Source organism: Pseudomonas sp. fls2-241-R2A-110, assembly GCF_030209165.1.
GTDB lineage: Bacteria > Pseudomonadota > Gammaproteobacteria > Pseudomonadales > Pseudomonadaceae > Aquipseudomonas.
This window is the reverse complement of sequence record NZ_JARVSN010000021.1, coordinates 1-57,671: the sequence shown is the minus strand read 5'-3', so window position 1 is coordinate 57,671 and position 57,671 is coordinate 1. Positions and strand designations below refer to the sequence as shown.

Genomic DNA, 57,671 nt, shown 5'->3' with positions numbered 1-57,671 from the left:
CATAGCGCAACGGCTCCAACCAGCCCTTTTCGCCCTTGGGTACGATTTCATACAGCGCGGTCACCGTGTGTCCTGCACCGATTTCGCCAGCATCAACCTTGTCGTTGCTGAAATCCTCACGCTTGAGCGTCCTATTCTCATACCCCAACAGCCGATACTCGCTGACCTGAGCCGGGTTGAATTCCACTTGCAGCTTCACGTTCTTCGCCACCACTGCGAGGGTTGATCCGAGTTGATCCACCAGCACTTTGCGCGCCTCGCGCAGGTTGTCGATGTAGGCGTAATTACCGTCGCCGGCGTCGGCCAGTTGCTCCATCAGGTGTTCATTGTAGTTATCCACACCAAAACCCAGCGTGGTCAGGGAAACACCGGTCTTGCGTTTATCCGTAGCCATTTGCTTGAGGCTGTCGAAGTCGCTGACGCCGACGTTGAAGTCACCGTCGGTGGCCAGCAGGATGCGGTTGATGCCCTTGGGAATGAAGGCCTGCTGCGCCATTTGATAGGCCAGCTCGATGCCTGAGGCGCCAGCGGTCGAGCCTCCAGCGGTCAATTGATCGATGGCGGTACGAATTTTCGCTTTCTCGCGGCCGGACGTTGGCTCCAGCACCACACGCGAATCACCGGCATAGACCACCAGCGAAACGCGGTCCTGCTCGCGCAGTTGATCGACCAGCAACTTCAGCGTGCTTTTGACCAGCGGCAAACCCTCGCGGCGGTCCATCGAGCCGGACACGTCCACCAGAAACACCAGGTTGGCCGGGGCCAGTTCCGCTACTGCGCGGTCTGACGCCTTGATGCCTATGCGCAACAACCGGGTATGCGGGTTCCACGGCGATGGCGCCAGCTCAGTGGTCACGCCAAAGGGCGAGCCGTCGGTGGGCAACGCGTAGTCGTAGGGAAAGTAATTGACCATTTCCTCGAGTCGTACCGCGCCTTCCGGTGGCAGGCGACCCTGATTCAGCAAGCGGCGGACATTGGCGTAAGCGCCGGTATCGACATCGGCGCTGAAGGTCGAGACCGGCGCTTCTGCGACGCTGTGAATGGGGTTATCCGCCAGCGCTTGATACTGCTCGCGCGGCTCATCGCGATATCCGGGCGCAGCCAACTCAGGCGCAAAACTCGCCATTGGTGCCGGGCGTACGCTGCGTTTAGCCATGGACGCATCCGCAGCAATGGGTTCGCTGCGCACTAATGCTTCAGTCGTCATCGCACCTTGAGCCGGCGGCGCCACTTCAGCGGATTCAGGCTTGGAGGAAACGCCGCAACCGCCAACGGACAGCAACAACCCGATGGCGAAACCCTGGGCGGCCGGGCGGAGGAAATGCAGAGGGAGGGACATGTGGGCTGACCTCAGGAGGAAATTGATCCATTCATCCTCTGAGACGGACAGCCCGACAGGTTCGGGTTAAACCGCAGTGAAAAGAATCTTCAGCGGTGATAACGCCGCACTACGCTGCTGTTTCTCAGCACATGGTCTTTGATCTTTTCCAGTAGCTGGGCGCGGGTAAGGCCAGCAGGCAAGGCGTCCGGTGCCAGGTCCAGGGCAAAAATCTGGATGACGTAGTGGTGCGCGCTATCGCCGATCGGCGGACAAGGACCGATATAACCCGTGGTGCCTTTGACGTTCAGGCCGCCGACGCCTTCCAGGGTGGATTTGGCGCCGACACCGGCCGGGATCTGGTGGGTAGTCGGTTTGATGCCGTAAAGCACCCAGTGATCGACACCTTGGCCTTTCGCACCGTCGGGGTCATGCATGACGATGGCGTAACTGAGCGTGCCCGCCGGGCCGGCGTTCCAGTTCAAGGCCGGTGACTGGTTGTGCCCACCACAATTGGGCGCGTCACTGGCGGCGGCCGAGGTAAACAGGCGGTCATCGGTGACGCCAGGGATGTTCAGGGTGAAACGTTCCTGGGCCTGCACAGGCAGTTGCACACATAGGGCGACGGCAACGGCCGCCAGCCAAGGGTTCAAAGAGGTCAATCGGGTCATTCCGGAGCACCTTGTGCGGATGGGGCCGTCGTCGGCTTGCGAACTATAGCTGTACCGTTCGTGCGGTGGCAGCAGGAATTGGCTGAACCTCTAAACAAGCGCCAAACTCAATAGGTGAAACGCCTGCCTGGAGACCGATCATGGCACTGCAACGCGTCGCCCGTTTCGCCGATGTGCCCGAAAATCGTGGCCTTGAAGTCCAGATCGGGCAAACCAAAATTGTATTGCTGCGGGTTGGCGATCAATTACGCGCATTCCAGGGCGAATGCCCACACGCCGGAGCGCCGCTGGCCGAGGGAGCGCTATGCCATGGGCGCCTGATTTGTCCGTGGCACAAGGCAGCGTATCGGATCGAAGACGGCGCGTTATGTGAGCCTCCGTCGCTGGACAGTCTCAAGCGTTATCCGCTTGAAGTGCGCGAAGGCGAGGTCTGGGTCGATGATCAGCCGATGAGCGACGCTCATACTCCGCCAGCGGACGATGAGCGAACGTTCGCCATCGTCGGTGCCGGCGCCGCAGGTACGGCGTGTGCGGCGGCCTTGCGTGAAAAGGGCTTCGGCGGTCGCATCGTCCTGATCGATCGGGAACCCGACGCCGGGTACGACCGCACGGTGTTGAGCAAATTCGTGATTGCCGGTGAGATGCCGCCGCAAGAAGTCCCGCCGCTGCGTGATGCGAGCTATTACCAAACGCAGCGCATTGAACAACTGCACGGTGAAGTGGCACGTCTGGATTGCGCCAACAAAACCTTGCACCTTGTTGACGGTCAAACGCTGAGCTACGACGCGGCATTGCTGGCAACCGGCGGTACGCCAAAACCACTGGCCGTGCCGGGCGCCGATCTGCCGCAAGTCTTCCTGCTGCGATCCAGGGATCAGGCCCAGCGAATTCTGGACGCGGCAAAACCCGGTCAGAAAGCGCTCATCATCGGCGACAGTTTTATTGCCATGGAATCCGCGTCAGCCCTGCGTGAATACGGGCTGGACGTCACGGTTTTGGCTCGCCATGCGGTGCCGTTCGCCAAGCAGTTCGGCGAATCAGTGGGCAAGGCGATTCGCGCCCGGCATCAGGCTCACGGCGTGGTGTTTCACACCGATGGCGAGGCCGTGCGCATCGAAGGAACGGACAAGGTCGAAGCGGTGCATCTGGACAACGGCCAACGATTGCCTGCGGACCTGGTGCTGGTCGGCATTGGCGTGACACCCGCGACGGAGGCGTTTGCCGATCTGCCCAAGGCAAAGGATCAGTCGCTGCAGGTCGATGGCGGCATGCGCGTGACTGATGGGCTCTGGGCCGTCGGTGATATCGCGACCTTCCCGCTCAATGGTCAGCCGCAACGGATCGAACACTGGCGCCTGGCCCAGCAACAGGCCCGCATCGCCGCGTCCAACATGCTGGGTGGCGACGAGCATTATCTGGATGTGCCGTATTTCTGGACCTGGCACTTCGGGAAAAACTACGACTACCTCGGCCACGCCGAATCCTGGGACGAGGTCGAGTTCAAGGGCGATCCCAACCATCCACCCTTTATCGGCCTGTTCAGCAAGAACGGCGTGGTGGCTGCCGCGGTGGCCTGCGATCGAGAGCGGGCGATGGCAATGCTGGCTGAACGCATGAAACAACCGTTGCCGGTGGATGAGGCCTGGCGGCTGATTCGGGACGAGGATTAGTCTTCAGACACCCGACAGCAAAACGCCCGTCGTCTGCATTTCGCAGAGGCCGGGCGTTTTGTTGAAGCGCGCGGTTTATTGAACCTGTGGCTCGCCGCCGATTTTGCTCATCACGAAGCTGACAAACTCTTCAAAGGTCATTTTCTGGCCATTGAATTCCACCTTGCTGTTGGCGTAGTGCAATTTGCTGACGATATTGTTGCCGTCCAGTTTGGCGAATTGCGTGCCGACCGCCATGCTGCTGAACATGTCCGAGGTCGCTGCTGCCTGGTCGGCAATCAGCTTGGCATCAGTCTGGCCGTCGATTTGCGACTGCACGGTGAGCAGGTCAACGAGCATGGGCTTGGACACTTGCACATTGACATCCAGCAACGCGATCAACTGTTGGATCAGTTGCTCCGACGGCAGGTCCATGGACTGTGGCTTGGTCAAGTCGAGCACCAGATTGGCGCGGCTTTCACCATTGGTGGATTTGAACGACAGATTCTCCAAAGCAACCTGCGGGCCAGCGGCGAGCAGTTTTTCCAGGCCGGTTTTGACCTGGGCGTTTTCTTCCGGCGTCAAGACCAGCTCTGGAGCCGGCTCGCCAGCGGCAGCGGCTTCGGCGGCAGCTTTCTCGTACGGCTGCAGTTTGGTCTGGTAGATCTGCATCAGCGACATGGTCGCCGGAATGTCGAGGTTCTTCAGGCTCATGGCCAACTGTGCAGAACCGAACGCCTTGCCGTTCAGGGACACTTCGTCAACCTTGTAATCGGCACGCCCCGAAGCGCTGGTGCCCGACTCTTCCGTCTGGTTTTTCATCTCGAATTTTTTCAAGCCCAGTACGGATTGCTTGGCGCCGAAGGTGGTTTTGCTGTCGGTCAGCTCCAGGGTGTTCTCGCCGGTGTAGTAACCGTAGGTGCTTTTGATCAGGTTGCTGGCCACGGTCAGACCGCTCAGTTCAACCTTCACCGGTGTCTGGTCTTCAGCCACGGTGGTCAGCGTCATGCTGTCCATGTAACCGTTAGCCTTGATCTTTTGAGCCTGGGCGCTGGCAGCGACGTCGAGGTTCAGGCCAGAAAACTTCAGGTTGGACTTGGCATCCAGCGCTACGTCCAGCGGCAGCAATTCAAGCGTGCCATTGGTGGAGTTGTCGTAGCCGATATTGACCAGGCCTTTGAGCGGCGACTGGTTCTTGGCCGCGGCAAACCATTTTTCCGTGGCAGCGGTTCTTTCAAGTTCGTAGTGACTGGTGGCCATGACCGGCAGCCATTTCAGCGACACCAAGCGCGAAAACGGCAGCGGGCCGTGTTCGATGTGATCCACGAAGAGCAATTCGACCGGGGTCTCACCGAACATTTCACCCTCACCTTTGAGGCGATAGTGCGCGGTGCTGCTGAACACATGACGCTCCAGCGAAACCAGCTCCAGCGAAGCCGTGCCATTGGACCCCACCAGCGCAGCGTTCAGCTCTTTGTTGGCGTCGGCGATCGAGGTGTTGAGCACGCCTTCGATTTTGGTGCCGGTGTACCAGGCACCACCGGCGCTGATTGCACCGATGGCAACGACGATTCCAAGAAGCACGCCTGCTGATTTATTCATGAATGACCCAGTCAATGTCCGTTGTTGAAAGTGTGTCGTCTTCCCTGAACCCATGTCGGGTTGCGGTCACGACTGCGTGAAAAGTGCGAAGCAGATTAGCATCAGGCGCGTTGGGCGACCCAATGATTAAAGGTTAAAGAGTGTCTATGGACCGCATGCGGGGGTTCAGAGTTTCGGCAGGCATTAAATCGCCATCGCGAGCAGGCTCGCTCCCACAGGAGACACGCGGTCAACTGTGGGAGCGAGCCTGCTCGCGATGGCGCCAATTCACACAACATCAATTCAAGAGTATTGGACCTCAATCTCATCCAACTGATGATCAAAACTTTTCAGTCGCGCCGTCCACGTGTACACCAGCACTTCAAAATCCCGATTGATCACCGCCCCGCCCGTGACTTCCGCGCGTGGATCGCAGAAGTCCAGCTGATAGCGTTCACGGGCCATGGCAGCCGCCACGTCGGAGAGTTCACGGGCATTATTGAGCCAGTGCCTGCCGTCGTCAGAAATTTGCTTGTCCAGTTCCAGGCATTGTTTTTTCAAGGTCTCGAGGCTTTTTTCCAGCGGCGTGCCGGTGAGCTCACCCATGACTTCCTGGAACGTGCGCCCCGGTTGCCAGTAGCTGCCCCAGAAATACCGGTCAAACACCGTTTCGACCCGACGCAAAGCCACCTTGGTGTCCCAGATCAGCACCAGCGTCTTGCCTTGTTCGAGTTGTCTTTTTTTGATGCGCTGGCCCTGGACAGAGGCCCAGGCCACCACGACGATTGCCATCGCGGCAATCAGCGCGGATGCGCTGTCGAGAAACACCAGAGCCTTGTCGATCTGGTGGGACAGCATGACGCCGTAAAAATAGGTGGCCGACAGCAAAACCAATGCCGTGATAGCGCACCAGAAGCCGGGAGCATAAGGGTTTTTCATTATTAGATCCCCATGACCAACGCGAGCCTTGATCGATGAAGTCGACGCGCGACTTCATCATTTCAAAGCATAGCAACGGCCTCAGGGTTTGCTGGTGTTCGTGCCTTGCGTTCGTCCGCTTTCCCAACCGCCGCCCAAAGCGAGGAACAAATCGATCTGGCTCATCGCAACTTGCGTGTTGGCGGAAGCCAGTTGCGCCCGCACATCGGTGTAGGTGCGAGTCGCTTGCAGATCGGCCAGAAACGACGCGCGGCCGGCCTGGAAGAAGCGGTGGGTCTGGTCGGCGGCCAGTTGCGCCGATTGTTCGGCGTCGGCCAACGCATCGCGACGTTGCAACAGCGCGGAATACTGCGCCAGGCTGGTCTGGGCCTCGCGGATGGCGTTGAGCACCACGCCGTCGAAATGCGCCAGCGTGCCCTGGGTCGTCGCTTCCGCCTCGCGGATTCGCGCCCGGGAGCCGTTGGACGGCACGGTCCAGCTCAGCAACGGCCCGAAGCCCCAGCGATTGGTCGACGGTTTGCCGAGGTTCTCCAGAATGCCGACGGTTCCGACGGTCGCACCGATGCTGATGTCGGGGTACAACTCGCCCGTGGCGATACCGATGCCGGCGGTCGCGGCGGCCAGTCGACGTTCGGCTTGACGCACATCAGGGCGGCGTTTGAGCAAGGTGGCACCGTCACCGACCGGCAACAATTGGGTAATTTTCGGCAATTCGGCGCAGGTGGCGGTGCCCGCGGGCAATTGATCGACCGGCTTGGCCAAGAGCATCGACAAGCGGAACAACCCGGCCTGACGCGCGGCCTCATAACGCGGCATGTCGGCGCGCAAGGATTTGAATTGGGTTTGCGAGCGAGTGACCTGGGTTTCATCGCCGCGCCCGGCATCACGCAGACGCTGGATCAGCGTCGTGCCCTGGGCTTGCAGGTCGAGGGAATGCTGGGCAATTTCCCGCTCTTCGTTGGCCGCACACACCTGAGTGTAGGCCCGGACCACATCGGCGACCAACGTAATGCGTGCCGTATCGGCGGCCGCTTGTGTCGCATCGGCATTGGCCTTGGCGGCTTCGATACCGCGTTGCAACGTGCCAAACAGGTCGAATTGATATGAGGTGGTAATGCCGATATCGCCGACGTTGGCCACCGGCACTTTCTCCGGTAGCAAGAACGCTTCGCCAGACTCCTGCAGACGCTGGGCGCCCATTTTTACACCACCGCTCCAGCCACCGGCCGCTTGCGCCTCATCGACTTGAGCGCGAGCCCGGGAAAGGCTCGCCGCCGCCACGCGTAGATCAGTGTTGGTGGCCATCGCCTGCTGGACCAATTGGTCCAGGCGCGGGTCCTGATACAAGCGCCACCAATCGGCGGGCACCGGTGCGGAAACGACATTTTTGCCGTCCACCGCCAGGTTGCCCTGCAGATCTTCGCGGTGGATGGCGGCCTCGTCCGGCAAATGATAATCCGGCCCGACCACCTGACAGGCCGACAGCAACAAACCTAATCCGGCGACCGCCAAACCCGAGGCCCTGCTCATTTCGCGGGCTCCTGCGACTGGTCATCCATGATCGATACGGTGGCGGTCCGGCCGGCGATCATGCGGAAATCCGCCGGCACGTCGTCGAAGGCGATACGCACCGGAATCCGCTGGGCCAGTCGCACCCAACTGAAGGCCGGATTGACGTTGGGCAGCAGGTTGCTGCCGCTGCTGCGGTCACGGTCCTCGATGCCGGCGACGATGCTTTCCACATGGCCGCGCAGGCGTGCGCGGTCGCCGATCACTCGAATGTCCACACCCTGGCCAACATGAATGCCGTCCAGTTTGGTTTCTTCGAAATAGCCGTCGATGTGGAACGAATTGCTGTCCACCACCGACAACACCGGGCGCCCGGCCGTGACGAACTCCTGTGCGCGCGGCGCACGGTCGTTGACGTAACCGTCCACCGGGCTGCGGATGGTCGAGCGGTCGAGGTTGAGCTGGGCGCTGTCCACGGCCACCTGGGCTTCCATCAACGCCACTTCGGCGCGGGCCACTCGCGACTGGCTCTCTTCCAGTTGCTCGCCGGGCACCAGATTGCCCAAGCCACGGTTACGCTTGGCTTCGCGTTGCGCTTGGGCCAGGGTTTCCTGACGGTCGGCCACGGCGGCCTTGGCTTGGCGCAACGCCAGTTTGAAACGGTCCTGATCGATGCTGAACAGCACCTGGCCGCGCTTCACCAGTTGGTTGTCGCGCACCTCCACTTGCTGGATCAGGCCGGATACGTCCGGCGCGATCTGCACGATGTCGGCACGGATGTGCCCGTCCCGCGTCCACGGGGCGAACATGTAATACATCACCATGCGCCAGACCACGACGACGGCGAAGCTCACGATCAGCAGGGTCAGGACTACGCGACCCAGGGTCAAAAAAGGTTTTTTCATGTCATCAGGTATCGACTGAGTGAGTCCACCGCGCCGAGCAGCAAGGCGTAGAGAGCCACGTTGAACAATGCCCGGTGCCAGACCAGACGGTAAAAGTGCAGGCGCGTCAGCAACCCGTGCACCAACAGGAACAACACATACGTAATGCCCATCAGCACCAGCAGCGTGGGCAGGAAGACCCCGCTGATATCCAGGTCACCGATCATAAAGGCGCTCCATCAATGCCATGGGGAAGCGGTTCTTCGAGTTCACCGGCGCTGACGAATTCAACACCGGGCAGCAAGGCCAGACGCAAACCGCTCAACGCGTGCAGCAAGTGCAGGCGCGCGCCGTCATCGCAGTCGGTATTGAGCGCGCGGCGGGCGCGGTCGAGGGTCATCAGCAGCGGGCTCGGGGCCGGCAATCGCTCGCCAGCCTTCAAACACGCCTTGAAGTACTCGCCGACCTCGGCCACCACTTGATGCAGCAACGCTTGCGGCGCGCCGACCACGCGCGGCGTGTAAGCGAGCAAGTCGAGCACGTTCAAGGCCACGCGCACTTCCCGCAGCGCAATACCCGTGTCTTGCCCGGTCATCGCCAAGCGAGGCAGATGCTGCATCAGCCGATCGAGCATCTGCACGCCAAGGTGCCGGTGTTCGGCTAGCGACGCCGGTTCGCTGAGGCTGACGATGTCGCGCCAGCTGAAACGCGTCAGGCGCTTGGCCGCCAGTTCCGCCCCGAACGGCCGGGCGATCAGGGTCCAGACGAACGCGAACAGCAAGCCGACCGGGCCGGCCAGGTTGGAGTTGGCGAAGCTGAGGAAATCTGCGTCGTAGGCACCTTGAATACTGATGAAGGACGACGTGTTGACGAGGGTCAGCAGCATGCCCAGATAGAACTGCGGCTTGACCGTCAGCGTGCCGATGCAAATGAACGGCACCGAAAATGCCAGCACCAGCATCGGGAAGTCGTGCAGGTTGGGCAGGACCAGAAACAGATACAGGCTGGCGAACAGCACCGACATCGCGGTCCAGAAAAAGAATCGGAAAATCTGCGGCGCCGGGTCGTCCATAGAAGCGAAGAAGCTGCACGCCACCGCCGCCAGAATCACCGCTGCACCACCGTCGGTCCAACCGAGCAGAATCCACAGCACCGAGGCGACGATGATCGCCGTCACCGTGGACGCCGCCGAATAGAGCATCAGCCCACGGTCGAGAAATGGCGACAGGCGACCCAGGCGCCAATGCCGATACACCGCTCGCCAGCTGTCCTGGCTTTCGCACTGAATCGCCTGTTGCAGGCTGCGGCAGTCTTGCCACACGTCGATCCACTCGCCGAGGCGATACAACGCGTTGGAAAACAGCAGCTGCTTGCGATCATCCAACGCTTCGGCGGACGGTTGCAGCGCCTCGAGTCGGTCTTTCAGCGCCTGCCAACGGCCGATGTCCGCATCCTTGTGATCGAGCCATTCGGTGGTCGCGGTGAGGACCGGCGCGAACTTATCCACAAGCTCGGGTGTACGTCGTTCGAGCGCATACAACGCGTCATCAAGGGCATCGATCACGGGCAGCAAGTGAATCATTCGCCCGCGCAGTTCCTTGGTATTGCGCACCGTCTGCGGCCGCGCGCCCTCGTGGGGCAACTGACCGATCATCAATTCCAGGCTGTTGAAGGTCGCGACCATCGCCGAGCGCAAGGCGCTGACTTCGTCCGGTTGTACGTTGCGGCTGAGGAAACGCAGGCTGTAAGTCGAGGCGTCGGTGAACCACTTGCTCACCGAATCGTTGAACACCGGCGCCAGCCGTCGAGGCCAGAACATCGCGCCGACCACCGCCGCCACCGCGATGCCGAGGAAAATTTCTTCGGTTCGCGCTTCAGCCACATCCCACACCGCCAACGGGTTATCCACCACCGGCAAGGCAATCAACGGCAAGGTGTAGCCGGCGAGCATCAGCGCATAACTGTTGGCCGTACGCAGATGCAGGGACAGGAACAGCAACGTCCCGGTCCACAGCGCGATCACCACCACCAGCACATAGGGGCTCTGGACGAACATCGGCACAAAAAAAACCGCAGCCGCCGCACCGAGAAAGGTGCCGACGGCGCGGTATAGCGCCTTGGAACTGGTAGGACCGACGAACGGGCTGGAAACGATGTACACGGTCGCCATCGCCCAATACGGACGCGGCATTTGCATGAGCATGGCGATGTACAGCGCGATCATCGACGCCGCGAACGTGCGCACCCCGTAGAACCAGTCCCGCGCTGGAGGAACGCCAGTGAAAAATCCGCTCAAGGGTTGGCCACCGACGGCGCATTGGCCGCTTCAAACGCTTTCAATACCCGCAGCGTAGCCTCCAGATCACTCTGGTCGATCCCTTCAAGCACTTCATGGCGCAGGCGTACCAGCTCCACTTCAACCGCTTGCACCAAGTCCCGGCCGGTTTGCGTCAGGCTCAGGCACTTGGCGCGCCGGTCATGGGCGTCTTCGGTGCGACAGACATAGCCGGCGTGACACAACTGATCGAGCAGACGCACCAGCGACGGACTCTCCATCCCCGCCGCTTGCGCCACCGTCACCTGCCGAACGCCCTCGCCCAAACGCCCAATCATCAGCAACGGGACGGCGCAGGCTTCGGAAATTCCATAGTTGACCAGCGTGGTCTGGCAGATCTTTCGCCAATGCCTGGCGGCCACCACCATGGAGCTGCTGATGTTCATCTGGAGAGCGTCGAGGGTTTTCGGCACGAGGAGAAACACACTGTTAGTTTGCTAACTATCAATATCGCATTGGAGGGGAAAGTTGGTCAAGTTTTGAAACAAATTGGTGGCCATGGCTCATGACTAGCTTCGGCAGGAATCGCAGCAGCATTCGAAACTGCGTAACGATTTCTACCGGACTGAAACTCACTCAATGACTAAAACTCCTGCAGCAGTGTTTGAAAACACCCTGGATTCTGCGGAATCAAAGGAATACCGCACTTTCCTGCGAAGGAAAGTGGACTCAGCACGGCTATCAAAACGTCAAGGCCAATACTTCGGTCATGACGAGATCGAAACAGAGTTTGTCGCCAGGCGGGCACTGGCGGCGGAATAGAAAGATCGGAAAGCCTATTAACGTTTCTTGGCTCGGTCGTAAACAGCGCTGCGTTCACGCTTACCCACTGCCACCACGGAAACGACCACACGTTCATCAATAACTTCGTACACCAAACTGTACCCCGATGAGCGCAATTTTATTTTGTAGCAGTCAGGCATTCCATGTAGTGAGTCTGACGGTACTCGCGGGAGCTGAAGTCGCTCAGCCAGTTTCTTCTTGAATTGATCGCGCAACGTATGACCTAGTTTGTCCCACTCCTTGCGTGCGGACGGCAGGAACTCAAGCTTATAGGTCATCCAGGTTTACCGGCACCGGTGTCTCATGCCTGCGAGAGCGAACAATTTCCGCCAGTTCAAGATCATCGAGTCGCTCCATCATGCACTCGAAAACATCGGCCGGAACCATGTAGCCTATGACGCGATTGTGATTTAGCACCGCCACAGGCCCTCCATGGGCGCCGTTTAGTACCGCGGATGGATTTTTCTTCAACTCAGACACGCTGACAGCGATGTCGGCCAGAACATTTTGCATAATTAAGACCTCAATTCAGGTCTAAATTCTGGTCCATTCACGTTTCATGAGCAACCTAGAAAAAACTCTAAAATTGGATTTTTCCTCAGTTTTTTTTACCGCCCACCAGTTTTTTTACATTTCGCCATTTTTCCCCGGATTTTTTTACACCCCCCGCCCCTTCCTCAACATCACATCCAGTTGATCCACCACCTCCGCCCAATCCGCGTCATCGAGAATCTCGTCCCGCAAAAAATCCGCCTGACTCTGGGTCCAGAAAAACGCGTCCGCCAGATGCAGTTCCGGTTTGAGCGGTGAATGGATGGCGATGAATTGGTCGATGCTGACCGGGTCGTTGTCCAGGCCGAGTTGTTTGAACAGGGATGGAAGAGTGTGGGTTGGGGATTCCATGGTTCGCTCCTCTTTATGGCAAATGATGGATGACTGCTTTGCAGTCAATCGCGAGCAGGCTCACTCCCACAGTTGATCACGTTTCCCTGTGGGAGCGAGCCTGCTCGCGATGACGGTATCACTGATGCCGCAAAACTCATTGGCTCAACTCACGCACCTCGGCATGCGGCACCATTTTCAGGAACTGCGGCATGTCCATGTGCAGCAGATTGGTGTGGTTGCCGGCTTCCAGGTAAATGTCTTTCTGGCGGGTCAACAACGGGTCGATGACCACATCAAGTCCATAGGACTCGCCCAGGGCTGGCACAGCGCCGCGTTCACAATCATCAAACAGATGCGGCAGATTGCTTTCCCGGGAGACCTGCCATTCGCCACTGCTGCGCACTTTGCTCAGGTCCAGGTGACGACTGGCTGGCAGCACCGCCATCAAGAAATGCCCGTGTTGATCGTCGAGGATCACCGACTTGGCCACCCGTTCGGCAGGAATGCCCGCCAGCCGTGCGGTTTCAAGGCTGCTGGCCGAGTGAGGGTGGGAAACGATGTCATATTCGCAGTGCGCCTTGTCCAGGCTGTTCTGCACGGTTCTTGCCATACGCATGATGCACCTCGGTGTCCGCAACAACGTTTGGCGGACAATGATTAACCCTTTTACACCCTTAAAAGTTTAGGCCCGCCGGGGCTATCCGGTGGGAAATCTGCTCGTCGGCAGACGTCTAAATTTGATCAAAAATCGTACAACCAACCGCTCAGCTAGACTGTATACAGAACACCCTGACTCTCCCGGAGGGTCACGTGAACACTCGTTGCTGTTTCGTTGCGTTGCTGCTGGCCTTGAGCGGATCGGTTTTCGCCGCCGACACCGTCGTGCTGCTGGTTCCCAACCCCATCGGGATCTGGCTGATCACGTTCGGCATTGCGTTTCTGATCGCCGAAGCAGCCTTGCCCAATTACGGCGTGATCGGTCTGGGCGGCATCGCGATGTTCGTGATTGGCGCAATCATTCTGACCAACACCGAGGTGCCTGTGCCGTTGATGATCGGCCTGGGATTGATCAGTGCGCTGCTGCTGATTTACCTGCTGATCCGCGCTCTGAAAACCCGGCCGCGCCACGCCGTCACTGGCGATGCCGAGCTGCTGGGCTGCGTGACCGCGGTCACATCGCTGCAGGCCGACAGCGCCTGCAACGGCTGGGTGCACCTGCAAGGAGAACAGTGGCAAGTATTCAGCGCCACCCCGCTGCAACCCGGGCAAAAGGTCCGGGTGGTGGGCCGCAAGGGATTACTGCTGCAAGTGGCCGCGGCTGACGCGGCGCCGGGTGGAGAATAACCATGGGCCTGCAATTGGGTTTTGCCGCGCTGCTGTTACTGGTGATCGCGCTGGCGGGATCGACCTTTCGCATCCTGCGCGAATACGAGCGCGGGGTGGTGTTCCAGCTTGGGCGCTTCTGGCAGGTCAAAGGCCCTGGTCTGATTCTGTTGATTCCTGTCGTCCAGCAAATGGTCCGGGTCGACCTGCGCACTATCGTGCTCGACGTACCGCCACAAGACGTGATCACCCGCGACAACGTTTCGGTCAAGGTCAACGCCGTGCTGTATTTCCGCGTGCTCGACCCACAGAAAGCCATCATCCAGGTCGAAGACTTCCTCATGGCCACCAGCCAACTGGCGCAAACCACGTTGCGCGCCGTGCTCGGTAAACATGAACTCGATGAACTGCTGGCCGAGCGCGAACGCCTGAACATCGACATCCAGCAAGTGCTCGACGCTCAGACCGATGCCTGGGGCATCAAGGTCGCGAACGTCGAGATCAAGCACGTGGACCTCAACGAATCGATGATCCGCGCCATCGCCAAACAGGCCGAGGCCGAACGGGAACGCCGGGCCAAGGTGATTCACGCCGAAGGTGAATTGCAGGCCTCGGAAAAACTCATGCAGGCGGCAGAAATGCTCGGCCGTCAGCCCGGGGCGATGCAGTTGCGTTACATGCAGACGCTGAGTTCGATCGCCGGGGACAAGAGTTCGACCATTGTCTTTCCGCTGCCGATCGAGCTGCTCAAGGGGATGGCGGATTTGTCGGGCAAATCCTGACTTTCTGCGCGAACACCAACGTCCGGTAGCTGCGTCGGAGATTTCCTTCAAGTTGTAGCGGTGTTGGTGAAGTTGTTACCGCCCAAAGCCAGGTCTACTCTGGCCTTGTCACTGAATAAACGGTGACAGGGACGTGCAAGTCCGACGAAACTGTTTAGGTCGCAATTGCCCTATCTCTCAATGAGTTTTTACAGGCTCACTGCTTTATGGCGGCTGCGCGCAGGAGATCCTCGGATCTGCTGGGTGTCCTAAACAGTCCCGGTCTTGCACACCTGCGCACGGCCGCCACCCCATTCGCGTGCAAGCGAACGGTGACGGCTCCAACTTACTGTTTAGGGTGTTTTATATGATCAAAATAACTCCGAATCCGCCAGCTGACCCTGGCACCGATTCCGACAATTCCCTCGAAGCCGAAAAACTCAAGGAAGCCGCCGACCGCGCTTTCGCTCACTACTTCCCCCCGACCACCGAAAAACCAGCCAAGCGCCGCAAAGGGCATCTCTTCACTGTCTCTGCCGACATCGACACCGAATCCCTACTGGCCAACGCTTCCGAAGACCTGCTGTCGATCAGCGCCATTGCGGCCGATCTGGCGGACGATGTCGACGGCACGCGGCGCTCGGTGGCCCTGGCGCTTAGCCGCATGGCTGATGGCGTGCAGTTGCTTGTCGAACGAGCGCTGGATCATTGGGAGGCGTTGCAAATGGAGAAGGCTCAAACCAAGGTTTAGCCGGACAGATTGTTGGTGAGTTGAAGATCGCCATCGCGGGCAAGCCCGCGATGGCTTCAGTACAGTCGATACATGGCTTGGCAACTGCCGCACTCTCATTCAAGCGCGAGCAGGCCGCTCGACTCATCGTTTCGGCAGCACCGCGCATTCGCCGAGCCAAGTCAGCAAGCGTTCGAGGCACGCTTCAACCGATAGCACGCCGGTGTCGAGCACCAAGGCAGCCGACGGCGGTGTTTCATAGGGCGCCGATACGCCGGTAAATCCCGCCAGATCACCACGACGTGCCCGGGCATAGTGCCCTTTGGGATCGCGCTGCTCGCACACCGCCAACGAAGCGCTACACCACACTTCGCGGTAGTCCTCGCCCAGACGCCTGGCGAACACTTCACGCAGTTCAACGAGCGGCGCGATCATGGCGAGGATGACGACTTGCCCGTTCTCTACCAACAGCGCCGCCACTTCACTGGCCCGGCGAATGTTCTCCAGACGATCGCTGTCGGTAAAACCCAGGTCGCGATTGAGCCCCACCCGCAGCCCGTCGCCATCGAGCACCAGGCTCTGCACGCCGCGCTCGAACAGTTCGGCGTGCAACGCCTGCGCCAGCGTTGACTTGCCCGCCGCCGGCAAACCGGTCAGCAAAATCGCTGTACCGTGATGACCATTACGCACCTCACGCTGCTCGCGGCTGATGCTCGCCATCGGCGCGCGCAGATTATTGGACGGGGGCATGGGTCACCGGCACGGTGATATCGCCCGACGCCCATGCCGCCTCGCGGTTGGCCAACGCGGTGGCGATGGACTGGACTTCGGTGGATTGGACCTCGTCCGGCATCGGATCGAGGCCGGCACTGGCGAAAATCTGACCGTAGGCGTTACGCAGATCGGCATAGGACAGGTCACGGCGCAAATCCGCCTGCAACGTATTCAGTTCGCCCTGAATCAGGTCCAGCTCACCGAGGCTCGCCGCCTGATGACGGTTTCGCAACTGCCCGAGAATCTGCCCGTCGATGCTCGACAATTCCTGGTTGGTCTGGAACTGATGCAGCGCCTCCTGATAATTGGCGTTGGCCACGTAGAGCTGGGCCAGCACGGCGATGGACATGGCCTGACGGCGCGCCTTGGCGACTTCTTCGCCTGCCTTGGCCACGTTGATCGCGGCCGGTGCGGAGATCACGTTGAACAGGTTCCAGGTCAGCTTGACGCCGTAGTCGGCCCACTTGTCATTGACCAGAAACGAGTTGCTGTCGTAATGCCCGCCCGCCGAAAACTCCAGCCCCGGCAACAATCGCAGCATGGCTTTACGGGTTTCGGCGGTGCTGATGCGGGTTTGGTAATCCTGCTCGCGCAGCTCCGGACGGCTGGCCAGGGCTTCGTGTTCCAAGCTGGCCATACCGACCTTCAATTGCGGTATCGAGTAATCATCCGGAGTCGCCAGTTTCAGATCGGTGCCCATCGGCAGATTGATCAGGGTCGCCAGTTCGGTTTTGGCCAACGACAAGGCCCGGCGCTGTTCCTGCAACTGACGGGTCGCCTCGATCAACGAGCGCTGATAACCCAGCGCCTGGACCGGATCGCCGATGCGTTGGGTGCTCATGCTTTGGCTGTTGCTGCGCGCCGTATCGACCCGGGCCATCAGGCTGTCGATCTGCGTGAGCAGACGCTCGGCGGCCACCGCTCGCCAATAGGCCGAGCGCACATCCTGGACGATGGTGTTGATCACCTTGCGCCGGCGTTCCTGCACGATCAGTCGCTGGTCGCCCTGCTGCTTGGCGCTGATGTAACTGACGCCGAAGTCGAGGACGTTCCACACCATGGTCAGGTCGGCCACTCGGCGGTCACGGTCCTGGGATGTCGAAGGTTCCAGGGATTGGGTGCCGGTGAGCACGCTCTGGCTGCTGGAGGCACCCTGGTTGTTGCGCCCGACATAGCCGGCGTCGAGAGCCATGCGCGGCAGCATGTCGAAGCTGGCGAGGTCGAGTTGGCGCTTGGCCAACGCTTCTTCCATGATCTTGAGCCGGCCTTCGAGGTTGTATTTCACCGCACGGGCCATGGCCTGGTGCAAGGTCAGGGGGCCATTGAGGGGCTCTTGACCGGTGTACATGGTTTGCATATCGCTTTTGGCACGTTGCTCACTGACGCTACGTTCAATCGGCTCACTTTTGACCGCACATCCGCTGACCGCCAGCGCCAGCAAGCTGGCGCCGAACAACTTCTGACTTCTATTCATCCTTGACTGCCCCTGGATTGCGCATTGTTTTTAAGATTATTCAGGCCTGCATTTCGCTGATGCCGACCTGTTTCAACGCCGCCGCCAAGCGGTCGACCTGCCGTTGCTCGGTGTCTGTGAGCTGTTGCAGTTGCTGGTTCAGGGTCAACGCGCCAAACACGCCGCGCAGCCCTTGGGAAGCATCCCCGCCCTTGATCGAATGATTGCCAAAGCTGTTCAGCGAATCCCGTTCGCTGGCGGTGTCCTGATTGAACAGACTCGACAAGGTGCTGGTGCTGAACACCCCGCCATCGCCGCCGCCAAAACCGAGGAAACCGTGGCCCGTGCCATCGCCACCGCTCTCGCTGCTGCTGAATACCTGTGCAATGAAGCTTGGCGACAGCGCGCCGTGATTCATGAAAATGTCGCCCAGCGGCCGGATGCCGTTGCCGATCACCCGGTCTTCGAACAACGGCGCAAACGTCAGCGGCGAGGCCAGCGCGCCGGTTGGCGCGGCGAAGATCACCGGTTGCAGTGGCACTTGCGGCTGGTCGAGTACGGCCACCGGTTGCGAGATGCGGAACTCCGGATCCGGCGCCACCACCACAACCGTCGTCGACGGTGCCGACACGGTGTTGATCGCGTAGCCGTTCGATTGGCTGGTGCCGCTGCCGGCGTTACCCGAACCGTCCGTGACGCCCGCGACGTTCAGGCTGATCGCGTTATTGGCGTTGCTGACGTTGCCGGTCGGCGTCAGCAGCGCGGTCCAGGTTTTGCCACCGTCGTTGCTCGACAGGTTGGACAAAGTGCCGTTGGCCACGCTGACGTCGGACAGGTCGAAACCGCTCACCGCTTCATTGAAGGTGAAGGTCACCAGTGACGTCTGGCCCACACCCAGGTTCGGGTTGGCCACGACGACTGTGGCCGTCGGCCGCTCGCCGTCGATCACGTAGTTGTTGGACACCGCCACGCCATCGCCGGCGTTGCCCGCCAGATCACTGACGTTGCTGGTGTCCAGGGCAATGAAGTTGCTCGGGTCGCTGATGTTGGCGGTCGGGGTGAATGTAGCGGTCCAGGTCTTGCCACCGTCGCTGCTGGCCAGGTTGGTCAGCTCGCCATTGGTGACGCTGAGGTCCGACAGGTCGAAATTGTTCACCACTTCGCTGAAGGTGATCGTCACCAGCGTGGTCTGGCCCATGCCCAGGTTCGGGTTGGCGACCACGATGGTGGCGGTCGGGCGGGTGGCGTCGAGGGCGTAGTTGTTGGAGATCGCGATCCCGGCGCCGGCGTTGCCTGCAGCGTCCGCCACGTTGCTGCTGTCGAGCAGGATCAGGTTGGTGGTGTCGTTGATATTGGCCGTCGGGGTCAGGGTCGCCGTCCAGGTTTTGCCGCCGTCACTGCTGAGCAGGTTGGACAGGTTGCCATTGGCGACGCTGAGGTCCGACAGGTCGAAACCGGATACCGCTTCGGTAAAGGTAATCGTGACCGTGGTCGTCTCGCCGATGCCCAAGCGGTTGTCCGCCACGACGATGGTCGCGGTCGGCCGCGCCGTGTCGATGGCATAGTTGTTGGAATCGGTCACGCCCACGCCGCTGTTGCCCGAACCGTTGACCACGCCGGTGTTGTCCAGAGTAATCAGGTTGGTCGCGTCGGTGATGGCGCTGGTCGGCGTAAACGTCGCTGTCCAGGTGATGCCGCCGTCGCTGCTGCTCACCCCCGTCAACGTACCGTTGGCGATGGTCAGGTCGGCGTTGGTGAAACCGCTGACAGCTTCGCTGAAGGTGATGGTCACCCCGGAGGTTTCACCGGCCTTCAGGGCGTTGTCGGCGATCACAATGGTCGCGGTCGGCACGCTGGTTTCCACCACGTAGTTGGCGGAATCGGTGGTGCCTGCGCCCGCGTTGCCGGCCACATCCGCGACGCCGGCGTTGTTCAGGGTGATGACGTTTGTTGCGTCGGTCACACCGAGGGTCGGCGTGAAATTCGCGGTCCAGGTGATGCCGCCGTCGCTGCTGCTCACCGCACTCAACGTACCATTGGCAATCGTCAGGTCGCTGTTGTCGAAACCGCTGACTGCCTCACTGAAGGTGATGGTCACCAGAGAGGTTTCGCCCGGTTTCAGAGTGGTATCGCTCAACACGATGGTGGCAGTGGGGCGTTGACTGTCGATGGCGTAATTGTTGGAATCGGTGGTGCCCGAGCCAGCGTTGCCGGCCAGGTCGACGATCCCGGTGTTGTTCAGGGTGATCAGGTTGGTCGCATCGTTGACGCTCGCGGTCGGGGTGAAAGTCCCGGTCCAGGTCACGCCGCCGTCGCTGCTGCTGACGGCGGTCAATGTGCCGTTGGCGATGGTCAGGTCGGCGTTGGTGAAACCGCTCACCGCCTCGCTGAACGTGATGGTCACCAGTGAAGTTTGACCCAAAGCCAGGGTTGGGTCGGCCACGACGATGGTCGCGGTTGGGCGCTGGGTGTCGATGGCAAAGTTGTTGGAGTCTGTGGTGCCGCTACCGGCGTTGCCCGAGGCGTTTTGCACGCCGCTGTTGTCCAGGGTGATCAGGTTGGTGGCGTCGGTGATGCTGGTGGTCGGCGTGAAGGTCGCCGTCCAGGTGATGCCGCCGTCGCTGCTGCTCACTCCGGTGAGCGTACCGTTGGCGATGGTCAGGTCGGCGTTGGTGAAACCGGTCACGGCCTCGGAGAACGTAATGGTCACGAGGGACGTTTCACCAATGTTCAGCGCGTTGTCGGCAACCACGATAGTGGCGGTCGGCAGCACGGTGTCAATGGTGAAGTTCGCCGAGTTGGTGGTGCCGCTGCCCGCGTTGCCGGCATTGTCGGCCACGCCGGTGTTGTTCAGGGTGATGAGGTTGCTGGTGTCCCTGACGCCGACCGTCGGCGTGAAGGTCGCAGTCCAGGTGATACCGCCATCACTGCTGCTGACCGCGCTCAATGTCCCATTCGGCACACTCAAATCACTGTTGTCGAACCCGGTCACCGCTTCACTGAAGGTGATGGTCACCAGCGAGGTTTCCCCCGCGCTCAGCGTGCTGTCGGCCACCACGATGGTAGCGGTCGGGCGCAGGCTATCGATCACATAATTGTTGGAGTCGGTGGTGCCCGAGCCAGCGTTGCCGGCCAGGTCGACGATCCCGGTGTTGTTCAGGGTGATCAGGTTGGTCGCGTCGTTGACGCTCGCGGTCGGGGTGAAAGTCCCGGTCCAGGTCACGCCGCCGTCGCTGCTGCTGACGGCGGTCAATGTGCCGTTGGCGATGGTCAGGTCGGCGTTGGTGAAACCGCTCACCGCCTCGCTGAACGTGATGGTCACCAGTGAAGTTTGACCCAATGCCAGGCTTGGGTCGGCCACGACGATGGTCGCGGTTGGGCGCTGGGTGTCGATGGCAAAGTTGTTGGAGTCGGTGGAGCCGCTACCGGCGTTGCCCGAGGCGTTTTGCACGCCGCTATTGTCCAGGGTGATCAGGTTGGTGGCGTCGGTGATGCTTGTGGTCGGCGTGAAGGTCGCCGTCCAGGTGATGCCGCCATCGCTGCTGCTCACTCCGGTGAGCGTACCGTTGGCGATGGTCAGGTCGGCGTTGGTGAAACCGGTCACGGCCTCGGAGAACGTAATGGTCACGAGGGACGTTTCACCGATGCTCAGCGCATTGTCGGCGACCACGATAGTGACGGTCGGCAGCACGGTGTCAATGGTGAAGTTGGCCGAGTTGGTGGTGCCGCTGCCGGCGTTGCCGGCAATGTCGGCCACGCCGGTGTTGTTCAGGGTGATGAGGTTGCTGGTGTCCCTGACGCCGACCGTCGGCGTGAAGGTCGCGGTCCAGGTAATACCGCCATCACTGCTGCTGACCGCGCTCAATGTCCCATTCGGCACACTCAAATCACTGTTGTCGAACCCGGTCACCGCTTCGCTGAAGGTGATGGTCACCAGCGAGGTTTCCCCCGCGCTCAGCGTGCTGTCGGCCACCACGATGGTGGCGGTCGGGCGCAGGCTGTCGATCACATAATTGTTGGAATCGGTGGTACCCGAGCCAGCGTTGCCGGCCAGGTCCGCGATCCCGGTGTTGTTCAGGGTGATCAGGTTGGTCGCGTCGTTGATGCTCGCGGTCGGGGTGAAAGTCCCGGTCCAGGTCACGCCGCCGTCACTGCTGCTGACGGCGGTCAATGTGCCGTTGGCGATGGTCAGGTCGGCGTTGGTGAAACCGCTCACCGCTTCGCTGAAGGTGATGGTCACCAGTGAAGTTTGACCCAATGCCAGGCTTGGGTCGGCCACCACGATGGTCGCGGTTGGGCGCTGGGTGTCGATGGCAAAGTTGTTGGAGTCGGTGGAGCCGCTACCGGCGTTGCCCGAGGCGTTTTGCACGCCGCTGTTGTCCAGGGTGATCAGGTTGGTGGCGTCGGTGATGGCGCTGGTCGGCGTAAAGGTCGCTGTCCAGGTGATGCCGCCGTCGCTGCTGCTCACTCCGGTGAGCGTACCGTTGGCGATGGTCAGGTCGGCGTTGGTGAAACCGGTCACGGCCTCGGAGAACGTAATGGTCACGAGGGACGTTTCACCGATGTTCAGCGCATTGTCGGCGACCACAATGGTGGCCGTCGGCAGCACGGTGTCGATCGCGTAGTTGCCGGAATTGGTGGTACCGCTGCCCGCGTTTCCGGACAGATCAGCGACACCAGCATTGGCCAGGGTGATGACGTTGGTCGAATCATTCACGCCAACCGTCGGCGTGAAGGTCGCAGTCCAGGTGATGCCGCCATCGCTGCTGCTCACGGCGGTCAACGTGCCGTTCGCAATGGTCAAATCCGCGCTGGTGAAACCGCTGACCGCTTCGCTGAAGGTGATGGTCACCAGCGAAGTTTCCCCCGCGCTCAGCGTGCTGTCGGCCACCACAATAGTGGCGGTGGGGCGCACGGTATCGATGACGTAGTTGTTGGAGTCGATGGTGCCGCTCCCGGCATTGCCCGCCAGGTCGGTGACCCCGGTGTTGTCCAGGGTGATCAGGTTGGTCGTGTCGTTGATGCTCGCGGTCGGCGTGAAGGTCGCCGTCCAGGTAATGCCGCCGTCGCTGCTGCTCACTGCGGTGAGCGTACCGTTGGCGATGGTCAGGTCGGCGTTGGTGAAACCGGTCACCGCTTCGCTGAAGGTAATGGTCACCAACGATGTTTCGCCGATGATCAGCGCATTGTCGGCCACCACGATGGTCGCCGTCGGGCGCACAGTGTCGATGGCGTAGTTGTTCGAGTTGGTCGAACCGGCCCCGGCATTGCCTGACAGATCCTGCACGCCCGTGTTGTCCAGGGTGATCAGGTTGGTCGTGTCAGTGATGCTGGTGGTCGGCGTGAAGGTTGCCGTCCAGGTGATCCCGCCATCGCTGCTGCTCACGGCCGTAAGTGTGCCGTTGGCGATGGTCAGGTCGGCGTTGGTGAAACCGGTGACGGCCTCGCTGAAGGTGAAGGTCACCAAGGAGGTTTCGCCGATTTTCAGCGCGGTGTCCGCCACCACGATGGTTGCCGTCGGGCGCACGGTATCGATGACGTAGTTGTTCGAGTTGGTCGAACCGGCCCCGGCATTGCCGGACAGATCCTGCACACCCGTGTTGTCCAGGGTGATCAGGTTGGTGGTGTCACTGATGCTCGCACTCGGGGTCAGCGTTGCGGTCCAGGTAATACCGCCGTCGGCGCTGCTGAGCCCGGTGACCGAACCGTTGGCTACCGTCAGGTCCGCCGTGGTGAAGCCGCTCACCGCTTCACTGAAGGTAATGGTCACCAGCGAGGTTTCGCCAATGCTCAACGCGGTGTCGGCCACGACGATGGTCGCGGTCGGGCGCACGGTGTCGATGGCGTAGTTGTTGGAATCGGTGGTGCCTGAGCCGGCATTGCCAGCCGTGTCGCTGATTCCGGTGTTGGCCAGGGTGATCAGGTTGGTCGCATCAGTGATGCTGGCGGTTGGTGTGAAGGTCGCGGTCCAGGTGATGCCGCCATCGCTGCTGTTCACGGCCGTGAGGGTGCCGTTGGCAATGGTCAGGTCTGCATTGGTGAAACCGGTCACGGCCTCGCTGAACGTGAAGGTCACCAGCGAGGTTTCGCCGATTTTCAGCGCGGTGTCCGCCAACAAAATGGTCGCCGTCGGGCGTTGGGTGTCGATGGCATAGTTGTTCGAGTTGGCCACGCCGACTCCGGCGTTGCCGGACAGGTCCTGCACACCGGTCTTGTCCAGGGTGATCAGGTTGGTGCTGTCGGTCAGGCTGGCGGTCGGGGTGAAGGTCGCCGTCCAGGTGATGCCACCGTCGCTGCTGCTCACCGCTGTCAGAGTGCCGTTGGCGATGGTCAGATCGGCGTTGGTGAAACCGGACACGGCTTCGCTGAAGGTGATCGTCACCAGCGATGTTTCACCGATGTTCAGCGCGTTGTCCGCCACCACGATGGTCGCCGTCGGCGCCACGGTGTCGTGGATCACGTAGTTGTTGGAGGTCCCGGAACCGGTGCCGACGTTACCCGCCAAATCCTGCACGCCCGTGGTGTTTAGGGTGATGGCATTGGTCGGTGCGTTGATATTGCCCGCCGCCGTCAGGGTTGCGGTCCAGGTGACGCCGCCGTCGCCGCTGCTGAGCCCGCTGACCGAGCCGTTGGCCACGGTCAGGTCGGCCGTGGTGAAGCCGGTCACGGCTTCACTGAAGGTGATGGTCACCAGCGACGTGCCGCCGGAGTTCAGGTTTGTGGTGCCGACCACGATGCTCGACACGGTCGGCGGGGTCACGTCCGGTGCGTAGTTGGTATTGACCGTACCGCCGTCATTGAAAATGTTGCTCACAGCAGCCGGGGAGGCGCCTGTGCTGCCGCCGCCCATGGCGGGTCCACCCGAACCGCTCCCGCCGGCATTGCCAGCCATTGCGCTGAAGTTGGCTGCCGTCATCAGCAGGGTGCCTTTATTCCAGATCGCGCCAACGCCTTTGCCGCCCGCACCACCAGGGTCGGCAGAACCGCCGAGGCCACCGCCACCACCACCGCCACCGCCAGCCGCGACGTTGTTGGAGATAACGGACGTACCGACAACCGTCAGGGTGCCGCTCGAGGCGTTGTAGATACCGCCAGACGCCGAAGCGCCGGCCCGACCGGGCTTGTCCCAACCGGAGCCACCGCCACCACCTCCGATGGAAACCGTGCCGTTGCTCGCTGTGCCAGCGTTGCCGCCGCTACTGTAGTTGGCAGCGCCAGCACCTCCCGCACCGCCAGTGGTCCCACCACCTCGGCCGCCCATGTAGTTAGGGTTGTACCCCCCGCCATTGCCGCCATGACCGGCCGAGCCACTTGTACCGCCATAAACGCCAGTGCCGAACCCCGAAGTGCCGCCATGACCACCGAGTTGACCACCCAGCGCGCCGCCACCACCTCCGCCGCCGCCTACCGCACCGCCGACATAAGGTGAGGTCACACCACCGCCGCCACCGCCGCCCGAGGCCGCGTTATCGGTCACGGTAACGTTTTTAAGCGTCAGGTTGCCGGAGTTGAAAATACCGCCACCCATTGCCGCTGTGCCGTCCGTCCCCGCCGCCGCGCCTGCACCGGCCACCATGCCTTGCTTGATGATCAGGCCGTCAAACGTCGCGGTGACGCCGGAGTTCACCTGCACCACGCGGGTTTTGTACTGGCCGTTAAGGGTGACATCGGCAACGCCGTCGTTATTCAGGTCACCATCAAGGGTTACGTTCTTGGTGATGGTCAGCTGCGAGTTCAGCCCGACAATCATGCTGCTGTTGAAGGTAACTGTGTCACCGGCCACGGCATCGGACAGGGCCTGGCGCAAAGAGCCCACGCCGGAGTCGCCGTTATTGAGCACGGTCAGCGTCGCCAGGCTGTACTGGTAGCCGGCCATGGAGGTGGATGACAACACGCTACGGCTTTCGATACTGCCGGTCGCGATTTCCAGGTCCCAGTCGCCGCCCACACCGGTCCGGTTGGTGGACGCGGCTATATCGCGGCCGGTGAGTTGCGCCAGGGAATCGACAAAACTGACGCCACGTTCCCCGGCGCCGGTATTACAGGCGTAGATCAGGATGTCGCCACCGACGTTCATGTCCTTGCCGATCTGGGCCAGCACGTCGCTGCGAGCGGCGACGTTGTCGGCCGACAGGTAGCTGTTGCCCAACCACAGGTCGCCGGCATTGCCGTGGGCGATGATCTGCACCGAACTGACCCCCTGATGAGTGTCCAGGTAAGCGGCAATCTGCAGCAAGCCGTCCTTGGTGGCGTCCAGCGTCACCACTTGGGTGCCTGGTGCCACGCCTTTGAGCAGGCTGTCGGTATCTTTGATTCGCGAATCAACGAACACCACGCTTTGGCCGGGCACGGCCGTAGGTGTTGCCGCCGATGCGGGGGTCGCGGCGGAGGCGTTGTCCGCCTGGCCATGGGTGTCTTTGCTGGCAGCCGGGTGATCGGCCGTCGGCGCCTTGGCAGCATCAGCCGTGGGGTGGCTGTCGGGCTGGGCGGCGTCGGCCACCGTGGCCGCGACCGCGCCGTCGAACAGCATGCGCGGTTCCAGGGACATGATCATCGGCGATGCCAGCGCGCGCGCGCCCTGGGCCTTTTGCGATTTGCCGTTGCTCCACCACATGCTGCTCACCCGAACTCGAACTTTTATGACAGCCAGAAAAAAAGCCGCGATCAATTAATTGATCGCGGCCTCGGATTTCATACGAATGACATTGGCAGCGCTGGAGGACCCATCGTGCCAAAAGGACAGTTCTGCATATTTGTCGAACAGGTCCGGCGGCAGGATCGTGCGCCGTGATTCCAGCGCCACTTGGCGCTTGACCCGATGCAACCCCGAAACACCCAGTGCCTGGTCAAACTCCGGCGCGTCGTAGACGAGGTTGTTGAAGTCATGCTCGAACCACGGCTCGCCGATAAATTCGTACACCAGCCGCAACACCCGCTCCGGCGCCTGGCTGAGCAGGTCGTAATCGACAATCAGCAACGAGTCGGCGTTTTCACCGTAATAAGCTTCTTTGAGCGCCGTCCAGGCAAAACCCACCAGACGATTGCGCTGGGCCAGGGTTTCACAACGGCTGTAGACGGTATTGCGCTCGATTTCGTCGTTGAACAGCTTGGTGTTCTCGAACGGGTTGGCGCGATAAAGGCGCTCGAGGCTGTCCATCACCCAGGCGACGTTGCGCACGCAGGCAATGGTTTTGGCCTTGGGAAACAGATCCTGCAACGCCGGCAAACGCGAGCACCACTGACGATTGGTATCGAAAATGACGGGTTTGTCGGCCTGATCGGCATAGTAGGAGTCGAACAACCCGCGCAACAGACGCCGACGCAACGGCGTGTCGATCACTGCACCAAACTCGCTGCCGGCGCTGCATTGTTCGAGGACACTGGTGAAGAGCGTGCCAACGGGGCTGGTCATGCCGGCGTGAAAACGCGGGTTCTGCAACAGGATTGCCGACAGCAGGGTCGAACCCGACCGTGGCAAGCCTGATATGAAATGGAACTGTTGCATCCGTTCACCTGCACATAAGTCCTTTACGTATGAAGCAGCGTAGACGAAGAATGGCCTTACGAGTAGTGGTGTTTTGATATCAAATCGAAGCTAAATCCTTTAAAAATGTGATTTTTGTTTCTGACTCAATGCATCACGAACAAGCGCGCATTGGCGCCTCCCGCCTGGGTTTTGCTAACGCCCTGCCACCCTGCTGGCAATGGCGCAAATTCGTCCGGCCCCTCGGCGGTTCCGATCAACCATACGCGGCTGGTGCCTTTGGGCAGGCTGCCGAGGCTGTCGAGATAAACGTCCTGGGTGACCAGCGTGCCGAAACCATAGGCATTCGGCCGGCTCGAAGTGCCATTGGGCAATGGGGGCGTATATAGCAACGGCTTGGTGTCGGTGCGGTTGTAATAGACATAGCTGAGGTACCAGAGCATGTCGCTGGTGACGATCCGGTCCCCGGCAACGAAGTGCTGGTTGACATAGTCGACCATGACACTGATTTGGTCGTTGGTATCCACCGTGGCGTTGTTTTTCACTCCAACCAGTTCGAGACCGACAAACAGCATTAGCGCCATCAGGGCAATCACCCGAAAGCCCGAATACAGGCGATCAATGGCCAGTGCCGCGATCATCGGCAGGCCGAGGGCGTACGCGGTGACGTAACGCTCGATGAACACCGGCGAAATAAATGACACCCCAAACACCAGCAGCAGCGGTACAACGCTATAGATCGCCACCAACGCACTGCCACGAAAAACACTGCGGTCGCGGGTCAGTGCGACCCACATCAAGCCCAGCAATGCCAGGGGCATGGCGATAAATAGCGGCGTCGGAAGGTTTCCGCCATCGTCCTGGACCAGGAACGACCAGATCATCGAAGGCAAGGAGCTGACGGTGACAGGATCTTCCCACCCGACATCGCCATTGGCTTTGAGTTGATCCATGTGCTGGATCAGATCGATCAGGCTCGGCACCCACGGCAGGTACAACAGCACGATGGCCCCGTTCGCCAGCCACCAGCCGGGGCGTTGAATGTGCCGCAATCGATAGCCTGGCTGTACACGGATCACCCCCAGGTACAGCCAGTGGCAAAGTACGCACAGGGCAGTGAAGTAATGGGTGTAGAACGCGGCCGTCATCAGCAGGGCGTAGGCGACCAGATAACGCGTGCGCCGGGGGTATCTGATCCAGTAAACCAAGGCAATCGTCGCGCCGATCAGCCACAGGCCCAGCAGCGAGTACATCCGCACTTCCTGGCTGTAACGCACCGCCGTGGGCAGCAGCGCCATAAGGAGACCGGTCAGCAGCGCGGCACGCCGAGTGGCGAGCAGGTCCATCAGCCATACGCCGAGCCATACCGTGGCGATCCCGGGTAACGCGCTGAGACATCGGATCGAGAAAATGCCGTCGCCGAACAATTCAATCCAGCCGTGCAGGAGCATGAAATACAGCGGCGGGTGCACATCATGGGCGGCGTGCTGCCAGATCCCGCTCAACGAATATTGGCTCAACAGCAGACTGGAACCTTCGTCGCCCCAAATAGCCGCCGCCGTCAGGTCGTAGAAACGCACTGCCGTGGCCAACACCAGGATCGGTAACAGCCAATGCTCGCGTACCCACCGCAGCAAACGCTGAACCCGCGCCCAGGGGCGGGGTGCAGCATGCGGGCCCTGGGTGCCATCAACCGGCGTTTCTCTGCGTACTTCCATTGCTCCCCTCAAGTTTGCCACTGCCAAAAAATGGATAGTGCGCTCACTGTAGGGCAGCGACAGTACCGTCGTCGATGCTGGCTATACGACCAACGACATTCGGCAATCAGGCGGATCAACTACGCTGTGGCGCGGCGTGCCCCGGCCACGGAAATTTCTGGAGCCTGGGCTGCACAGAATTTGTCGAAGGTGTTTGCTCGCTGGAATTGCTGGAGCTGAGATGTTTCTACCGTCCGCCGCCACTGAATCGGTATCGGCCATCGTTTGTTCTTAGAAACCGCTTTCCCTGACCCCCAGTGCCGCCATGCGTCGCCAGGCAACGCCCAGTAATGATTCGCCGCGCCCCTGCAACACCACCACGCCGCGCAAGGGTTGCATCGGCGTCGGCACCTCTTCGAGGGTGCTCAACCTTGCTCCGTATTGTCCCTGCACCGGTTCGGCCCGTTGATGCGGATCGCGGCGCACCGCGATCGGCCCGTGATGATCGGACGTCAGCGCCTCCTGATCGACATAAGCCGCGCCATTGGTGTCGATTTCGGTCAATTTTACGGCAATCGCCGGGTGCATCGGGTCATCGGCAATGAACCGTCCGGTGGCGCCCGGGGCAACCCGCCACAGTTCGGCTTCAGCCAGATAACCACGCAACCGCGCACCGTCTTCGACGACACGCGCCAAGGGGTCCTTGGTCGACAACCAGCGACCGACCGCCAGTTGCGGCAACAGATCGCGCACGGTGCCGGTGTGCGGGGCGCGTAACAGCAGACGTTCACGCTGGGCAGCCAATCCGCGATATTCAGCCACGGCCTCTGCCAGACGTTGCTCGACAATACCGGCATCGGCAGCGGTTTCGCTGCGACTGGCCTGACGGCGCATCTGCAATTGCTGGATCCGGATTTCGCGACGGACGATGGCCTGACGCGAATCCAGGTCCGGCGATTCCAGTTCGATCAGCACCTCGTCCTGCGCAACCACCTGACCGTCGTACACATTCACCGTTTTGACCCGTGACGCGACCGGCGCGTGCAGCGCACTGGCGCGTCCGGCCTCAAGCATCGTCGGCAGCTCCACGGCGCTGCGCCACGGCAATCCCAGCGTCAGGACCAGCCCAAGCAACACCAGACCGCTGAGCAGAACTCGTGGGGCATAGGCTTGTTCCCTTCGGCTCCACCATTGCCGCCACTCGCTCAAAATGGGCAAGAAGATGAACCACACCAGCTCCACCAGCATCAGGAAAATCCCCAACACTTTGAAGAACAGGTGATAGACCGCCAGGGCGATCCCGAAAAATAAAGCCGCACGCCAAAGCCACGAGCCATAGCCCCAAATCAGCAACCGGCGCTGCATCTTCGGCGACCAAGGCTCCGGTGCCGCCGCACCATAACCAAACAAAAACTCACGCAACCGCCAACGGCACAGGGCAAACGCTCGCCCTTGGAGGTTATCCACCTCCCAGAAGTCGCTGAGCAAAAAATAACCATCAAAACGCATGAATGGATTGAGATTGATCACCAGCGTGGTGATCCAGGTGGCACTGGCGAGCATGAACGCCGCCGTGCGTCCGGGCCCCTCGGGCAGCAGTGACCAGACGAGGAGCGCGATGCAGGCCAGCAGCAGTTCCGCCAGCACACCGCCGGCGCCGATCAGCAGCCGCGCGCGGCGATCATTGACCCGCCATGCATCGCTGACGTCGGTGTAAAACATCGGCAGCAAGACCATGAACGCCACGCCCATGCTCTGCACGCGACAGCCCGCGCGCTTGGCCATGAAGGCGTGACCGAACTCATGACAGAGCTTGGCAAAGAACAGCGCCACGCCGAACGCCAGCGCGCCGCCGAGGCTGAACAAATGCGGGAAGGTGGCGATAAAACGTTGCCAGTCCCGGGACACCAGAAATACCCCGAGCCCCAGGGTGACCGGGAATCCGTAGCGCAGCGCTCGCGGACCGAAGCGCTCAAGCCACGGCCAGGCACGGTTGAGAAAAGCGTCCGGGCGCCACAGAGGAATGCGAAAAAACAGGTATTGGTGCAACAACACCTGCCACAACGTCTGGCGCTGGGCGGCGGCTTTGAGGCTGTAACTGGCGCGCTGTTGCGGATCGAGCGCGCTGATCAGATCGTGGCTGCGCAAAAAGCCCAGCAACTGCTCCAGCTCCGCGCCATCGAGTGGCAAGCCGGGTTCTCGGTTGGCGGCACGCAGCACTTGTTCCGGGTCGCCCAGGGACCAATGACGCAGCAAACGCATCGCCGCCGCGCCGAGCTTGAAATAGCGGCCGCGCACCGGGTCGGCCAAGGTCCAACGCGGCGAGCCATCAAGGGCCGGAGCAGCGGGCGTCAGCTGCAAGTCGGCGCGCAGGTTCGGCAGGCTCATCTAAAGGCCCACACTCTGGCGCAACCCGGCCAGCGGTCGACGTAACAGGTACAACGCCAACGGTGCACGGTCGCCGAAGATTTTGGCGGTTCCGCGCAGGCCGATACGCGGCGGCGCCCCCGCAAAATTCGCATCCAGACGATAAGCCAGTTGCCCGGCTGCCGTGGGTTGCGCCTCATAGGCCGACCGTTCAAGTGTTGCCAAATGCCGGTGCAGCGGATCGCTGTCGAGAAACAGCGCGACCTGCGCGCCGGGCGCCAGGGCAATGGCATCGCCCACCGCCAGCTCGATACGCAACTCGGCCTGATTCGGGTCGGCAATTTCCATCAGCCGCTCGCCGGTCTGCACCGGTTTGCCGGTCCAGCGCTCCGCGTCGGCGAACACCGCGATACCGTCTCGCTCGGCGCGCACCTCGCTGCGTTTGAGCAGTTCGCGGGCGTAGTCCCGTTCGGCGCGTTTTTGCTCGACTCGCGCGGCCAGCAGATCGATCTTCGAACTTGATTCAGCATCGGCGAACGAGCGTTGGGAATTGGCCTTGAGTTCTGCTTCCGCAACGCCCAAGGCGCGCTCAGCCACATCGGCTTGAGCCTTGAGCGTAGTGCTTTCAAAGCGCAGCAACAGCTCGCCGGTTTTTACCGTCTGATTGGGCTTGACCAGGAACTCGGTGATCACCCCGTCCAGCGGCGCAGCCACCACGCGACCGCCCAACGGAACCACTTCAGCGGGCGCCAGCACCGATTGGCGCACCGGGATCAGCAACGCGAGCAACAACAGGGCAAGCAACGCCACCTGGCGTTTTCGGGTCCAGCGCAGTCGCCACGGCTTGCGCGGTTGCAGCGCCAGCCAGGCATGGCTGTAGGTGTCGCCCAATTGCGACAGCAACACTTGCTCGGAAGGATTCCACTGCAGATCCCGCGCCAGCCACAGGCCACCGAACACCTCACCTTCGTGATCGATCAGCGGCAGCCAGAACACATGGGCCGCCGAAAGACTTTGCCAATCAGCCTGGATCGATTCACTGAGCACATTCGCCGGGATCACCCGGGCCTGTTTCAGCAGATCGGCCTTGAACAACTGAGCGACGGCCTGTTCGACGAACGCCACGAACGGCGCATTCGGCTCCACTGTGCTGACGCCCGTCACTGCTTGCACCTTGCCAGCGATCAACAGTGCCGCATGGCGAAAACCGAACAACGCCTGCCCGTCATTGACCAGGCTGTAGGCCAGTTGCGAAGGCGCGCGCGCCGCGCGGGTGAGGCGTTCAAGATCAAGAAACCTGGCGAAGACCTGTTCGGCGCCGCCGGCAACCGGCGCGTTCATTTAAGCTCCGCGAATCGCGCCGTGCCGCTCATGCCCGCCAGCAAACCGTTGGCATTGGGAAGCGTCGCGACCAGCAGCAAGGTCTGGCTGCCTTCATCAATCCGCGCACCGAGACGCTTGACCGTGGCATCCAGCGGCTGACCGGTTTCATCGGGAACAAAACTGAAGGTCTGGCCGGGTTTGAGTCGGGCCATCCAGCGCGACGGCACCAGCAAATGAATTTCCAGGGTGCGGTTGTCGACCACGTCCAGTAAGGGGGCACCAGCGGCAACACTTTCATAGCGCTTGACCTTGCGCTCGACCACTTGCCCATCGAACGGCGCCAACACGCTGCAGCGTTTGACCTGAACCTGATAAACCTGGGATTGCGCCTGGGTCTCGCCGACCTTGGCCTCGGCCCGCGCCACTTCAAAACGCCCGACCGAATTCAACGCCGCGAGCTGTTTGTTGTGCGCCAGCTCTTCACCCGCGCCACGGTTGGCCGCTTGAGCGGCATTGAGCTGGGCCTGATACGCCGAGCAATCGAAACGCGCCAGCGTATCGCCTTTCTTGAACGACTCGCCCTCACTGAACGGCAACTCGACAATGCGCCCGGACAACTCACTGGCAAGCACCGCCTGATCCCTGGCTCGCAACACGCCGCGAGCCTCACTGCTGGCCGTCGTGCTGCTGCCAGTGGCACTGTTTTCCAACAACGGATCGTCTGGCACGGGCGTTTGCGCCTGAACTGCGCATGTAAACAAGGTCAATCCAATAACCCAACCACGAACACGCTGCATAACCGTATCTCCCTGACGGATGAGCGGAGTCTATGACAGGGTGGGTGTGCGTCAAGTGGATGGTTGTTATTGGTTGGAAATGTGATGTTTCAAATTAGCCAAATTACTCAGCCCAGATACTTAGGCTTTCCTTCGGAACCTCTCAGTAATAAATCCCACACAAAATTGGGAACATACATTCAATCGATACGGAGAGCGGCGGTCGACACTTCAAACTTTTATAGAACTGCAGCACCTCAACACTCTTCCTGTAGCAATCACTAATAACTCAGGCCAACAACGCCTTGACCATCAGCTAGGCCGGTGATCAAAACTGACTCGCCGGCGCTGGAGTGAATGCCGTCGTGTAGCACCTGGTCAATCGGTGATTGACGCGCGTGGCGAGCACGACTTAGGATTGCTCCAACTCAACCCCGTACGCAGAGATTCAGTTCTCTGGCAGTTGGGGTGAAAAAACCGGCCTAGGCCGGTTTTTTCGTTTTTGAGGATTAAGTTCGTGCGCACCGCTTTTTTTGTTGATGGCTACAACCTGTTTTACGGGTTGCTCGCGGGCACTCCCCATAAGTGGCTCAACCTCAAAGGCCTGCTGGCCCATGTCGCACATATCGAAAACCCGCAAAGCTCAATCATCTCCGTTGATTACTTCACTTCTTCCGTCAAACCGATACTCGCCACTCGGGGCAGAATCTCGAAAGAAGCTCAAGACTCGTATGTGCGAGCACTGAAAACGACCGAAGTAGCAGTGCACTATGGCCGACATTCGCTCGAGCCGGCAAAAGCTCCGCGCTTCATAGACAGGAAAACAGGTGCTTCCCGTCAAGATAAGGTCGACATTTGGAAGCTTGAAGAGAAAGAAACGGATGTTCACATCGCGATCAGCATGTACCGCACCGCAACCAAGCAAGCCGCTCTAGACGTGCATGACCGTATTGAACAACTCGTACTGGTTTCCAGCGACACAGACATGACTCCAGCCCTTAAAGCTATTCGCGAAGATTTTCCTGACATAACTATCGGGGTCATTCTTCCTCGTCGAGCTGAATTGAACTGTCCTTCGCCAGGCTCGCTAAAAGAACACTCCCATTGGATGCGTCGAGTCATCTCAACAGAAGAGTTGCAGTCACACCAATTCCCGGATCGCGTGCCTACCCGTAAAACGCCGGCTATCAAACCGGATTATTGGTAACGGCAATGGCCAACGGATACACCGACTCCCATCCCCCACCCAACGCTTTATACAAACCCACCATCGCCAGCGAAACCCCGGTCGAGCTCTCCACAAATTGTTCCTGAGTCGCCAGCAACGCGCCTTGAACAGTCAGCACGTTAACGAAGTCCACCACCCCTTCCACGTATTGCTGCTGCGCGGTGCGCAGGGCGATCTGGTTTTGGCGCACGGCTTCGGCGAGGCTGTCGCGGCGCAGTTGGCTGGCGTTGTAGGCGGTCAGTTGATCGTCTATTTCATGCCACGCACGTAGTACGGTTTGCTGGTAGGAGATCGCGGCTTCCTGTTGCTGTGCCTCGCGCAAGTTCAGAACGCCGCGCAATCGTCCGCCATCGAACAGCGGCAGGCTCAATTGCGGGCCGATGCCAAACGAGCGCGAGCCCCAGGAACCAAAATCACTGAGCTGCATGGCTTGCGAACCGAGGTTGCCGGACAAGGTGATCCGTGGATAGAAATCGCCCTTGGCCACGCCGATGCTCGCGGTGGCGGCATGCAGGCGGGCTTCGGCCTGACGGATGTCCGGGCGACGTTCGGCCAATTGCGACGGCAAACCGATGGCGACCTGACGCGGGATTTGCGGCACGGGGACGTCTGTGGATAACTCGGCGAACAGCGCTTGCGGTGGTTCACCCATCAACAGGCTGAGCGCGTTGATCAGTTGCGACTGACGCTGTTCAAGCGCAGGCAAACGCGATTCGATGGCGGCGACTTGGGCCGCCGCTTCGGCGACGTCCAGGTCGGTGGCTACGCCGTCAGCCAGACGCAGTTGCGACAGTTTCAAGCTGTGGCGAGCGACGTCGAGGTTCTGCTCGGTGACGGCACGTGTGCTTTGTACACCGCGCAATTGAATGTAGTCCTGAGCCGTTTCGGCGAGCACTGACAGCAGCACGCCGCGACGATCGTTTTCCGCGACTTCGAGGGTCGCATCGGCGGCTTCGGTTTCGCGACGGACACGACCCCAGAAATCCAGCTCCCAGGACGCGGAGAAGCCTGCATCCCACAGATTGAACGCCGAGTCGCCGTTGTGGCCGGACGGATCCATCAATCCTTCGCCGCTGTTTCGTTTACGTCCGTAGCTGCCTGTGGCGGCGGTGTTGGGGTAACGCGCGGCGGTCACCACCTGGCGCACGGCACGGCTTTGTTGCAGGCGGCTGCTGGCGAGTTTCAAGTCGAGGTTGTCGGTTAGCGCGCGCTGGGTCAGGGCTGAGAGTTTCGGGTCGTTGAAGACTTCCCACCAGCGTTCGTCCATTGTTTCGGCGGTGGCTTGGCTGGTAGCGGCTTTTGCTGGTTTCGACCATTCGGTGATTTGTTGCGCTTGAGGTTTCTGGAAGTCGGGGCCGACGGTGCAGGCTGAAAGGCTAAGGACCAGTAAGGCGCAAAAAATGAGTTGAGGCCACCGGCCACTTCGCGGGCAAGCCTGCTCCCACATTGGAATGCGCTCAACTGTGAGAGCGGGCTTGCCCGCGAAGGCGTCAGTCCAATCAACAAATATCTTCATTGCTGAGCCACCTCACGCGAGGCGTTGCTTGCCGTATCTATCCTCGCCTCCACCGACATCCCCACCCGCAACCGCTCGGCCAACGCCTGCCCCGGTTCCAGCACTATCTTCACTGGAATCCGCTGCACCACCTTGGTGAAGTTGCCGGTGGCATTGTCCGGTTTCACCGAAGCGAACGTCACACCGGTGGCCGGGGCGATGCTCTCGACGCGACCGTTCAGGACTTCGCTGCCAAGGCTGTCGACACGCACTTGCACGCCCTGCCCCGGCTTCACATCAGTCAGTTGGGTTTCCTGAAAATTGGCCACCACGTAAGCCTGGGCCAGAGGCACCACCGCCAGAATTTTGCTGCCCGGCGTCACGTAAGCGCCGACCCGCACTGCGCGCTCGCCGACCATGCCGTCTTGCGGTGCAACGATGCGCGTGTAAGACAGCTCGTAGCTGGCCATTTCCAGCGCCGCTTGCGCCCGTTTCAGCCCACCTTCCGCGGCGTCGCGCTGAGCGGTAAGGATCTCCACTTGCTTGCGCTCCGCCGCCAGCACCGCTGTCACGTTAGCCAGCCGCGCAGTCGCCTGATCGATGCGCGTGCGCGCCTGCTGAGCGTTCTGCACCGTACCCGCACCCACGCCGGCCAAGTGGTTGTAGCGATTCAACTCGTGCGCGGCAAAGTCCATTTCTGCCTTGGCCGATACCATTGACGCCTGCGCTTGAGCAATCACCGACGTCTGGCGCTCAAGGGTGGCCCGTGCGTTTTGCAGTTGCGCCCTGGCCACCAGCGTTTCGGCGTCGGCGGCTTGGGCGGCGGCACGCAGATCCCGATCATCGATCAGCGCCAGCAACTGACCAGCCTTGACCTGCTGGTTGTCTTCCACCAGCACTTCCTTGATGAAACCCGCCACGCGAGGCACCACCAGGGTGAAGTCCGCCGAGACGAAGGCATCATTGGTGCTCTGTTGTGTGCGTTTGCCAAAAACCCCTGGCGCCAGCAGGTAAACCAGCACGCCGACCGCCACTGCCGCGGCGACGCCGACCGCCATTTTTTGCTTTGCTTGAGTCGTCATAAAAACCTTCTGTCTCAGTGAAACGTTCATGTCGGTGCGCGCGGCGGATACATCCGCGTCGGCAACCAGAAAATCAGCAGGACCAGCGTTGCTGCGATGCCCGTCATGCACAGATAAAGATCAGAAGCCGTCAGCACGACGGCTTGTTCATGCAGGCGGTGGGCAAGGCCCGCACTGCCACTGTCGGCCAGCGGCGAGTTACCGAGGTTGTCCACCAGCATCGTCGAATGGAAATGCAGGCGTGTGGTGGTCAACACCTCGATCAGCCCGGTGGCGACCACCGCTGAAAGGCCTTTGACGGTGTTGAACCAGGCCGAGGCGTAGGGGCCTTCCATTGGCGTGATGCTGCCGGTGGCAAGCATCAGCAGCGGCAGCACTGCCATTGGCTGACCGAAGATTTGCAGCCATTGCAGCACGTAGAAATCGTCACGAATCCACACCGACGTCAGGTGCGAACCACCGATGCAAGACAGCGCCAACAGGCTCAGACCGATCCCCAGGACCCAGCGGCAATCGACCCAGCGCAAGTTGCACAGCGCCGCCACCAAAGGCAGCGCGATCAACTGTGGCAATGCCGCCAACAGCATGATCGGCGCGGTCTGAACCGGGCGATAACCCTGCACCTGCGCCAGGTAGCTCGATGGAATGATGATCACCGCCAGTAGCACCACCAGCACGCCGGCCAGGGTCAGCAAGGCGAACGACAGGTTGCGGATGCCGAGCATCTGCATCTTGAAAAACGGGATCGGCTGCGACCATTCGTTGATCAGGAACAGCACCAGCAGCAACACACCGCCGCCGAGCAATCCGCCGATCAGATCCGACTCGAACCAGTCCAGCCGATTGCCCTGCAGGATGCCGATCACCAGCATGCAAATCGCCGGAAAACCCAGGAGCAATCCGCGCCAGTTAAATTGCTTGAAACGCTCCAGACGCAGCGGATCCTGCGGCAAGCCGTAGGCGACCGCCGCCATGGCAATCAGACACGGCACGATGACTTGCCAGAAGGTCCACTGCCAGCCGACATACTCGGTCCACAAACCCGCCAACGGAGTGCCGAGACCTGGCCCGAAAGTGGCCGTCAGCGCATAACCCGCCAGACCGTATAGCTTCACGTTGGCCGGTAAAAATCGCAGCGCGACGGTCATCAGCATCGGCGGTAGCGCGCCGCCGGCCAGGCCTTGCAACGTGCGCATGAGCAGCAGGCTTTCGTAGTTCGGCGCGAACGGGCACAACACGCCCAAAAGAGTGAAGGCGCTGATGGCGCAGAGGGTGAAGCGCCGCAACGAGAACGTCACCGCGCACCACGGCGCGAAGGCCATCGCGGCCACCGAGGTCGCCGTGTAGCAGGCGACCAGCCAGGTGCCTTCGTCGTAGCCGATGGCCAACGCGCCACGAATGTCGGCCAGCGCGACTTTGGTCACCATCTCGTTGAGGCCCGACACCAGCACCACCAGCAACACGCCCACCAGGCCGATGATGATTCGCGGACCGAAGACCGGCGGCGCGGCGGCGGCCGGACTGGCCACGGCGAGCGGTGCCGTGACCGTAAGGGAAGTCATTGCTGCAAGCTCCGGGGTATGAACACCGGGGCAGTTTAAGAAGTGCGGGACCTGACGAAAATTGACTTATTGGCAGCTTATAAGTGCGTTAGACGCAGTAATAAAGAACGTGTGGGAGCGGGCTTGCTCGCGAAAGCAGCGTATCAGTCGCTATTGATGTTGAATGTGATGGCCCCTTCGCGAGCAAGCCCGCTCCCACTGTAGGTCAGTGATCAGCTTGAGGTGGGTTGCGCGGCCAGCCACGTCTCGTCGCAACAGGTCTTGAGTGTTTCACGTAGCCAGCGATGGGCCGGATCATTGTCGTAACGCGGGTGCCAGGCCTGGGTCAGCATCAGAGTCGGCAAAGGTACAGGCAGGGTAAAGGAGCGCAGTTTCAAGCCCAGGCGTCGTACGCTCAATATGGCTTCCTGAGGAACCGGCAGGATCAGATCGGAATCGGGCAAGGCAAACATTGCCGCATGGAAACTCGGCGCAATCACCGCCACCCGCCGTTCCAGTCCCAAGGCATTGAGCGCCGTGTCGATTGGACCGCGAGCAATACCGCGGCGGGACATGCTGATATGGGAGAACCCGGCATAGCGTTCAGCCGTGATCTCTTGCGCAAACAAGGGGTGATCTTCACGCACCAAGCCGACAAAGTGCGTGGAAAACAAGTTCTGCACCTTCACTTCCGGCATGACCGGACGATTGTTGCTGACGCTTAAGTCGATTCGCCCCTCACGCAAGGCCTCGTCATCGCCATCGCCCTCGGGCACAAAGCGCAATTCGCAGTGCGGGGCCTGGCGCTCCATCGTGTCGAACAACTTGCCCCCGTAAACACCCACGAAAAAATCGTTGGCCCGAATACTGAATCGGCGACGCAAACTGCCCAAGTCCACGTCATCAGCGGAGCGGAACAGTAGCGCGGCCTGCTCGACCAGATCGCGTACCTGCTCGCGCAACGCCAACGCCTTGGGCGTCGGCACCAGGCCACGACCGGCGCGCACCAGAATCGGATCGCCAATGGCCTCACGGATCCGCGTCAGGGTACGGCTCATCGCGGCCGGACTAAGGTTCATTCGCCGCGCCGCGCCGACCACGCTGCCCTCGTCGAGCAGAGCGTCGAGAGCGACCAGAAGATTCATGTCCGGGAGTTGCATTGTGAGCACTCGTGTCTGAGGTGAATTGACTCAGACGCAATGCTAGCAAACATTCTCCTGACTGATGGGGTGGCAAGTCTGGCCCATCGCGGGCAAGCCCGCTCCCACAGGTTTATGTGTTGAACACAAAGTCCGCATCCACTGGAGATCCCTGTGGGAGCGGGCTTGCCCGCGATGGGGCCAAACCAAACAACGCAGAGCTTAACTCTGCATCCCCCACCGCTTGACGGTCACCCGCTCCAGCGAATCAAACACCAGGTTCTCCACCAGCAACCCGATCAAGATCACCACCGCCAACCCGGCAAACACTTTGTCGGTGTACAGCTCATTGCGATTCTGAAAGATGTACCAGCCCAAACCGCCCTTGCCGCTGGTAGCGCCGAACACCAGTTCAGCGGCAATCAGCGTGCGCCAGGCGAAGGCCCAGCCGATTTTCAACCCGGCGAGGATCGACGGTAGCGCCGCCGGAATCAGGATGAACAACACAAAGCGCATGCCCTTCAGACCGTAGTTGCGCCCGGCCATACGCAAGGTTTCCGAGACCCCGAGAAATCCGGCATAAGTGTTCAACGCCAACGCCCAGAGCACCGAATGCACCAATACGAAAATCAGGCTGTTCTGCCCCAGCCCGAACCACAGCAGCGCCAGCGGCAACAGCGCAATGGCCGGCAGCGGATTGAACATTGAGGTCAGGGTGCTCAGCAGGTCGCGCCCGAACTGCGTCGACACCGCCAGGGTGGTCAGGGCAAACGCCAGCACAATGCCGATCAGGTAACCCTTGAGCAGCACCACCAGGGAAATCCAGACCTTGTCCAGCAACTCTCCGCTGAGCAAACCGTCATACAGCGCGCTGGCGGTTTGTAAAAAACTGGGCAGCAGCAGGTCGTTGTTCTGCACGCGGGCAACCACTTCCCACAGCACCGCGAGCAGAATCAGGATCAGGCTTTTACGAATCCAGCCTTGCTGCCAGAGGCGCTGACCGAGCGGTAGTTCACGCTCCAGCGGCACGCTCGTGAGCGGCTGCAGAACGGTTTCGAATGCTTCACGCGGGGATGATAAATGGCTCATCGGGCACTCCTCTCAATGGCTCAATAAGCGATGCGGATGTCAGTGAAATCCAGCTCACGTTCGGCTTCCGGTGACTGGCCTTCATCGAACAACAACCGGTGAATGCGTCGCGCCGACTCCTGAAACGCCACGCCGCCAAGGCTATGCAGATCGTATTGATGGCTGTGGACTTCCGCGCGTACCCGCCCCGGATGTGGCGACAGCAACAGGATGCGATTGCCCACCACCAGCGCTTCTTCGATGGAGTGAGTGACGAACAGCAACGTGAAGCGCACTTCGTCCCAAAGCAGCAGCAACTCCTCCTGCATCTTGCGGCGAGTGAGCGCATCGAGGGCCGCGAAGGGTTCGTCCATCAAGAGGATTTTCGGTTGCATCGCCAACGCCCGGGCAATCGCCACACGCGCCTTCATGCCGCCGGACAAGGTGTGCGGATAAGCATCGGCAAACGCGGCCAGACCGACCTTGTCCAGGTAGTGCAGCGCCCGCTCCTCGGCCTCTTTGCGCTTGAGGGTTTTCGAGGCGAGCAGTGGAAACATCACGTTCTGTTTGACGGTTTTCCATGGCGGCAGTTGATCGAACTCCTGGAACACCACGATCCGGTCCGGCCCCGGCGCATCGACGATTTGCCCTTGAAGGCGGATCTCGCCTTCGCAGGGCCGGATAAAACCGGCAACCGCCTTGAGCAACGTCGACTTGCCGCAACCTGACGGCCCCAGGAGCACAAAACGGTCCGCCGGATCGATTTCAAAACTGACTTGATGCGTCGCCCGAACCACTCGCTGCGGCGTGCGATATTCGAGGCTGACAGTGTCGACCGACAGCAGCGCCTGGGCGGTGTCGTTCGGTTTGCTGACCGTGTGGCCTTGCAAGGGGGCGTTCATGGCAATCAGCTCCCTTGCAGCGGTTTGGCGTCCTGGAAGAAGTAATCCTTCCACGAGTCCGGTTTGTTTTTGATCGCGCCGACGCGGTAGAGGAATTCGGCCAACGGGTACGTGTTTTTCGGCGTGACGCTGAATTCGAATTGCGGGTTGTCGATGATTTTCAACAAGTCGGCGCGGTCGATTTTCGCCTTGGTGACACGGATATAAGTGTCGGCTGCGGCGCCTTTGTCGTTCTGAGCGAACTCCGCGGCTTCAGTCAGTGCTTCGATGAAGGCTTTGTACGTTTTCGGGTTTTCGTTGCGAAATTTCTCGGTGGCGAACAGCACGGTCGGCGAGTTCGGGCCGAGCACGTCATAGGAATTCAAGACCACGTGCACATTAGGATTGGCCAGTTCCTGATCCTGGAACGGCGGGTTGGAAAAGTGCCCGGACAACTCGGTGCCTCCGGCAACCAACGCGGCGGTGGCGTCCGGTTGCGGAACCGCGATGGTGTACTTGTCCAGTCGATTGAATTCCTTGTCCCCCCACTGCTTGGCCGCCGCGTATTGCAAGAAGCGCGACTGCACCGAAACGCCCACCGCCGGCACCGCAATGCGGTCCTTTTCGGTGAAGTCAGCGATGGTTTTGACCTTGGGATTATTGCTCACCAGGTAGTACGGAAAGTTACCCAGGGAAGCCACGGCCTTGACGTTCTGCTTGCCGTGGGTGCGGTCCCAAATCGTCAGCAGCGGACCGACGCCGGCACCGGCGATATCAATCGAACCGGAGAGCAACGCATCGTTGACCGCTGCGCCACCGGACAACTGAGTCCAGTCGACTTTGATGTCGATGCCTTCCTGCTTGCCGTACTTTTCAATCAGGTTCTGATCGCGGACCACGTTGAGCAACAAATAGACAATACCGAACTGCTCGGCAATGCGGATTTCACCTTCAGCATGGGCCACGGTCGGCGCCACCAGACTGCCGGCGATCAGGCTGAAACCCAAACCGATGGCAGCTGCCAGCGGTGCGAATGGAAGACGTTTGGACATGATCGATCTCCAACAGAATCAGAAAGGCGCGTCGCCCTGAATGGTGGTGCGATACAGCTTGCGGCGCAGATGGCTTGGGCATCCGGCGGCAAGGTGGATCAGCGAGCGGTTGTCCCAGAACACCAGGTCGTGGGCCTGCCATTGGTGGCGGTAGATGTTTTGCGGTAGCACGCTGTGGGCATAGAGCTCGTCGAGCAGTTGCTTGCTCTCGTCTTCCGGCAAACCGACGATGCGGGTGGTGAACCCCTCGCTGACGAACAACGCCTTGCGACCGTTTTCCGGGTGCGTACGGACGATGGGATGGATGACTTCGGCGACCTGAGCCAATTGCTCCGGCGTCAGCGTCGGACGCCAGTTGCCCTCGAATTTGGTCTCGCTGTAGCGCGCCGTGTACGAGTGCGCAGCCGAGCGACCTTCGACGGCTTTGCGCAGCGCTTCGGGCAGGCTGTCCCAGGCTTTGTGCATGTCGGCGAACAATGTGTCGCCGCCTTCGGATGGCAGTTCCTGGGCGTGCAGCATCGAGCCCAGGCTGGGAAATTCTTTATAGGAAAGGTCGGAGTGCCAGAACTTGCCGGCGTCACCGAGGCCGATCGATTGGCCGTTTTCGATGATGTTCGAAACGATGAGAATTTCTGGATGCCCGGCCAGCAGGAATTGCTTGAGCACGTGGATCTGCAACACGCCGAATCGGCGACTGAAGGCGATCTGCTGCTCGGGGGTAATGCGCTGGTCGCGGAACACCACGACGTGATGGTCAAGGTGCGCGCGGTGGATGCGGGCGAAGTCCTGATCGTTGATCGGTCGGGACAGATCGAGGCCGATGATTTCGGCACCGACGGCGCCGCTGAACGGACGGATGTCGAAAGTTTGTGGCGCGATTGCGGGTGACGCAGAGACGGCGGACATAAAAATCACTCCCACGCACGGCACGCTCAAGGGCGCGCGCGTCGATCAAGAAACTCACGGAGGTTCCGTGTTGGTTCGTGTCGTGCGGCGCGCCGATTGGTCGGCAGGTACGCAGGAGTCTGACTTTATAGGTATAAGAATTGAAATTTAAATACCGTTAGCGAATAACGATATGGCTTTTGGGTTGTGCCGCTCTTGAGGCCGCCATCGCGAGCAGGCTCGCTCCTACAGGCATTTTGTGATCGACACAGAACCCTGTGGGAGCGAGCCTGCTCGCGATGAGGCCGTCAGTGGCGCTCGAGGATTACCGCTCGTGCAACGCCTCTGCCCGCGCCCGAATAATCGGTTTGAGCAAGTAGCTGAGAATAGTTTTCTTGCCCGTGATGATATCCACCGAAGCCACCATCCCCGGAATGATCAGCAACGGTTTCTCATCCGTCCCCAGGTGGCTGCGATCCGTGCGCAGCTTGATGATGTAGTACGTGGTCTTCTTGTCTTCATCGGTGATGGTGTCGGCACCGATCTGCTCCAGCTTGGCCTTGAGCCCACCATAGATGGTGTAGTCGTACGCCGTGAATTTCACCGTCGCTTCTTGCCCCGGATGCAGGAACGCAATGTCCTGCGGACGAATCTTCGCCTCCACCAGCAAGGTGTCGTCCAGCGGCACGATTTCCACCAGATCGCTGCCCGGCTGGATCACGCCGCCGATGGTGTTCACCAGCAACTTGTTGACGATGCCGCGTACCGGCGAGGTGACCAGCGTCCGGCTGACCCGGTCTTCCAGCGCTTTGCCAGTGGCCTGGGCCTTGTTCAGGTCCGTGCGCGCTTCGTTGAGTTGGGTCAGGGCCTCGCTGCGGAACTTGCCGCGCGTCTCGTCGATCTTGCGCTGCACTTCCTTGATCGCCGATTCGGCGCGAGGAATCGCCAGCGTCGTGGCGTCCAGCTGGCCGCGGGTTTCGACCTCAGCCCGCTTGAGCCGCAGCACTTCAACCGGCGATACCGCGCCCTGGGCCACCAGCGGCTCGGACATGGCGATTTCCTGATGCTGCAACGACAGTCCGTTGCGGTACTGCGACTGTTTGGAAGTAAATTCGCGCAGCTCTTGCTGACGCTGGATCAACTGCTCCTGCAACCCACCGATTTCATCGTGCAGTTGCTGGCGGCGGCTGATGTACAGCGACTCTTCGCTGGCAGCCTGACCAGGAACAGCCTTGAGCACATCGGCGGGGAAATTCAGCGGACGATCATCGACTTCGGCGCTCAAGCGCTCCACACGCAGCAGCATCGACAGTCGATCGGCTTCGGTTTCGCCCACGTTGGAGGCGAAACGGGTGTCGTCCAGGCGAATCAACGGTGCGCCAGCTTCGACAATCTGCCCTTCGGTGACGAACAGTTCGGAGACGATCCCACCTTCGAGGTTCTGGATTTTCTGAATCTTCGACGACGGAATCGCCTTGCCGTCACCCTTGGTGACTTCGTCGATCACCGCGTAGTTGGCCCAGAGCAGCAGGAACACGAAGAAACCGATGATCGCCCAGATCGTCAGCCGCACCACGCGCGGGGCGTCTTCGATCAGCGCTTTATTGACCTCGGGCAGTGGCTGGCCATGCAGCGACTCGGAGCCTTTGAAGTAACGGCGAATGGAGTTCTTGACCCCGGACTTAAGCAACACTGATCTGCCCCTTTTTCAACGCTTCCATCACGGCGGCTTTCGGGCCATCGGCAAGAATTTGTCCACGGTCGATAACGATCAAGCGATCCACCAGCGACAACAGCGACGCCCGGTGCGTGACCAGCACCACGGTTTTGCTTTCGATGACGGCGGCGAGGCGTTGTTTGAGGCGCTCTTCACCGGTGTTATCCATGGCGCTGGTCGGCTCATCGAGGAGCAGGATCGGCGGGTTGAGCAACAACGCCCGGGCCAGGGCGACGTTCTGGCGCTGACCGCCGGAAAGGTTCTGCCCGCGCTCACCGACTTGCAGCTCATAGCCTTGCGGGTGCAGACGGGCGAACTCATGTACACCAGCCAGTTCGGCCGCTTGCAGGACCATTTCGTCTTCGACATAACGCGCACCTGACACCAGGTTGTCGCGCAGCGTGCCGGCCAGCAACTGGATGTCCTGCGCCACATAACCGATGTTGTAGCGCAATTCGCTGACGTCGATCTGACGAATATCGACGCCATCCACCAACAGTGCGCCGTCGTCCGGCTGATAGAGGCCCACCAGCAGTTTGGCCAGCGAGCTTTTGCCCGAGCCGCTGCGACCGATGATGCCAATCTTCTCGCCAGGCTTGATGATCAGGTTGATATTCTTCAGCGCCGCGTTTTGCTGATTCGGGTACGTGAAGTTCATTTGCCGGCATTCGATGGCGCCTTGCAGCACCTTGCGGCTCAACGGACGCTCATCGAAATTGCGCTCTTGCGGCAACTCCATCATTTGATCGACCGAGGTCATGGTCACCCGCGCTTGCTGGTAGCGGGTCAACAGGCCGGACAACGAGGCCAACGGGCTGAGCGCGCGGCCACTGAGCATGTAACAGGCGATCAAACCGCCCATGCTCAGGTGCCCGTCGATGATCTGGTACACGCCGAATACGATCATGATCACCCCGGCCAATTGCTGGATCAGCAAGGTGATGTTCATCGCCAGACCGGAGAGCATTTTCACCCGCAGTTCGAGGCGGCTGAGGGTGCCGATGGTCTGTTCCCACTGATACTGACGTTCGCTTTCAGCGTTGTTGACCTTCACCGCATCAAGGCCGGCGAGGGTTTCGATCAGGCTCGACTGACGCTCGGCGCCCAGGGCCATGGTTCGTTCCATGGTCGCCACCAATGGCTTCTGCAAGGCATAACCAATCAGCAGCGCAATTGGGAACGCCAGCACCGGAATCCACACAAGGTGACCGCCGAGGATCGCGATGACCATAAAGATCAGCAGCGTAAACGGCAGGTCGATCAGGCTGGTCAGGGTCAGCGAGGCGAGGAAGTCGCGCAGGCTTTGAAACTCATGGATGTTCTGGGCAAAGCTGCCGACCCGGGCCGGGCGGTACTTCATGGCCATGCCGACAATGCGCTCGAACAGCGTGGCCGAGATGATCAGGTCGGTTTTCTTGCCGGCCAGGTCCAGGCACAAACTGCGCAGGCTTTTGAGGATCAGGTCGAACAGGTAGGCGCCCGTGATGCCGATGGCCAACACCCAGAGAGTCGATTCGGCCTGGTTCGGCACGACACGGTCGTAGACGTTCATCACGAACAGCGGCGCGGCCATGGCGATGATGTTGATCAGGAAACTGGCGGCAATGGCATCGGCATACAGCCAGCGCGAACGCTTGAGAGTGTCGCGGAACCACGAGCGCGCACGCGGGATCAGCGTGCCGTGATTGACGTCGAATTTGTGTTGGGGTTGGGCGAAGAACACCTTGCCGATGTAGTCGTCAGCCAACAGTTCGCGACTGACAACACTTTCACCGCCGTCGCTTTCGCTGAGCAACACGCGGGCCTGATCCTCACCTTGCCAACCGAGCAGGACGGCACTTCGACCGTCCTTGAGCAGCAGCAGCGCCGGCATGGCAATCGTTGGAATCTGCTCAAGCTTGCGCTGCAGCACCCGCCCTTGTAGACCGGCGCGGGCTGCCGCGCGGGGCAGCAGTTCAACGCTCAGGCGTTGCTTGGGTAATGGCAAGCCGGTGGTCAACATCGCGGCGCTGGCTGGCTTCTGATGCAACGTGCACAGGGCCAGCAAACCATCCAGTAACGGATCGTCGTGCAGCGCGCGTGGATCATGAATGAGTTGAACTCGACTGACTTCTGATTCCACGCTCGGCACTCTTGGCAAACAGTTGAATAAGGAAGACTCAATTCATCCCGGGTAGCTGGACCCTGGGCTTCACATCGTTCTGCACAACGGATGCCAACGGTGCGACCACTCCCTGGCTTTTGAGTAACTCGCCCATGGTCGCCTTGATTCGATATTGAGTAAATAACTGAATGTTTTTGATCTCCGCCAGGCGACGGGAAGCGGTGAACAGTTCGTTTTCACTGTCGAGCAAGTCGAGCAAAGTGCGTTCGCCCAGGCTGAACTGCCTCTGATACGCAGTGCGCACGCTGGTGCTGTGATCAACATATTGCTGGGCGATCGGCACTTGGGCGTTGGCATTGTTCAACGCATTCCAGGCCAGGCCCAACTCTTCATTTAATACGCGCAGGGCATTATTGCGGATATCCAGGGCCTGGTTTGACAGGTAGGACTTGGACTCCAGATCAGCTTTGTTGCTGCCACCGGCATACAGGTTGAAGCGCATGCGCAGCATGGCTTGCCATTCGTTGGTGTGACCGTTCTGACCGTCGAGATCGTTGTCGGCGGTGCGACCCAGTTCGGCATCGAAGCGCGGGTAGAAGGACGATTTGGCGGTGTCGTATTGTTTCTCGGCCGCGGCGATATCGGACTCGGCGGAACGCAGGATCGGGCTGTTTTCCAGCATCTGCGCGCGGGCTTCATTCAAGTTGGCCGGCAATAGCGCGAGGAAATCGGCAGGAAGCTCCAGTTGATCGGGCATCTGGCCCACAGCACTGAGAAAGTTGGTCTCGGCATCCGCCAGGTTGGTCTGCTCGGTGATCAAATTGTTGCGGGCCTGGGCCATACGCGCTTCGGCCTGATCGAGGTCGGCACCGCTGCCCACGCCACGCTGGGTGCGCAACTTGATCTGGTCAAAAATCCGTTCGTGACTCTTCAAATTTTCGGTGGCCAGACGAACGAACTCGCGGCGGGTCAGGACATCGAGATAGACCTGAGCAACGGTCAACGCAGTGCGTTCCGAGGTGCCCAATAAAGAATAAGCCCGGGAGTTAACGGTGGCTTGTTGACGCCCCACTTCACTGGACGTCGCAAATCCGTCAAAAACCATTTGCGACAACCGCAAACTTGACTCGCCTCGGTTCAGCGTTTCCCAGTGATTATTATTGCCGGCAGCACGCGTATTGAGGTTGTCCGCGCCCTCGCGACCATAACCGCCCAGCAGATCGACCCGTGGCAGGTATCCACCTTTTGCTGCCTTTAATTGATAATCCGCCGCCAATCGACTGTTAACACCTGCCTGAATTTCGGGATGGACGTCCAACGCCTGTTGCATGGCCTCCGGAAGTGACTGCGCCTGAACAAAACCGGCGGTTATGGCAAAAGGTAAAGCCTTGAGCAGCTGCAAACGCATGGTTGGAATTTCCCGGGATTACTTGTCTTGAATCACTGCAGAACTTGCCGCTGCATCGGATGATTGTCATCGTAATGACCGTATGTCGGAAATGTTGAACTTGGAACTGAACTGCATTCTGCGGGGCAGATAGCTACTTCAATATCAATGTGACATTACTGGGGCGAGTGTTTAGGATGACAAATGCAAGGTCAATACTTTGGCATATAGTTAATAGCGAAAAAGCATAGCCAAATGTTTGACGACCAATCGCGTCAAAGTTATGCCTCGAAAATTTTTCAAGTACGTCCAGACTGTTTTGGCGAGCGCGCCATCAGGTCTGTGGAAGTCAACTGAACGTGACACCCGGAGAGTCTTCAATGAGCAGTGTTGTTGCTATCGTCAAAAGCATTGTTGGTCAGGTTTTCGCGGTGTCCCCAGAAGGCGTTCGTCGCGTACTCGTTGAAGGCGACCGGTTGTTTGTCGGCGATCAGGTAGACACTGGCGCGGCAGGCGCCGTGACGCTCGAACTGGCTGACGGCCGAACCCTGGACCTGGGCCGCGACACTCAGTGGAGCGCGAGCAGTCCAGACTCCAGCACTGACCTGGCACAAGCCACAGCGCAAGCCGCACCCTCCGTTGAAGAATTGCAGCAAGCCATCGCGGCGGGCGCCGACCCGACTACTGACCTCGAAGCCACTGCAGCGGGCCCAGCGGCTGCCGGCACGGGCGGTGCAGCCGGTGGCGGCCACAGCTTTGTGATGCTGGATGCAACCGCTGGCCGGGTGGACCCGACCATTGGTTTCCCGACTGCGGGCCTCAACGCCGCGGCACAGGCGGCACAGAACACCACTGGCGGGCAAACGGCCAACGCCAACGCCAACGCGGCGCGTGATTCGACCTTGAGTCTGAGCGCTACGCCAACCATCACCGAGGCTGGCGGCGTACTTGTCTACACCGCGACCCTGAGCCAGGCGCCGCTGACTGACCTGAGCATCACCCTGTCCAATGGCTCGGTGATCGTGATCCAGGCCGGCCAGTTGACCGGCACCGTCAACGTCCCGCTCGCGCCAAACGACACTGTTTATAACGACGCCACCCAAATCGACGTGACCGTCACCGGCACCACGGGCGGCAATGGCATCGTCGTGACTCCGCCGACGACTCCGGCCGTAACCCAGGTGACCGACACCGTCGATACCACCACGGTCACCCTGAGCGCAGGCGCCAGCGTTACCGAAGGCGGCCAGATTACTTACACCGCGACGTTGACCAACCCGGCGCAGACGCCGGTGACTGTCACCCTTTCCAACGGTTCGACCATTACCATTGAAGCCGGCAAAACCAGCGGCTCCGTGAACGTCGACACCCCGGCCAATGACGTTTATCAAAACGGCAGCACGATCAGCACTACGATCACCGGCGCTACCGGTGGCAACTTCGAGAATCTGGTGCCGAGCACTACGCCGGCGGTTACCACCGTCACCGACTCAAAGGATGACACGGGCCTGAGCCTGTCGGCGTCCGCCGAAGTGGCCGAGGGTGGTTCGATTGTTTACACCGCAAGCCTGACCAACGCGGCCGGCACGCCGGTCACTGTGACGCTGAGCAACGGCGCGGTGATCAACATCGCCGCTGGCGCCACCAGCGGCAGCGTGAGCGTCGCGGCACCGGCCGATGACGTCTACAAAGACGCTGGCAAAGTTGAAGCAACGATCAAGGATGCGAGCGGCGGCAACTTCGAGAACCTGGTCCCGAGCACTGTTCCGGCTGTGACCAACGTCACCGACACGATCAACACCTCGACCGTCAGCCTGACCGCGACATCCTCCGTCGCGGAAGGCGGCACCGTGGTGTACACCGCGTCTGTCACGGCGCCGGTGACCGATTCGCCAGTGGTCGTAACCCTGTCCAACGGCCAGACCATCACCATTCCGGTCGGCGCCAGCAGTGGCAGCGTGAATTTCGTTGCGCCGAATGATGCTTTGGCCGGCGGCGGTTCGCTGAGCGTCAAAATCGACGACGCCAAGGGCGGTAACTACGAGAAGCTGGACGTCGACGGCAAGTCGGCGAATACCTCCATCACCGACACCCAAGACACCACCGCCGTCAGCCTGAGCGCCACCGATTCCGTTGCGGAAGGTGGTTCGATTGTTTACACCGCAAGCCTGACCAACGCGGCCGGCACGCCGGTCACTGTGACGTTGAGCAACGGCGCGGTGATCAACATTGCCGCTGGCGCAACGACAGGCTCCGTGACCGTCAAAGCCCCGGCCGATGACGTCTACAAAGACGCCGGTAAAGTCGAAGCGACCATCAAGGATACGAGCGGTGGCAACTTCGAAAACCTGGTCACTAGCCCCGCAGCGGCCGTGACCGATGTCACCGACACGATCAACACCTCGACCGTCAGCCTGACGGCGACGTCCTCGGTCGCGGAAGGCGGCACCGTGGTGTACACCGCCTCCGTCACCGCGCCGGTGACCGATTCACCAGTGGTGGTGACCCTGTCCAACGGACAGACCATCACCATTCCGGTTGGCGCCAGCAGTGGCAGCGTGAATTTCGTTGCACCGAACGATGCTTTGGCCGGTGGCGGCGCCCTGAGCGTCAAAATCGACGACGCGAAGGGCGGTAATTACGAGAAGCTGGACGTCGACGGCAAGTCGGCGAGTACCTCCGTCACCGACACCCAAGACACCACCACGGTCAGCCTGAGCGCCACGGATTCCGTGGCTGAAGGCGGCTCGATCGTCTACACCGCGAGCCTGACCAACGCCGCCGGCACGCCGGTCACTGTGACGCTGAGCAACGGCGCGGTGATCAACATCGCCGCTGGCGCGACGACCGGTTCAGTGACCGTCAAGGCGCCAGCCGATGACGTCTACAAAGACGCCGGCAAAGTCGAAGCAACGATCAAGGATGCGAGCGGCGGCAATTTCGAAAACCTGGTCACCAGTCCGACAGCAGCCGTGACCGATGTCACCGACACGATCAACACCTCGACCGTCAGCCTGACGGCGACGTCCTCCGTCGCCGAAGGCGGCACCGTGGTGTATACCGCGTCCGTCACGGCGCCGGTCACCGACTCACCAGTCCTCGTGACCCTGTCTAACGGCCAGACCATCACCATCCCGGTCGGCGCCAGCAGCGCCAGCGTGAATTTCGTTGCGCCGAACGATGCTTTGGCCGGCGGCGGTTCGCTGAGCGTGAAGATTGATGATGCGAAGGGCGGTAATTACGAGAAGCTGGACGTCGACGGCAAGTCGGCGAATACCTCGGTGACGAATTCTGCGGATACCACCACGGTCAGCCTGAGCGCGACCGATTCCGTCGCCGAAGGCGGTTCTATCGTCTACACCGCAAACCTGACCAACGCCGCCGGCACGCCGGTGACCGTGACGTTGAGCAACGGCGCCGTGATCAACATCGCCGCCGGCGCCACCACCGGCTCTGTGACCGTCAAAGCCCCGGCCGATGACGTCTATAAAGACGCCGGCAAGGTTGAAGCGACCATCAAGGATGCAAGCGGCGGCAACTTTGAAAACCTGGTCACCAGTCCGGCAGCAGCCGTGACCGACGTCACCGACACCCTCGACACCTCGACCGTCAAACTCACTGCCACCGAGAGTGCGGCCGAAGGCGGCGTCGTCACGTACACCGCCACCGTCGGTGCACCCGTAACCGGTTCGCCGGTGACCGTGTCCTTGGCCAACGGCCAGACCATCACCATCGACATCGGCAAAACCACCGGCTTCGTCACCACCCTGGCACCGAACGATGCGTTGACCGGTCACGCACCACTGACCAACTCGATCACCAACGTCAGCGGCGGCAACTACGAGAACCTGGTCGCCGACAAATCCCCGGTCAGCACCACCGTAAACGACACCCAAGACACCACCACCGTCAGCCTGAGCGCCACCGATTCCGTCGCCGAAGGCGGCTCCATCGTCTACACCGCGAACCTGACCAACGCCGCTGGCACGCCGGTCACTGTGACGCTGAGCAACGGCGCGGTGATCAACATCGCCGCCGGCGCCACCACCGGCTCCGTCACCGTTAAGGCGCCAGCCGATGACGTCTATAAAGACGCCGGCAAAGTCGAAGCAACGATCAAGGACGCCAGCGGCGGTAATTTCGAAAACCTGGTCACCAACCCAGCAGCGGCAGTGACCGATGTCACCGACACGATCAACACCTCGACCGTCAGCCTGACCGCGACATCCTCCGTCGCCGAAGGCGGCACCGTGGTGTACACCGCGTCCGTCACTGCGCCGGTCACCGATTCGCCAGTGGTCGTAACCCTGTCCAACGGCCAGACCATCACCATTCCGGTCGGCGCCAGCAGTGCCAGCGTGAATTTCGCTGCGCCTAACGATGCCCTCGCCGGCGGCGGTTCGCTGAGCGTGAAGATTGATGATGCGAAGGGCGGTAATTACGAGAAGCTGGACGTCGACGGCAAGTCGGCGAATACCTCCGTCACCGACACCCAAGACACCACCACGGTCAGCCTGAGCGCCACCGATTCCGTCGCCGAAGGCGGTTCTATCGTATACACCGCAAACCTGACCAACGCCGCCGGTACGCCAGTGACCGTGACGTTGAGCAACGGCGCGGTGATCAACATCGCCGCCGGCGCAACGACCGGCTCCGTCACCGTTAAGGCGCCAGCCGATGACGTCTATAAAGACGCCGGTAAAGTCGAAGCGACCATCAAGGACGCCACCGGCGGCAACTTTGAAAACCTGGTAAAAGACCCCGCCGCCGCTGTAACCAGCGTCACCGACACCCTCGACACCTCGACCGTCACCCTGACCGCCACCAGCAGCTTGGCCGAGGGCGGCATTGTGGTTTACACCGCCTCGGTGGGCGCACCCGTCACGGGTTCGCCGGTGATCGTGACCCTGGCCAACGGACAGGCCATCACTATCGACATTGGCAAAAGCAGCGGCACGGTCAATGCCGTTGTTTCCAACGACGTGCTCAGCGGGCATGCACCGCTGACCAACTCGATCACCAACGTCAGTGGCGGCAACTACGAAAATCTGGTCGCCGATAAAACACCGACCAGCACCAGCGTGACCGACACCGTCGACACCACCACCGTATCGCTGACCGCCACCGGCAACGTCAACGAGGGCGGCTCGATCATCTACACCGCGACCTTGAGCAACCCGGCCGGCACACCCGTCACCGTCACCTTGAGCAACGGCGCGACCATCACCATCGATGCCGGTAAAACCACCGGCACGGTCAAAGTCGATGCTCCGAAGGATGACGTCTACAAGGACGCTGGCAAAGTCGAAGTCACCATCAAAGATACGTCCGGCGGCAACTTCGAGAACCTGGTGAAAAATCCGGCGCCGGCCGTGACCAACGTGGCCGACACCAACGACACCACACACCTGACCCTCAGCGCTGACAAATCGGTACTTGAAGGCTCGCACATCACCTACACCGCGACCCTGACCAACGCCGCGCAGACGCCGGTAACCGTGAAGCTGAGCAATGGCGAGACCATTACCATTGCCGCCGGCAAGACCAGCGGTTCGGTGACCATCGCGGCGCCGAGCGACGATGTCTACAAGGACGCCGGCAAGCTCAGCGTGAAGATCACCGACGCCAGCGGTGGCAACTTCGAAAATCTCGACGTCAGCAAGACGTCAGTGACCACCGCCGTCAAAGACACCATCGACAGCACGTCCCTGTCCCTGTCGGCCAGCAACACCGTGAGCGAAGGTGGCCAGATTACCTACACCGCGACCCTGAGCAACCCGACGGACACGGCCATGACCGTGAAGCTGAGCAACGGCGCGATAATCAACATCGCCGCCGGCGCCTCCAGCGGTTCGGTCAACTTCGCCGCCCCGGCGAATACTCCCTACGTGGATGGCGGCAAAGTCCAGGCAACGATTGCCAGCCAGAGCGGCGGTAACTTCGAGAAAGTCGTCACCGATCATTCGCCAGCGGTCACCACTGTCACCGATTCGGCAGACACCACCGGCCTGAGCCTGAGCGCAACCGGTTCGGTCGCCGAGGGTGGTTCGATCGTCTATACCGCGACCCTGACCAATGCGGCCGGTAGCGCCATGACCGTGACGTTGAACAACGGCGCGGTGATCAACATCGCCAAAGGCGCCACCAGCGGTTCAGTGAACTACGCAGCGCCAGCCGATGACGTCTACAAAGATGCCGGCAAAGTCGAAGCCAGCATCACCAAAACCACCGGTGGCAACTTCGAGAGTCTGGTGGCCGACAAGACGCCAGCCGTCACCGATGTGACCGATACGATCAACAACAGCACCGTATCCCTGACCGCCACGGCCAGCACGGTCGAAGGCGGCGTGGTGGTTTACACCGCATCGGTCAACGCGCCCGTCACCGGTTCGCCGGTGCTCGTGACCCTGTCCAACGGACAGACAATCACCATCCCGGTCGGTGCAAGCAGCGGTCATGTGAACTTCATCGCACCGAATGACGCCTTGGCTGGCGGCGGCTCCTTGAGCGTGAAGATCGACGGCACCACTGGCGGCAACTACGAAAATCTGGTGGCGAATCAAACCCCGGCGGTCACTTCGGTGGCCGATGTGAAAGACACCACTACGGTCAGCCTGAGCGCCACCGACTCGGTCGCTGAAGGTGGTTCCATCGTCTACACCGCGAACCTGACCAATGCCGCCGGCACGCCAGTGACCGTGACGCTGAGCAACGGCGCGGTGATCAACATCGCCGCCGGCGCGACGACGGGCTCCGTAACCGTCAAGGCCCCGGCCGATGACGTGTACAAAGACGCCGGCAAAGTCGAAACGACCATCAAGGATGCGAGCGGCGGCAACTTCGAGAACCTGGTGAAAAACCCGGCTGCGGCGGTGACCAACGTCACCGACACCCTCGACACTTCGACCGTCAAACTCACTGCCACCGGCAGCGCGGCCGAAGGTGGCGTCGTCACTTACACCGCCACCGTGGGTGCACCTGTAACCGGTTCGCCAGTGACCGTGTCCTTGGCCAACGGCCAGACCATCACCATCGACATCGGCAAAACCACCGGTTTCGTCACCACCCTGGCACCAAACGATGCATTGACCGGTCATGCACCACTGACCAACTCAATCACCAACGTCAGCGGCGGTAACTACGAGAATCTGGTCGCCGACAAATCCCCGGTCAGCACCACCGTGACCGACACTACCGACACCACCACGGTCAGCCTGAGTGCGACCGGCTCCGTCGCCGAAGGCGGTTCCATCGTCTACACCGCCAGCCTGACCAACGCCGCCGGCACACCGGTCACCGTGACGTTGAGCAACGGCGCGGTAATCAACATCGCCGCTGGGGCAACGACGGGCTCCGTAACCGTCAAAGCACCAGCCGACGACGTCTACAAAGACGCCGGCAAAGTCGAAGCGACCATCAAGGATGCCAGCGGTGGCAACTTCGAAAACCTGGTCACGAATCCGGCAGCGGCAGTGACTGATGTTACCGACACCATCAACACCTCGACTGTCAGCCTGACGGCAACGTCCTCGACCGCCGAAGGCGGCAACGTGGTGTACACCGCCTCCGTCACCGCGCCGGTGACTGGCAAGGATGTAATTGTCACGCTGGCCAATGGCGAAAAAATCACCATTGCAGTCGGTGAAAGCACCGCCTCGATCACGGTCAAAGCACCGAACGATGCCTTGGTCGGCCACGAGCCGTTGACCAACGCCATCAAGGAAGTAACCGGCGGCAACTTCGAGAACCTGGTCGCCGACAAGACCCCGACCTCAACCGCCATCAGCGACACCCCGGACACCACCAAAGTGACCATGACTGCCAGCGACTATGTGGTCGAAGGCGGCACCATCACTTACACCGTCAACCTCAGCAATGCCGCCGGCACTGACATGACGGTCAAACTGAGCAACGGCGAAAGCGTCGTGATCAAGGCCGGCGACAAGTCAGGTTCAATCACCATCCCGGCACCGGCCGATGACGTCTACAAGGACGGCAGCAAGATCACCGTTGGCATCGCCAGCACTGACGGCGGCAACTTCGAAAAACTCGACGTCAGCAACACAACGCACACCACTACTGTCAACGACACCGTAGATACCACCACCCTGAAGCTCAGTGCCGATGTGAGCACTGTCGGCGAAGGAGGTCAGATCACCTACACCGCCACGTTGAGCCATCCGGCCGACACAGCGATGACCGTTACCCTGAACAACGGCCTGGTGATCAACATCAAGGCCGGCGAGTCCAGCGGTTCGGCGCCATACACCGTGCCCAATGATGTCTACACCGGTGCCTCGCCGGTCAGGGCAGCGATAGCGGACAGCACTGGCGGCAACTTCGAAAAACTCGACACGGACCGCTCGGCTGTCGTTACCAAAGTGACCGACACCGCCGACACCACCACGGTCAGCCTGAGCGCGACCGATTCCGTCGCCGAAGGCGGTTCCATCGTCTACACCGCGAACCTGACCAATGCGGCCGGCACGCCAGTGACCGTGACATTGAGCAATGGCGCAGTGATCAACATCGCCGCCGGCGCAACGACGGGCTCCGTAACCGTCAAAGCCCCAGCCGACGACGTCTACAAAGACGCCGGTAAAGTCGAAACGACCATCAAGGAAGCCAGCGGTGGCAATTTCGAAAACCTGGTGAAAGACCCGGCTGCGGCAGTGACCAACGTCACCGACACCCTCGACACCTCGACCGTCAAACTCACTGCCACCGGCAGTGCGGCCGAAGGCGGCGTCGTCACGTACACCGCCACCGTTGGAGCGCCCGTAACCGGTTCGCCAGTGACCGTGTCCTTGGCCAACGGCCAGACCATCACCATCGACATCGGCAAAACCA

38 protein-coding genes (1 of these 38 running past the window's edge) are annotated in these 57,671 nt (G+C 60.6%); 6 read left to right on the top strand and 32 right to left on the bottom strand.

Going from position 1 to position 57,671, the window contains the following annotated elements:
* Positions 1-1,339 carry the 5' portion of a vWA domain-containing protein gene (locus tag QRN31_RS17235; protein ID WP_285433329.1) on the bottom strand. It extends 362 nt beyond the left edge of the window, so the window shows 1,339 of its 1,701 coding nt (coding positions 1-1,339); its start codon is at positions 1,337-1,339; the stop codon falls past the left edge of the window.
* Between the two features lie 89 nt (positions 1,340-1,428).
* The gene (locus tag QRN31_RS17230) at positions 1,429-1,989 is read right to left on the bottom strand and encodes a YbhB/YbcL family Raf kinase inhibitor-like protein (RefSeq protein WP_285433328.1); all 561 of its coding nucleotides are present in this window, start codon (positions 1,987-1,989) and stop codon (positions 1,429-1,431) included.
* Between the two features lie 140 nt (positions 1,990-2,129).
* Here QRN31_RS17230 and QRN31_RS17225 point away from each other — a divergent pair, with 140 nt between their 5' ends.
* On the top strand, positions 2,130-3,659 hold the full coding sequence (locus QRN31_RS17225) for an FAD-dependent oxidoreductase (protein WP_285433327.1): 1,530 nt from the start codon (positions 2,130-2,132) through the stop codon (positions 3,657-3,659).
* Positions 3,660-3,734: 75 nt separating this feature from the next.
* Here the strand turns inward: QRN31_RS17225 and QRN31_RS17220 are convergent, their stop codons facing one another.
* From QRN31_RS17220 to QRN31_RS17170, 11 genes are all read right to left on the bottom strand, one after another.
* Positions 3,735-5,240, bottom strand: coding sequence for a YdgA family protein (locus tag QRN31_RS17220; RefSeq protein WP_285433326.1), 1,506 nt, complete (start codon positions 5,238-5,240; stop codon positions 3,735-3,737).
* A gap of 282 nt (positions 5,241-5,522) precedes the next feature.
* Entirely contained in the window at positions 5,523-6,158 is a 636-nt protein-coding gene (locus QRN31_RS17215; RefSeq protein ID WP_285433325.1) for an NADH:ubiquinone oxidoreductase subunit N, read from the bottom strand.
* Positions 6,159-6,239: 81 nt separating this feature from the next.
* Positions 6,240-7,688 carry an efflux transporter outer membrane subunit gene (locus tag QRN31_RS17210; protein ID WP_285433324.1) on the bottom strand — a complete coding sequence of 483 codons (1,449 nt, stop codon included), beginning with the start codon at positions 7,686-7,688 and terminating at the stop codon, positions 6,240-6,242.
* The gene (locus tag QRN31_RS17205) at positions 7,685-8,572 is read right to left on the bottom strand and encodes an efflux RND transporter periplasmic adaptor subunit (RefSeq protein WP_285433323.1); all 888 of its coding nucleotides are present in this window, start codon (positions 8,570-8,572) and stop codon (positions 7,685-7,687) included. Before QRN31_RS17205 ends, QRN31_RS17210 begins: the two co-directional genes overlap by 4 nt.
* On the bottom strand, positions 8,569-8,778 hold the full coding sequence (locus tag QRN31_RS17200; protein WP_008148151.1) for a DUF1656 domain-containing protein: 210 nt from the start codon (positions 8,776-8,778) through the stop codon (positions 8,569-8,571). The genes QRN31_RS17205 and QRN31_RS17200 overlap by 4 nt, the downstream gene beginning before the upstream one ends.
* The gene (locus tag QRN31_RS17195) at positions 8,775-10,847 is read right to left on the bottom strand and encodes an FUSC family protein (RefSeq protein WP_285433322.1); all 2,073 of its coding nucleotides are present in this window, start codon (positions 10,845-10,847) and stop codon (positions 8,775-8,777) included. Before QRN31_RS17195 ends, QRN31_RS17200 begins: the two co-directional genes overlap by 4 nt.
* A complete protein-coding gene (locus QRN31_RS17190; RefSeq protein WP_285433321.1) occupies positions 10,844-11,272 on the bottom strand; it encodes a MarR family winged helix-turn-helix transcriptional regulator in 429 nt (142 codons plus the stop codon). Before QRN31_RS17190 ends, QRN31_RS17195 begins: the two co-directional genes overlap by 4 nt.
* Before the next feature lie 393 nt (positions 11,273-11,665).
* Positions 11,666-11,947, bottom strand: coding sequence for a type II toxin-antitoxin system RelE family toxin (locus QRN31_RS17185; RefSeq protein ID WP_285433320.1), 282 nt, complete (start codon positions 11,945-11,947; stop codon positions 11,666-11,668).
* Positions 11,937-12,182 (bottom strand): type II toxin-antitoxin system Phd/YefM family antitoxin, encoded by a 246-nt coding sequence (locus QRN31_RS17180; RefSeq protein ID WP_285433319.1) that lies wholly within the window; start codon positions 12,180-12,182, stop codon positions 11,937-11,939. The genes QRN31_RS17185 and QRN31_RS17180 overlap by 11 nt, the downstream gene beginning before the upstream one ends.
* A 144-nt stretch (positions 12,183-12,326) precedes the next feature.
* Entirely contained in the window at positions 12,327-12,572 is a 246-nt protein-coding gene (locus tag QRN31_RS17175) for a DUF2789 domain-containing protein (RefSeq protein WP_285433318.1), read from the bottom strand.
* 136 nt (positions 12,573-12,708) lie between these two features.
* Complete coding sequence (locus QRN31_RS17170; protein ID WP_285433317.1) at positions 12,709-13,170, bottom strand: aminoacyl-tRNA deacylase; 462 nt, start codon at positions 13,168-13,170, stop codon at positions 12,709-12,711.
* A 194-nt stretch (positions 13,171-13,364) separates the two neighbouring features.
* On the opposite strand from QRN31_RS17170, the gene QRN31_RS17165 reads away from it, so the two are divergent.
* From QRN31_RS17165 to QRN31_RS17155, 3 genes are all read left to right on the top strand, one after another.
* Positions 13,365-13,898: an NfeD family protein gene (locus QRN31_RS17165; RefSeq protein WP_285433316.1), complete on the top strand. Its 534-nt coding sequence runs from the start codon at positions 13,365-13,367 to the stop codon at positions 13,896-13,898.
* Between the two features lie 2 nt (positions 13,899-13,900).
* Positions 13,901-14,659, top strand: a complete 759-nt coding sequence (locus tag QRN31_RS17160) for a slipin family protein (protein ID WP_090177155.1) — start codon at positions 13,901-13,903, stop codon at positions 14,657-14,659.
* Between the two features lie 346 nt (positions 14,660-15,005).
* On the top strand, positions 15,006-15,389 hold the full coding sequence (locus tag QRN31_RS17155) for a DUF6124 family protein (RefSeq protein WP_285433315.1): 384 nt from the start codon (positions 15,006-15,008) through the stop codon (positions 15,387-15,389).
* Positions 15,390-15,512: 123 nt separating this feature from the next.
* Here QRN31_RS17155 and cysC read toward each other — a convergent pair whose 3' ends face one another.
* From cysC to QRN31_RS17115, 8 genes are all read right to left on the bottom strand, one after another.
* Positions 15,513-16,118 (bottom strand): adenylyl-sulfate kinase, encoded by a 606-nt coding sequence (gene cysC / locus QRN31_RS17150; RefSeq protein WP_285433314.1) that lies wholly within the window; start codon positions 16,116-16,118, stop codon positions 15,513-15,515.
* The gene (locus tag QRN31_RS17145; protein ID WP_285433313.1) at positions 16,102-17,616 is read right to left on the bottom strand and encodes a TolC family protein; all 1,515 of its coding nucleotides are present in this window, start codon (positions 17,614-17,616) and stop codon (positions 16,102-16,104) included. The genes cysC and QRN31_RS17145 overlap by 17 nt, the downstream gene beginning before the upstream one ends.
* Before the next feature lie 40 nt (positions 17,617-17,656).
* A complete protein-coding gene (locus tag QRN31_RS17140) occupies positions 17,657-26,209 on the bottom strand; it encodes an Ig-like domain-containing protein (RefSeq protein ID WP_350310389.1) in 8,553 nt (2,850 codons plus the stop codon).
* Between the two features lie 54 nt (positions 26,210-26,263).
* Complete coding sequence (locus QRN31_RS17135; protein WP_285433312.1) at positions 26,264-27,100, bottom strand: sulfotransferase family protein; 837 nt, start codon at positions 27,098-27,100, stop codon at positions 26,264-26,266.
* Between the two features lie 125 nt (positions 27,101-27,225).
* Positions 27,226-28,797: a glycosyltransferase family 39 protein gene (locus QRN31_RS17130; protein WP_285433311.1), complete on the bottom strand. Its 1,572-nt coding sequence runs from the start codon at positions 28,795-28,797 to the stop codon at positions 27,226-27,228.
* A 270-nt stretch (positions 28,798-29,067) separates the two neighbouring features.
* Complete coding sequence (locus QRN31_RS17125; RefSeq protein WP_285433310.1) at positions 29,068-31,164, bottom strand: site-2 protease family protein; 2,097 nt, start codon at positions 31,162-31,164, stop codon at positions 29,068-29,070.
* Positions 31,165-32,484 carry an efflux RND transporter periplasmic adaptor subunit gene (locus QRN31_RS17120; protein WP_285433309.1) on the bottom strand — a complete coding sequence of 440 codons (1,320 nt, stop codon included), beginning with the start codon at positions 32,482-32,484 and terminating at the stop codon, positions 31,165-31,167.
* On the bottom strand, positions 32,481-33,263 hold the full coding sequence (locus QRN31_RS17115) for an efflux RND transporter periplasmic adaptor subunit (protein WP_285433308.1): 783 nt from the start codon (positions 33,261-33,263) through the stop codon (positions 32,481-32,483). The genes QRN31_RS17120 and QRN31_RS17115 overlap by 4 nt, the downstream gene beginning before the upstream one ends.
* 496 nt (positions 33,264-33,759) lie before the next feature.
* Between QRN31_RS17115 and QRN31_RS17110 the strand changes: the two genes are divergently transcribed.
* A complete protein-coding gene (locus tag QRN31_RS17110) occupies positions 33,760-34,449 on the top strand; it encodes an NYN domain-containing protein (RefSeq protein ID WP_285433307.1) in 690 nt (229 codons plus the stop codon).
* Here the strand turns inward: QRN31_RS17110 and QRN31_RS17105 are convergent.
* The 11 genes from QRN31_RS17105 to QRN31_RS17055 form a co-directional block, all read right to left on the bottom strand.
* A complete protein-coding gene (locus QRN31_RS17105; RefSeq protein ID WP_285433306.1) occupies positions 34,430-35,986 on the bottom strand; it encodes an efflux transporter outer membrane subunit in 1,557 nt (518 codons plus the stop codon). The genes QRN31_RS17110 and QRN31_RS17105 overlap by 20 nt on opposite strands.
* The gene (locus QRN31_RS17100) at positions 35,983-37,047 is read right to left on the bottom strand and encodes an HlyD family secretion protein (protein ID WP_285433305.1); all 1,065 of its coding nucleotides are present in this window, start codon (positions 37,045-37,047) and stop codon (positions 35,983-35,985) included. The genes QRN31_RS17105 and QRN31_RS17100 overlap by 4 nt, the downstream gene beginning before the upstream one ends.
* A 26-nt stretch (positions 37,048-37,073) precedes the next feature.
* Positions 37,074-38,609: an MFS transporter gene (locus QRN31_RS17095; RefSeq protein ID WP_285433304.1), complete on the bottom strand. Its 1,536-nt coding sequence runs from the start codon at positions 38,607-38,609 to the stop codon at positions 37,074-37,076.
* A 212-nt stretch (positions 38,610-38,821) separates the two neighbouring features.
* Positions 38,822-39,748: a LysR family transcriptional regulator gene (locus QRN31_RS17090; protein ID WP_285433303.1), complete on the bottom strand. Its 927-nt coding sequence runs from the start codon at positions 39,746-39,748 to the stop codon at positions 38,822-38,824.
* Between the two features lie 201 nt (positions 39,749-39,949).
* Complete coding sequence (locus QRN31_RS17085; protein ID WP_285433302.1) at positions 39,950-40,816, bottom strand: ABC transporter permease; 867 nt, start codon at positions 40,814-40,816, stop codon at positions 39,950-39,952.
* 20 nt (positions 40,817-40,836) lie between these two features.
* A complete protein-coding gene (locus QRN31_RS17080) occupies positions 40,837-41,697 on the bottom strand; it encodes an ABC transporter ATP-binding protein (RefSeq protein WP_285433301.1) in 861 nt (286 codons plus the stop codon).
* Positions 41,698-41,702: 5 nt separating this feature from the next.
* Positions 41,703-42,728 (bottom strand): ABC transporter substrate-binding protein, encoded by a 1,026-nt coding sequence (locus tag QRN31_RS17075; RefSeq protein ID WP_285433300.1) that lies wholly within the window; start codon positions 42,726-42,728, stop codon positions 41,703-41,705.
* 18 nt (positions 42,729-42,746) lie between these two features.
* Positions 42,747-43,634 (bottom strand): TauD/TfdA dioxygenase family protein, encoded by an 888-nt coding sequence (locus QRN31_RS17070; RefSeq protein WP_285433299.1) that lies wholly within the window; start codon positions 43,632-43,634, stop codon positions 42,747-42,749.
* 304 nt (positions 43,635-43,938) lie between these two features.
* Positions 43,939-45,306, bottom strand: a complete 1,368-nt coding sequence (locus tag QRN31_RS17065; RefSeq protein WP_285433298.1) for an HlyD family type I secretion periplasmic adaptor subunit — start codon at positions 45,304-45,306, stop codon at positions 43,939-43,941.
* A complete protein-coding gene (locus QRN31_RS17060) occupies positions 45,296-47,452 on the bottom strand; it encodes a type I secretion system permease/ATPase (protein ID WP_285433297.1) in 2,157 nt (718 codons plus the stop codon). The genes QRN31_RS17065 and QRN31_RS17060 overlap by 11 nt, the downstream gene beginning before the upstream one ends.
* Positions 47,453-47,489: 37 nt before the next feature.
* Entirely contained in the window at positions 47,490-48,842 is a 1,353-nt protein-coding gene (locus tag QRN31_RS17055) for a TolC family outer membrane protein (RefSeq protein ID WP_285433296.1), read from the bottom strand.
* A 359-nt stretch (positions 48,843-49,201) separates the two neighbouring features.
* Between QRN31_RS17055 and QRN31_RS17050 the strand changes: the two genes are divergently transcribed.
* The coding region (locus QRN31_RS17050; protein WP_285433295.1) for a retention module-containing protein at positions 49,202-57,671 on the top strand (8,470 nt) is incomplete at its 3' end.

Bases quoted from the DNA above. Each gene is read 5' to 3' on its own strand.
- QRN31_RS17230 (WP_285433328.1), bottom strand. From the start codon at position 1,989: ATGACCCGATTGACCTCTTTGAACCCTTGGCTGGCGGCCGTTGCCGTC.
- QRN31_RS17225 (WP_285433327.1), top strand. From the start codon at position 2,130: ATGGCACTGCAACGCGTCGCCCGTTTCGCCGATGTGCCCGAAAATCGT.
- QRN31_RS17220 (WP_285433326.1), bottom strand. From the start codon at position 5,240: ATGAATAAATCAGCAGGCGTGCTTCTTGGAATCGTCGTTGCCATCGGT.
- QRN31_RS17215 (WP_285433325.1), bottom strand. From the start codon at position 6,158: ATGAAAAACCCTTATGCTCCCGGCTTCTGGTGCGCTATCACGGCATTG.
- QRN31_RS17210 (WP_285433324.1), bottom strand. From the start codon at position 7,688: ATGAGCAGGGCCTCGGGTTTGGCGGTCGCCGGATTAGGTTTGTTGCTG.
- QRN31_RS17205 (WP_285433323.1), bottom strand. From the start codon at position 8,572: ATGAAAAAACCTTTTTTGACCCTGGGTCGCGTAGTCCTGACCCTGCTG.
- QRN31_RS17200 (WP_008148151.1), bottom strand. From the start codon at position 8,778: ATGATCGGTGACCTGGATATCAGCGGGGTCTTCCTGCCCACGCTGCTG.
- QRN31_RS17190 (WP_285433321.1), bottom strand. From the start codon at position 11,272: ATGAACATCAGCAGCTCCATGGTGGTGGCCGCCAGGCATTGGCGAAAG.
- QRN31_RS17185 (WP_285433320.1), bottom strand. From the start codon at position 11,947: ATGACCTATAAGCTTGAGTTCCTGCCGTCCGCACGCAAGGAGTGGGAC.
- QRN31_RS17180 (WP_285433319.1), bottom strand. From the start codon at position 12,182: ATGCAAAATGTTCTGGCCGACATCGCTGTCAGCGTGTCTGAGTTGAAG.
- QRN31_RS17175 (WP_285433318.1), bottom strand. From the start codon at position 12,572: ATGGAATCCCCAACCCACACTCTTCCATCCCTGTTCAAACAACTCGGC.
- QRN31_RS17170 (WP_285433317.1), bottom strand. From the start codon at position 13,170: ATGCGTATGGCAAGAACCGTGCAGAACAGCCTGGACAAGGCGCACTGC.
- QRN31_RS17160 (WP_090177155.1), top strand. From the start codon at position 13,901: ATGGGCCTGCAATTGGGTTTTGCCGCGCTGCTGTTACTGGTGATCGCG.
- QRN31_RS17155 (WP_285433315.1), top strand. From the start codon at position 15,006: ATGATCAAAATAACTCCGAATCCGCCAGCTGACCCTGGCACCGATTCC.
- cysC (WP_285433314.1), bottom strand. From the start codon at position 16,118: ATGCCCCCGTCCAATAATCTGCGCGCGCCGATGGCGAGCATCAGCCGC.
- QRN31_RS17145 (WP_285433313.1), bottom strand. From the start codon at position 17,616: ATGAATAGAAGTCAGAAGTTGTTCGGCGCCAGCTTGCTGGCGCTGGCG.
- QRN31_RS17140 (WP_350310389.1), bottom strand. From the start codon at position 26,209: ATGTGGTGGAGCAACGGCAAATCGCAAAAGGCCCAGGGCGCGCGCGCG.
- QRN31_RS17135 (WP_285433312.1), bottom strand. From the start codon at position 27,100: ATGCAACAGTTCCATTTCATATCAGGCTTGCCACGGTCGGGTTCGACC.
- QRN31_RS17130 (WP_285433311.1), bottom strand. From the start codon at position 28,797: ATGGAAGTACGCAGAGAAACGCCGGTTGATGGCACCCAGGGCCCGCAT.
- QRN31_RS17125 (WP_285433310.1), bottom strand. From the start codon at position 31,164: ATGAGCCTGCCGAACCTGCGCGCCGACTTGCAGCTGACGCCCGCTGCT.
- QRN31_RS17120 (WP_285433309.1), bottom strand. From the start codon at position 32,484: ATGAACGCGCCGGTTGCCGGCGGCGCCGAACAGGTCTTCGCCAGGTTT.
- QRN31_RS17115 (WP_285433308.1), bottom strand. From the start codon at position 33,263: ATGCAGCGTGTTCGTGGTTGGGTTATTGGATTGACCTTGTTTACATGC.
- QRN31_RS17105 (WP_285433306.1), bottom strand. From the start codon at position 35,986: ATGAAGATATTTGTTGATTGGACTGACGCCTTCGCGGGCAAGCCCGCT.
- QRN31_RS17100 (WP_285433305.1), bottom strand. From the start codon at position 37,047: ATGACGACTCAAGCAAAGCAAAAAATGGCGGTCGGCGTCGCCGCGGCA.
- QRN31_RS17095 (WP_285433304.1), bottom strand. From the start codon at position 38,609: ATGACTTCCCTTACGGTCACGGCACCGCTCGCCGTGGCCAGTCCGGCC.
- QRN31_RS17090 (WP_285433303.1), bottom strand. From the start codon at position 39,748: ATGCAACTCCCGGACATGAATCTTCTGGTCGCTCTCGACGCTCTGCTC.
- QRN31_RS17085 (WP_285433302.1), bottom strand. From the start codon at position 40,816: ATGAGCCATTTATCATCCCCGCGTGAAGCATTCGAAACCGTTCTGCAG.
- QRN31_RS17080 (WP_285433301.1), bottom strand. From the start codon at position 41,697: ATGAACGCCCCCTTGCAAGGCCACACGGTCAGCAAACCGAACGACACC.
- QRN31_RS17075 (WP_285433300.1), bottom strand. From the start codon at position 42,728: ATGTCCAAACGTCTTCCATTCGCACCGCTGGCAGCTGCCATCGGTTTG.
- QRN31_RS17070 (WP_285433299.1), bottom strand. From the start codon at position 43,634: ATGTCCGCCGTCTCTGCGTCACCCGCAATCGCGCCACAAACTTTCGAC.
- QRN31_RS17055 (WP_285433296.1), bottom strand. From the start codon at position 48,842: ATGCGTTTGCAGCTGCTCAAGGCTTTACCTTTTGCCATAACCGCCGGT.